This is a genomic window from Pantoea sp. Ap-967, from assembly GCF_011752565.1.
Lineage (GTDB): Bacteria > Pseudomonadota > Gammaproteobacteria > Pseudomonadales > Pseudomonadaceae > Aquipseudomonas.
The window spans coordinates 56542-100319 of sequence record NZ_VWXK01000022.1 but is presented as its reverse complement, the minus strand read 5'-3'; the positions used below and the strand labels follow the sequence as shown (position 1 = coordinate 100319).

The following is a 43778-nucleotide window of genomic DNA, read 5'->3' as shown; positions in this document are numbered from 1 at the left end:
CCTGGGGGATTGGCGCGCGAACGCCTTGGCGCATGCCTGGATATCGCGGCGTACAAACAAGGGGCCGCGCGCGGTGGCCACATGAACACTGGCCCGAAACAAACGTAGGAGCGAGCAAAGCTCGCGAAGCGCCGCGCGGGCGGCGCTCGATCTCACAGGCGCCACATCTATAAAGGCAGGCACCTATAAAGGCAGGCACCTAGAAAACCACCCTTGCACCCCACCCCGGCAATTGCGCACTATATTGCACACCCCCCTCCCCCCCCCCTCGACACCTCCCCGAACTACACAACACACCCCCCAGCCCGCGCTCCCGCCCCTCACCCCCCGCCCCCCCCAAGGATAGCCGCGCAGAAATGAACACCCAGCCCCGCAGCCTGGCCGCCACGCTCTTTCCCATCGGCCTGCTGCTCATCGCCATGGCCTCCATCCAGTCCGGCGCCTCACTGGCCAAAAGCATGTTTCCCATCATCGGCGCGCAAGGCACCACCACCCTGCGCCTGATCTTCGCCAGCATCATCATGCTGCTCATCCTGCGCCCTTGGCGGGTGCGCATGACCGCCAACACCCTGCGCAATGTGGTCATCTACGGCATGTCCCTGGGCGGCATGAACTTCCTCTTCTATATGTCACTGCAAACCACACCCCTGGGCATCGCCGTGGCGCTGGAGTTCACCGGCCCCCTGGCAGTGGCACTGTTCGCCTCGCGCCGCGCCCTGGATTTCCTCTGGATTGCCCTGGCAGTCGCCGGCCTGCTATTGCTGCTGCCCGTCGGCCATGGCGGCCAACCGCTCGACCTGCAGGGGGCGGTCTATGCCCTGGGCGCCGGCGTGTGCTGGGCGCTGTACATCCTGTTTGGCCAACGCGCCGGCGCCGAGCACGGCATTCAGAGTGCGGCGCTCGGTGTAGTGGTCGCCGCCATTTTTGTCGCCCCCATCGGCATCGTGCATGCCGGCAGCGCCCTGCTTACACCGGCAGTCATTCCCGTGGCGCTGGCAGTCGCCCTGTTGTCCACCGCCCTGCCCTACAGCCTGGAGATGGTCGCCCTGACCCGCATGCCCGCACGCACCTTCGGCACCCTGATGAGCATCGAGCCGGCCATCGGCGCGCTGTCCGGGCTGCTGTTCCTGGGTGAGGTACTGAGCTCCACCCAATGGCTGGCCATCCTTGCCATCATCACGGCTTCAGTTGGCGCCACCCTGTCCATGCGCAGGGAAGCGAACCCGCCGGTTGCCGCGGACTGATTTGAGAAATATTTGCATTTGAGACGGTATTAACCATTGTCCCAGCCTGCCTGGCTGATTAAGCTGTCACAAAATCATAATCTTTACGCTATCTACTGATGCAAACACGGAAGCTGGGGAACCTTCAGGAAGAACCGAAGCGATAACGACAGGGCCCGACAACCGAGCGGCCCTGCAATTAAGGACAGGCATGAAACGTATTTTGCTCATCCTGGCAATCCTGGCCATTGCTGGATGCGCCGCAACGGCCAAGACTGAAGTCAAGCGGGGGAAGAAGGGCATGCATATCAATTGCTCCGGCCTCTCCTCGTCATGGGACAAGTGCTACAGCAAGGCAGAATCTGCCTGCAGCTCACGCGGCTACAAAGTCATCGCCCGCTCCGGCGACGCCGACGAAGAACCGGGGGACTACCTGTTTGGTATCAACCCGGCGGGCTACACCAGCCGCAGCATGATCGTCATCTGCAAATAAATGAAAATGGCAGCCGCTGGCTGCCCTTTTCCGTTCACGCCCCGCCTGCCCTCACACGGTAGCCGTGCGCGCCTGCAGCCAGGCCAGCGCCTCTCCCTGCAGCAAGGGCGCCAGGCGTTCACGCACCGTGGCGTGGTAGCCGTTCAGCCACTCCCGTTCCTCTGCAGTTAGCCGTTCAGGCAGCAGGCAGCGCGTGTCGATCGGGCACAGCGTCAGCGTCTCGAAGGCCAGGAAGTCACCAAATTCGCTCTTGCCCTGCTCGCGATTGACCACCAGGTTCTCGATCCGCACGCCCCAGGCGCCAGGGCGATAGGTACCAGGCTCAATGGAACTGATCATGCCCGCCTGCATCGCGGTCTGCGGCGTGGTCGCCGCCTGGTAGGCGATCACCTGCGGCCCCTCGTGCACATTCATGAAATAACCCACGCCATGGCCAGTACCGTGCCCATAGTCGACCTGGTCGGCCCAGATCGGCGCCCGCGCGATGGCATCGAGCAGGGGCGAAAGAATCCCTCGCGGGAAGCTGGCACGGGACAAGGCGATCATGCCCTTGAGCACACGGGTGCAGTCCTGCTTCTGGGCAAGGCTTGGCGTGCCGATAGGCACCATGCGGGTGATATCGGTGGTGCCACCCAGGTACTGCCCGCCCGAGTCGATCAGCAACAGGCCATCGCCCTCGATCCGCGCATGGGACTGCTCGGTGGCGCGGTAATGCGGCATCGCGCCATTGGCGTTGAAGGCGGCAATGGTCGAGAAACTCAATGAAACGAAGCCCGGGCGCCGGGCTCGGGCGGCGCTGAGCTGTTCATCGACGGTCAGCTCGGTGAGCACTTCGCGGCCCTGATGGGCCTCGAACCAGGCGAAGAATTCGCACAGCGCCGCACCATCCTGCGCCATGACCTGGCGAATATGCTGCAACTCAGCGTCCCCCTTGCGTGACTTGCTCAAGGTGGTTGGGTTGAGCCCTTCAACCAACTGCACATCCGCATTCAGGTGCTTCACCAGGCCACAGGTCACCCGGGCCGGGTCCAGCAGCACGCGACTGCTCGCCGGCAGTGCGGCCAATGCCGCGTGGATCTCGCTGTAGGCACGCACCTGGACCCCGTCGGCTTCGAGGATACGCCGCAGCGGCGCGTCGACCTTGTCTGCCGCCACGAACAACGTCGCCTCGCGCTCACCGATCAAGGCGAAGGAAACGAACACAGGGTTGTAGGACACGTCGCTACCGCGCAGGTTGAACAACCAGGCGATGTCGTCCAGGGTCGCGATAAAGTGCCAGTGCGCGCCTTTCTCGGCCATGGCCTGGCGCAGCTGGCCAAGTTTTTCCTGGCGGCTGACCGTGGCGTAAGGCGGCAGGTGCTGGTAAACCGCATTACCCGGCAACGCCGGCCGCCCCTCCCACACTTCGGCCAGCAGGTCCCGATCGCTGAGCAACCGCACATCGCGTGCGCGCAGGCGCTCTTCCAGCTGGCGGGCCGAGGCCAGCGCCATGACCGCGCCATCCACCGCGACTGCGCCCTGGGCCGGCACGTTGTCGCCCAGCCACTCCAGCGCCCCCGGCTTGCCGGGTAGCAGCTTCATCAGCTCGATGCCACTGCCGGCCAGCTCGCGCTCGGCCTGCTCCCAGTAACGGCTGTCCACCCACACACCGGCAAAGCCCGCCGTCACCACCAGGGTGCCGACCGAGCCATCGAACCCGGACAACCAGCGCCGCCCTTGCCAATACCCCGGCAGGTACTCGGACAGGTGTGGGTCGGCCGAGGGCACCAGCAAGGCATCGACGCCCTCCCTGGCCATGACCGCGCGCACCCGCGCCAGGCGCTCCGGCACGTGTTGCTCGATGGTGGTCTGAACGTTCATGCGCACTCCTGCGGACATCGTGGTTGATCCAGACTGAGGATAATGGAACAGCCACCTCGACGCCGCAATCGCCGCGACCGACCCACGGCATCCTCTGCCCAACACGCCACCGGCAAAACAGACGCTTCCTACAACCACAGGCAACCACCGATCATGCGCAGCTGAACTTCCCGCCAACCGGGGCTTCACAACCAGTACATTCATTGCACACAGGCACGCCCCATGCCCAGTGCCCACAACGGGCCGAAAACGGCCCTGGTGCTGCTCGATACCCGCGAGCACACACCAGAACACGAACACCAGGTGCACCTGAAGCTTGCCGACGGGCTGGCCGGGCTGTTGGGCTGCGATACCGTGCTCACCGAGGTGCCGGCCACCGCGGGTAGGCACTGCTATTACCTGCCCAGCGAAACCCTGATCGACCCACAGCGCTACGCCGCACTGGGTATTGTCAGTGAAGACGACCTGTTCGGTGGCCTGGTCAGCCAGCCGTACATGGCCACCAAGGCCATCTCCCACCCGCTACCCGCCGATGCCAGTTTTCCCCCTGGCTGGACCGATGCGTTCGCACGCCAAGCCAGCGATGCGCTGCTGTGCGGCTACACCATCTTCAGCAAGGCCGATGCCCGTCGCGCCGCACAGTTGCTGCTGCGCGATGGCCCGCTGCGAGTCAAGCCGGTACGGGCCAGCGCCGGGCGCGGCCAGCAGGTCATCGACACGCTCGCTGCGCTGGAGCCATTGCTGGCCGCCATGGATGACTCGGAGCTGGCGCGCTGGGGCCTGGTGCTGGAAGAAGACCTGAGCGAAGTGCAGACCTTCAGCGTGGGCCAGGTGCGGGTCGCCGGCCTCACCTGCAGCTATCACGGCACCCAGCAGCTGACCCGCGACCATCAGGGCTGTGAAGTGTACGGCGGCTCCGAACTGGTGGTGGTGCGCGGTGACTACCAGGCCCTGCTGCAGCTGCCCCTGGAAGATTACCTGCGCCTGGCGATCAACCAGGCAATGGCCTACGAACACGCCGCCGAACGGCACTTCCCCAGTTTCATCGCCTCCCGGCGCAACTATGACATCGCCCGTGGCAGCAACCCCCAGGGGCACCTGCGCAGTGGCGTGCTCGAACAGTCCTGGCGCATGGGTGGTGCCAGTAGCGCCGAGCTGCTGGCCCTGCAGGCCTTCGCCGACGACCCTGCACTGCAGCGGGTCGTGGCCTCCACCCACGAAGTCTTCGGCAGTACGCAACTGCCGCCCGACGCCACCCTCTTCTATCAAGGAAACGACCGTGAACTCGGACAACTCAGCAAATACGCACGGATTCGCCAGCATGAGCATTCAGAGTGAAACCGTTGAACTGCAGGTGGACAACGACCGCATCGCCGGCACCCTGGTCAGCCCTGGCAGCAAGATGCCCGGCATCCTCTTCGTTCACGGCTGGGGCGGCAGCCAGCAGCGCGACTTGGCCCGTGCGCGGCACATCACCGGCCTGGGTTGCGTGTGCATGACCTTCGACCTGCGCGGCCACGAAAAGACCGAGAGCCAACGCCTGAGCGTCACCCGCGAAGACAACCTCAAGGACCTGCTGGCCGCCTACGACCGCCTGGTCAGCCACCCCGCCGTGGACAGCAGCGCCATTGCCCTGATCGGCAGCAGCTATGGCGGCTACCTGGCAACCTTGCTGACCCTGCAGCGGCCGGTGAAGTGGCTGGCCCTGCGGGTGCCGGCGATGTACTGGGACGATGAATGGACACTGCCCAAGCAGGCCCTCGACCGCCAGCGCCTGAACGATTACCGGCGGCGCCTGCTGGGCCCAGCCGACAACCGCGCGCTGGCCGCCTGCGCAGAATTCCTCGGCGATGTGCTGCTGGTGGAGTCGGAACAGGACGATTATGTGCCGCACACCACGCTGATGAGCTACCGCTCGGCGTTCGTCGGCGCTCACTCCCTGACCCACCGCATCGTCGATGGCGCCGACCATGCCCTGTCCAGCGAGCAGAGCCAGAAAGCCTACAGCACGATCCTCGCCGCCTGGATCAGCGAAATGGTGATCGGCGCGCGCCTGGACCGCTACCCGCACTACGCTCCGTGGTACGCCTGAATGCCTACCACCTGGCACTGCAAAGCGCCATCGCTGCCGCGTACCAGGCTGCGCAAGGCCTGATAGGCGGTGAAGTTGGCACTGCGCGCCTGGTGCTGGCTCAACAGGTCGAAGAATGGCGCCTCGCCAAAGCAGTCCGCCGCTGCGGCCCAGGCCTGGCGCGACTGCCATTGCAGGTATTGCAATACCCGGCTGCCGTCGTCACTGGCCTGGATGCTGACCCCTTGCAAGCCCTGGCAGCGTGCCGCCAGCTCCTCGCTACGGGTAACCAACGCCTGGGCCAGCGCCGCCTGGCGCGAGCTCGGCACTTCATATTCGATCATCTGGGTGAACCACAGCGTTGGCGGGGTGGCCGACATGGGCAGTCTCCTTGTTCAAGGCGCTTGCTAGGCAATGGCTGGCAGGGTAAAACCTCCAGTTAACTCAAGGTCAAGTGTTTTTTCCCATGCGCACCTCAATACCCGCTTCCCAGGAAAAGCTGCTCAGTGTCGGCCAGTTGGCCGCGCGCAGCGGCGTGGCCGTGACCGCGCTGCATTTCTATGAAACCAAAGGGCTGATCCAGAGCACCCGCAATGGCGGCAACCAGCGCCGCTACCCGCGGGCGATGCTGCGCCGGGTGGCCGTGGTGAAGATGGCCCAGCGCTTGGGCATTCCCCTGGCCGAGATCGCCACGGCCCTGGCCGCGTTGCCCATCGACCACACGCCAAGCGCCGAAGACTGGCAGCGCTTGTCGGCGGGCTGGCGGGAAGACCTGAACCGGAGAATCGATGAGATGATCCGGCTGCGCGACCAGCTCGATGGCTGCATCGGCTGTGGTTGCATGTCGCTGAAAGAATGCCCGCTGCGCAATCGCCAGGATCACCTGGCCGAATCGGGGCCTGGGCCGCATTTGCCTTGAGGGCCTTTTCGCGAGCTTTGCTCGCTCCTACGAGGCCTGCGCGCGCCCCCCGGAAGCCCTTCAGGGCAAAATCAGATCACCACATTGCGCACAAAGCGCACCGGCCTACCGCCGTCGTTGCGGTAGGCATAACGACAATCGCTGGGAAAGACATGGAACTGCCCACCCAGCAGGCAATGCTCGACGCCTTCGATGATCAACGTAAGCTGGCCCTCGCACACGTAGATCTGCTCGCTCCAGCCCTCGGCATCGGCTTCGCTGGCGTAATATTCGCCAGGTGCCAGGGTCCATTCCCAGATCTCCACCTCACGCCGGGCGCTGCTGCTGGCCAACAGCACGGCCTTGCTCTGGGCATGCTCCCCAGCCCACGCCAGTTCGTTGATGCGCCCCGGGTCACGCTGGTCAGGCGCCTGAATCAACTGGCTGAACGCCACCCCAAGGGCTTCGGCGATCAGGTCAAGGGTGGTCAGGCTGACGTTCTTCTCGCCTGCCTCGATGGCTACCAGCATCCGCCGGCTCACCCCGGAGCGCTCGGCCAGGGCGCTCTGGCTCATACCCGCCGCGTTGCGCAGGCTTCGGACATTGAGGCTGACATGCTGCAGCACCGATGCACGGTGCGTTGAATCTTTGTGCACTATATTGCTCACTTCCACAGGTTGCGCAGTATACTGCCCACTTTGCGGCGATTGTGCGCTGCCCCTTTCCAATGAGCAAGACCATGAGCCAGCCCGCCGTCCCCGCTAAAACCTCCGTCAGCTTGCGCCTGAGCAAGGCCGAAATGGTGCTGGTGTTCATCACCATGCTGTGGGGCGGCACGTTCCTGCTGGTGCACAACGTGATGACGGTGAGCGGCCCGATGTTCTTCGTCGGCCTGCGGTTTGCCGCTGCGGCCCTGTTCGTCGGCCTGGTTTCGGCGCGCTCGCTGCCGGGGCTGACCTTCACCGAACTCAAGGCCGGCGTGCTGATTGGCGTGTCGATCATGCTCGGCTATGGCTTGCAGACCATGGGCCTGCAAACCATCAGCAGCAGCCAGTCGGCGTTCATCACCGCCCTGTATGTGCCGTTCGTGCCACTGCTGCAGTGGCTGGTGCTGGGCCGGCGCCCAGGGTTGATGCCCAGCCTGGGTATCTGCCTGGCCTTCACCGGCCTGATGCTGCTGGCCGGCCCCGAAGGCGGCGCCTTGCATTTCAGCGAAGGGGAACTGGTCACGCTGGTCAGCGCGGTGGCGATTGCTGCCGAGATCATCCTGATCAGCCGCTACGCCGGCAGCGTCGATGTACGCCGGGTCACCGTGGTGCAACTGGCCACGGCCTCGTTGCTGGCCTTTTTGATGATCGTGCCCACCCAGGAACGCCTGCCGGATTTCTCCTGGCTGCTGGTGCTCAGCGCGCTGGGCCTGGGCGCCATGAGCGCGGTCATCCAGGTGGCGATGAACTGGGCACAGAAGTCGGTTTCGCCTACCCGCGCCACCCTCATCTACGCCGGCGAACCGGTATGGGCCGGCATCGTCGGGCGCATCGCCGGCGAGCGCCTGCCGGGCGTTGCCTTGCTGGGCGGGCTGCTGATCGTGGTGGCCGTGGTGGTCAGCGAACTCAAGGTGCGGCGCAACCGCGAAAGCGATGAAGCCGTCCAGGCGCAAGCACCCTGCGAACGTGAAGCCGGCCTGTAAAGCGCCCGACACCGGCTATGCTCTGTAAAAAACTGTTATAAAAAAACAGCTTGTCACAGCGCTTTTGTAGGATTCTGCGACAGCTTGCGTGTTGGTGATCAACGGCCCGGCACGTATGATCCTTGCATACCTTTCCAGAATAGAACGCTATGTCATTGATAGTGCTACTGCTTCTGCCGTTCCTCGGCAGTTGCCTGGCAGCCGTGCTGCCGCACAATGCCCGCAACTCGGAGTCCATCCTTGCCGGGCTGGTGGCCCTGGTCGGCACCGTCCAGGTAGCACTGCTGTACCCACAGGTGGCCGATGGCGGCGTCATTCGGGAAGAATTCCTCTGGCTGCCAAGCCTGGGCCTGAACCTGGTCCTGCGCATGGACGGCTTCGCCTGGCTGTTCTCGCTGCTGGTACTGGGCATCGGCACCCTGGTGTCGCTGTATGCCCGCTACTACATGTCCCCCCAGGACCCTGTGCCGCGCTTCTTTGCCTTCTTCCTGGCGTTCATGGGCGCCATGCTCGGCCTGGTGATATCCGGCAACCTGATACAGCTGGTGTTCTTCTGGGAACTGACCAGCCTGTTCTCGTTCCTGCTGATCGGCTACTGGCACCACCGCGCCGACGCCCGCCGCGGCGCCTACATGGCGCTGATGGTCACCGGCGCCGGTGGCCTTTGCCTGTTGGTCGGCGCCCTGCTGCTGGGCCATGTGGTCGGCAGCTACGACCTGGACAAGGTGCTCGCCGCCGGCGAAACCATCCGCCAGCACGCCCTGTACCCCGTGCTGCTGCCGCTGATTCTGATCGGCGCACTGAGCAAGAGCGCCCAATTCCCCTTCCTGTTCTGGCTGCCCCATGCCATGGCGGCGCCTACCCCTGTCTCGGCATATCTGCACTCGGCGACCATGGTAAAGGCCGGGGTGTTCCTGCTGGCGCGGCTGTGGCCAGTGCTGTCAGGCAGCGAGGAATGGTTCTGGATCGTCGGCGGCGCCGGCGCCCTCACCCTGCTGCTGGGCGCCTTCGCAGCGATGTTCCAGAACGACCTCAAGGGCCTGCTGGCCTACTCCACCATCAGCCACCTGGGCCTGATCACCCTGCTGCTGGGCCTGAACAGCCCGCTGGCCGCCGTGGCCGCGGTGTTCCACATCCTCAACCACGCCACCTTCAAGGCCTCGCTGTTCATGGCCGCCGGCATCATCGACCATGAAAGCGGCACCCGTGACATCCGCCGCCTCAGCGGCTTGATTCGCCTGGTGCCCTACACCGCGACCCTGGCCATGGTGGCCAGTGCTTCGATGGCCGGCGTGCCGTTGATGAACGGCTTCCTGTCCAAGGAAATGTTCTTCGCCGAAACCGTGTTCATTTCCTCCACCGCCTGGGTCGAGGCTGCGCTGCCGGTGATCGCCACCCTCGCGGGCACCTTCAGCGTGGTGTATGCCCTGCGCTTTACCGTCGACGTGTTCTTCGGGCCAACCGCCCAGGACCTGCCGCACACGCCCCACGAACCACCCCGCTGGATGCGCGCGCCGGTCGAGTTGCTGGTACTGACCTGCCTGGTGGTAGGCATCTTCCCGGCCCAGTCGGTCGGCCCGCTGCTGGCCGCCGCCGCCCTGCCGGTGGTGGGGGGTACCCTGCCGGAATACAGCCTGGCCATCTGGCACGGCTGGAATGCCCCGCTGATCATGAGCCTGGTGGCCATGAGCGGTGGCACCGTCCTCTACCTGCTGCTGCGCAAGCAGCTGCGCCTGGGCCGCTTCCCCTATCCGCCGCTGATCGAGCGCTTCAACGGCAAGCGCCTGTTCGAGCACGGCCAGGTTCGGCTGATGCTGCTGGCCCGGCGCATCGAGCGCCTGCTGACCTCGCGCCGCCTGCAGACGCAGTTGTTCATGCTGGTGCTGGCAGCCTTCCTTGCCGGCCTGATCCCCATGCTCTACAGCGGCCTGAGCTGGGGCGAGCGGCCGAAAATTCCGGGCTCCGGGGTGTTCGTCGCGCTGTGGCTGATCGCCATTGCCTGTGCCATCGGCGCCGCCTACCAGGCCAAGTACCACCGCCTGGCAGCACTGATCATGGTGGGCGTGTGCGGCCTGATGACCTGCATCACCTTCGTCTGGTTCTCCGCACCGGACCTGGCCCTGACCCAACTGGTGGTCGAGGTGGTCACCACGGTGCTGATCCTGCTCGGCCTGCGCTGGCTGCCCCGGCGGATCGAAGGCGTATCGCCATTGCCCGGCAGCCTCGACCGCGCCCGTGCCCGGCGCCTGCGCGACCTGCTGCTGGCGGTGCTGGTGGGCGGCGGCATGGCGCTGCTGTCCTACGCCATGTTGACCCGGCCGACCCCCAACGACATCTCCTCGTTCTACCTCAGCCGGGCCCTGCCGCAAGGCGGCGGCACCAATGTGGTCAACGTGATGCTGGTGGACTTCCGCGGCTTCGACACCCTCGGCGAGATCACCGTGCTGGTGGCCGTGGCCCTGACCGTGTTCGCTCTGCTGCGGCGCTTCCGCCCTCCGAAGGAGAGCATGCAGCTGCCTGCCCAGCAGCGCCAGCTCGCACCCGATGTGGTCACCGACCTGATCAACCCCCGGCACGTCACCGACACCGCGCTGGGTTTCATGATGGTGCCGGCGGTGCTGGTGCGCCTGCTGCTGCCGATTGCCTTGCTGGTGTCGATGTACCTGTTCATGCGCGGCCACAACCAACCGGGCGGTGGCTTTGTTGCCGGGCTGGTGATGTCGGTGGCGTTCATCCTGCAGTACATGGTGGCCGGCACCCAGTGGGTCGAGGCGCAAATGAGCCTGCGCCCGCTGCGCTGGATGGGCACCGGGCTGTTCTGCGCAACCCTGACCGGGGTCGGCGCCATGCTGTTCGGCTACCCGTTCCTCACCACCCATACCGCCCACCTGCACCTGCCGCTGCTGGGTGACGTGCACGTGGCCAGCGCGCTGTTCTTCGACATCGGCGTGTACACCGTGGTGGTTGGCTCGACCCTGCTGATCCTCACCGCCCTGGCGCACCAGTCGGTGCGCGCCTACCGCCCGGGCAACCCGGCGAAAACCAGCCAAGCAGGAGCCGCCTGATGGAAGAAGTCATTGCAGTCGCCATCGGCGTACTGGCCGCATCGGGCGTGTGGCTGATCCTGCGCCCGCGAACCTACCAGGTGATCATGGGCCTGTGCCTGCTGTCCTATGGGGTCAACCTGTTCATTTTCAGCATGGGCAGCCTGTTCATCGGCAAGGAGCCGATCATCAAGGACGGCGTCACCCAGGACCTGCTGCACTACACCGACCCGCTGCCCCAGGCGCTGGTATTGACTGCCATCGTCATCAGTTTCGCCATGACCGCGCTGTTTCTGGTGGTGCTGCTGGCCTCGCGCGGCCTGACCGGTACCGACCACGTCGACGGCCGGGAGCGTGACGAATGACGGGCCTGAGCCAACTGATCGTCGCCCCCATCCTGCTGCCGCTGCTCACCGCGGCGCTGATGCTGTTGCTGGGTGAAAAGCACCGAAAGGTCAAGGCACGCCTGAACCTGCTGTCGACCGCCGCGGGCCTTGCCATCGCCGTCACCCTGCTGCTGTGGGTGCGCACCCAGGGCCAGGCGGAATCCATCGGCGTCTACCTGCCCGGCAACTGGCCCGCGCCGTTCGGCATCGTGCTGGTGGTGGACCACCTGTCAGCCCTGCTGCTGACCCTGACCGGGGTCATCGGCCTGTGCGCCTTGCTGTTCGCCCGCGCCCGCTGGGATGGTGCCGGGGCCAGCTTCCACGCGCTGTTCCAGATCCAGCTCATGGGCCTGTACGGCGCCTTCCTCACCGCCGACCTGTTCAACCTGTTCGTGTTTTTCGAAGTGCTGCTGGCCGCCTCCTATGGCCTGCTGCTGCACGGCTCGGGCCGGGCACGGGTGCGCGCCGGGCTGCATTACATCGCCATCAACCTGTTCGCCTCGTCGCTGTTCCTGGTAGGCGCCGCGATGCTGTATGGCGTTACCGGCACCCTGAACATGGCCGACCTGGCCCTGAAGATTCCCCTGGTGCCGGAAGCCGACCGCGGCCTGTTGCACGCCGGCGCGGCCATTTTGGCCATGGCTTTCCTGGCCAAGGCCGGCATCTGGCCACTGAACTTCTGGCTGGTGCCGGCCTATGCCTCAGCCAGCGCGCCGGTGGCGGCGCTGTTCGCCATCATGACCAAGGTTGGCCTGTATGCCGTGCTGCGCCTGTGGACCTTGCTGTTCTCCGGCCAGGCCGGGGCTTCGGCGCACTTTGGCAGCCAGTGGCTGGTGTACGGCGGCCTGGCGACCCTGGCCGTGGCCGCCGTGTCGATCCTCGCCGCACAACGCCTGGAGCGCATGGCGGCCTTGAGCATCCTGGTGTCGGCAGGCACCCTGCTGGGGGCTGTTGGCTTCGCCCAGTCGGCCCTGACCGGCGCAGCCTTGTTCTACCTGGTCAACTCGACCCTGGCGCTGTGCGCGCTGTTCCTCCTGGCCGAGCTGGTCGAGCGCTCGCGCTCGGCCAACGAAGCGCCGCTCGAAGACGAAGAGGACGCCATCCCGCCGCCACTCGAATCGCTGCACCCGCCCAAGGGCAGCAACTTGGACGACGAGCAGAAAGTGGTGGTCGGGCAGATCATTCCCTGGACCATGGCGTTCCTGGGCCTGAGCTTCATCGCCTGCGCCCTGCTGATCATCGGCATGCCGCCACTGTCAGGCTTCGTCGGCAAGCTCAACCTGATCAGTGCACTGTTCAACCCGCAAGGGTTGGGCGTACCGACGGAGCAGCCGCTGCCCGTCACTGGCTGGGTGCTGGTCAGCTTGCTGATTCTCTCGGGCCTGGCCTCGCTGATCGCCTTTGGCCGGGTGGGCATCCAGCGCTTCTGGAAGCCCGAGGAGCGCCCCTCGCCGGTATTGCGCCGCTACGAATGCCTGCCAATCGTGATCCTGCTTGGCCTGTGCATCATCCTCAGCGTGCGGGCCGAACCGCTGCTGCGCTACACCCAGGACACCGCCGCCAGCCTGCAAACGCCCGAGGCTTACATCCAGGCGGTGATGGCCGCGCGGCCATTGCCAGGCCCGACCACCCTCGACGTACAGGTGCAGCCATGAGCAAACTGTTCCCCGCACCGCTGTTATCGGCCGCATTGTTCGTGCTGTGGCTGCTGCTCAACCTGTCCGTCAGCCCGGGCAACCTGTTGCTGGGCGCCGCGCTGGGCGTGCTGGCGCCCCTGCTGATGGCGCCGCTGCGCCCGCAACACGCCCATGTGCGTCGGCCCCTGGTGATTGCCCGGCTGATCGGCCGGGTCGGCCTGGATGTCATCCACTCCAACCTGCAAGTGGCCATTGGCGTGCTGCGCGCCGGCCGCAAGCCGCCGCGCTCTGCCTTCGTGCACATCCCGCTCGACCTGCGTGACACCCATGGCCTGGCGGCACTGTCGATGATCACCACGGTGGTACCCGGCACGGTGTGGTCGGAGTTGGCCCTGGACCGCAGCATCCTGTTGCTGCATGTATTCGACCTGGACGACGAGGCGGCTTTCATCGAGCATTTCAAGCACACCTACGAACGCCCGCTGATGGAGATATTCCAATGACAGGCCTGCTCGCCAACGCAGTCCTCGCCAGCCTGTTCATCTTCACCTTGGCCATGGGCCTGGCACTGGTGCGGCTGTTCCGCGGCCCCTCTGCCCAGGACCGGGTTCTGGCGCTGGACTACCTGTACATCCTGGCCATGCTGATGATGCTGGTGCTGGGCATTCGCTACGCCAGTGACACGTATTTCGAAGGCGCCCTGCTGATCGCGCTGTTCGGCTTCGTCGGCTCGTTCGCCCTGGCCAAGTTCCTGCTGCGTGGGGAGGTGATCGAATGACCAAGGCCCTGATGCTGCCCTTCTGGCTGGAGCTGGTCACCGCTGCGCTGCTGCTGATGGGCAGCCTGTTCGCGCTGATTGGCGCCATCGGCCTGCTACGCCTGAAGGACTACTTCCAGCGCATGCACCCACCCGCCCTGGCGTCGACCATTGGCGCCTGGTGCGTGGCACTGGCGTCGATCATCTACTTTTCCTGGCTCAAGGAAGGCCCGGTGCTGCATGCCTGGCTGATTCCGATCCTGCTGTCGATCACCGTGCCGGTGACTACCCTGCTGTTGGCCAGGGCTGCATTGTTTCGCAAGCGCATGGCCAAGGAAGCCGTGCCCGAAGAGGTCAGCAGCGGCCGCGACCGCGGCCACTGAACGCAAGCGGCCTCAGCCCTGGGCCAGGCGCTGCAGTTCACGCCGCACCATGGCGGCATAGGGCGGCGGGCTGAGCTGGTAAAGCTGCGCCGCCACCCAGGTCAACCAGGCGGCCCCCATCACTTCGCGCTGCCCCAGCAACCGCATGGCTTCGGCCTCGGCCTGGGCCTGGTGCTGGCGGTGGAAGCTGGCACGGGTGGCCGGCGAATCATCGCCCTCGGTCATTCACTGGCCTTGAAGGTGGTGAGCTCACCCTTGCGCCATTTGGCCACCTTGCCGGTGACAGCCTTGAGCAGCTTGCCCAGGCCTTCCTGCACTTGCTGCTGGGCAGCGAACACCAGCATCACGCCGTGGCCTTCGCGGAACACGATGCCTTCACCTTCGGGCACCGACACGAAGGCGTAGTCGCCCACGCCATAGACGTTGAGCTTGATTTCGCGAAAACGCATTTCCAGCTTGCCGCCCTCACGGCTGGGCAATACCGCGGCGCGGAAGTGGTCGCCCACTTTCAATTCCAGGCGCTGCTTGTCATCGACTACCAAGGCGCTCTCGGTGTCGATCTCGGCCATGTACAGGCCTTCTGGGCTTTGTTCGGTGACATAGATGAAACGACCCTGGAACAGCTTGGCCAACTGACCGCGCAAATCGCCCAGGGCAAACAAGGCGTGGGTATCAAGTGTACTGACTGCCAATGAAGTAATCCTCAAACCGGTGACATCCGCCCTCGCCCGAACTCGGCAAGGCACGGCCATTTCAATTCGAAAGGCATTAAAGAGTAATAAGGTGATGCATGAAGCGTCTGTGCCTGCTGACGATGCAGCACGCAGGAAATTTTACTCTGGCTTGCCAGATAAGGCCTTGAAGCAGGCTTCAAGCCCATTCCCCACCCGGGGAAGCACACTGTCTGACAACACGTTCGCCAGAAAAGATGCACGGGATAACGTCAGGCCTCTCGGCAGAAAGTGCACTGCAATCCATCGGCGCATTACCGGCAAATGAATATGCACGAAAACACCGAAATCCGTCGAGAGGTAAAGCGCATTTCTTGCCAGCTATTCGGTGCAACCCGCCCTCAGGCCGCGTGCCCCTTGCACAACTGCTGCAACCAGGCGGCCTGGCACTCCAGCGCCTCGTCGCGGCTGGCGAACGCCGTACCACGCCGCTCGCCGTTCACCAGTACCACCCAGCACACCCGCTTGCCCATGGCCTGCAAGGTGGCCGGCACGCCGGAGCCAATCATCACGGCCACATCGACTCGGCTATTCATCATTCCCTCCGGAATTTAATTAGCACCCTAACGATGAAGCCATGATACGCCTGCCATCACGCACAAAACAGTGCATCCTGGTACAGCAGTGTTACGCCGCAAGCAATAAATCCGCAAGTGACCTGCAGCAACACAAATGCAAAAAGCCCCAGGGATCGCTCCCTGGGGCCTGGCGCTCAGCGCTCGGTCAGATCTGCCGCTGGTGGCGGTCGAGCTGCTCGTGGCGTTCCTGGGCTTCGATGCAGTACTTGGTGGTCGGGCTGATCAGCAGGCGCTTCAGGCCAATCGGCTCGCCACTGTCGTCGCACCAGCCGAAGCTCTCGTCGGAGATACGGTCCAGGGCCATTTCCAGCTGCGGCAGCAGGCGCTGGTCGCGGTCGATGGCATTGACCAGCCAGCTGCGCTCTTCCTCGACCGAGGCCACGTCGGCAGGGTCCGACGGGGTATCCAGGCCTTCGATGGTAGTGCGGCTGAGCTCGATGCGTTCATGGGTTTCGACTTTCATCGCCTGCAGCAGCTCAGTGAAGAAGGCCAGCTGTTCAGCGTTCATGTAGTCATCGGCCGACATGGCCAGCAACTGTTCCTTTGTCATCGATTTCTCTATGAAAAAATGTGCATTTGGGCGATTCAGGTGCCGCCGACGCCTTGGCATCGGCAGCGGAATTCTTCAAGCGCCAACCGGCACTCTTTTACAGGGGGCGGCAGTCTAAGGTGCCGTGCCGCCATGAGCAACAGCAAATACCGGGGAATTTAGCAGAAACAGCCAGGATTCCGCTCATCGGCAGTGTACATGGCATTACCCGGCTACCGCCGCGCACGGCATGCGCCCCGTTCCAATGGCGGCCCCAACACCTTGGAGCCTGCCACCCATGAGCCTCATCGCCGCCAACCTGATGCACCACAGCGACTTTTCCTGCACGCTGACCCACCTGTTCCAGGGCTGCCCAACCCTGCCTTCGGTGGCTGCGCAGCGCCTGGGCACGCAGTGGCAAGCGCGCTCGATCAGCCCCCATTCACCCGCCGGCCTCTACCTGCGGAGTTTCAGTGCAAACGCTGAGTACGACAACACCCGCCCCTTGCCCGAGGTACTGATCGAGCGCTTTTGCCGGCGCAGCGACCTGTTGCTGCAGGCCCCCTCCGACACGCTGCTGGAATCGGCCAACGACGTTACCGGCCTTGACCTGGACCTGGCCCAGGTTCAGCAACTGGTCAACGATTGCGGCCCGGTGCTGCTCGACGACTACCGGCAGGCACTGGTCGACTACTGGAACCAGCCCGACGGTACCGGGCATACGCCCTGGCAACGCTACGCCGATTACCTGCGCCAGCAGCTGTCGAACAGCATCAGCGCGGTGCCGCCCGGCACGGTCGAACCTGGCCTGCTCGCCCTGGCCTCGACAGTCGCTTCCTACCCCTCCCATGAGGCCCGCCAAGGCGCGCCGGGCAACGCCAAGCCTGAACTGTCGCTGCTGTCGCTCGATCTCACCCAAAGCCTGCGCCTGCACGAACTGGCCGGCGCCTTGCTGATTGCCGACGCCCAAGGCGGGGAACACGCCCCGGTGATCCTCTACGCCTTGAACGGCCACCTGCAGGTGTTCGCCTCCTACGCCGCCTTGCAGCAGGCGCTCGGGCGCCTGTGGCCGGCGCTGGCAAACAGCCAACCACAGCTGTACTCGCAACCGCTCACCGGCCATGCATTCGAGGCACTGGCGGGGCACGTGCTGGAGCAGCAACTGGGGATCATCGACCGCATCGCCGAGCGCCACGGCCCGCAGGACGATGCCCAGCACCTGTGCCTGGCGCTGAGCCACCTCACCTCGCTGCTCGACCTCTGCCCCAAGGCCGAACGCGACCCGCTTCACGCCGCCGCCAGCCTGCTGCCGGGATGGCTGCATGACGCCGACGAGCACAGCCTCGTCGCCTACGCCCACAGCTTGATCGACATTGCCGAAAGAGCGGCCACGGCCAAGGGCGCTACCTGGCTTGACGGCATCGACGACGCCACCGTCTTCACCTACACCCGAATCAACGCCTACCTCGACAACACACACCCAGGGCATGAGCTGGAGCCGTGGGAAGTCGAGGTCATCAACCACCAGGCCCTGGCCGTTGCGCTCCCCACCGGGCAGGTAGATGGCACCGTCACCGCGGTACGCTTCAGCCTGGCCCACCTGGCAATCGGCAACTGGGGGCTGATCCGGCCCGGCAGGGTCGAACTGCAGCACAAAAAGGGCATGGCCCTGCCCGACTGGTTGACCGAACGTTATCTCCAAACGATGGTCACCGAGCTGGACATCGGCCGGGTGTACCCGCAAATGCTGCAAGCCACGTTGCTGGATAATTTGCCCGAGCGCAAAAGGCGCGAACGCCTGCTCGCCGACCAGTTGCGGGTGCAGGCGCCGACCGAAGCCCTGGCGCTGGCGCTGCGCAAACAATTGAGCCCAGCCGCACGCCTGGCGGTAAGCGAGGCGTTTGCCGCGAAGGCCGGGCGCTGGGGCGTTGGCCCACTGGGCCTGGTCCGCGAAGCCGGCGCCGAGGTGGATTGGGTAGCCAATGCCTGGCTGATCGAAGCCGCCAGTGCCGAACCGGGCGAGCCGTGCATCCTGTATCGCCCCCTGAGCGCCCAGTCACTGCTGGAGTTCCCAAGCCGTAACCACCTGTTGAGCGCGCTCGGCACGGCCGGTGCGCTGCAGGATGACATCCTCCGGCGCCTGCCCGACGACGTGCGCAAGGTCTATGACCACGGCGGTTTCGCCGAACCCAACCTGCCCGGCCTGCTGGAACTGACCGTGCTGGGCGTTCCCTATGAACGGCCCGCGCCGGTCACCCTGGCCGACGCGGCCCCGCTCATTCACCTCGGCCAGGCCGTGTACCTGGGCTGCGTCGAGGAAACCATCGCCGATTTCCGCGCCCACTCGGCCACCTCCGAGCAAACCCGCTGGGAGCGCTGGACAACCCTGGGCTGGCTGCTGCTGAACGCCGCGCTGCCCTTCGTCAGGGGCCCCGTCGGCACGTTGGTCTGGCTGGCCCAGATCGCCGTGGCGCTGAAACAGTTCCTGCAAACCGGCAACCCGCACGGCAGCAGCCAGCAGCGCATTGCCCTGGTCAACCTGCTGGTCAACGTTGGCCTGGCCATCTTCGCCCATGCCGCACCACGGTTGCCGCTGCAGCGCCCTGCGCGCCTGCCGGGTGAAGCCAGTGTCTCCCCTGCCGAGCCGCTGGGTTTGCCACACATTGAAGCGGTCGCGCCCAGGCACCTGGAGCAGCAATGGGCAAGCAGCGAAGCGCAACTGAGCAACGCCCAGCGCTCAGCGCTGCTGGCACTGCGCAGCAGCCCGCCCGCCGAGGGGCTTGGCATGCCGATCATCAGCGGCGACCTGCGCGGCCTGTACCTGCACAACGAGCGCTACTGGACCATTCTGCAAGGCAATGCCTACCAGGTGAAGGTGGATGAAGACCTGCAGCCGAGGATCTTCAGTGATACCCAGCCCCCCGTCCCCGGCCCCTGGCTTCGCCGCAGCAGTTCCGGCCGCTGGCAGCCTGACTTGCGCCTGCGTCTGCGCGGCGGCATGGGGGGTGGGCCACGCAGGCAGGCGTTGATCGCGCAAAGGGCCGAGCAACGGGAAACCCTGAGCAGGCGGATTAGCGAGGGGCAGCAGCAGATCATTGCTCAGACCGCAGCATTGGTGCCCCTTGCCAGGCTCGTGCACGAGAGCAACAACCCGACTGTGCTCGCCCTCAGCCTCGGCAAACTCGACGCCATCGAGGCCTTCTGGGACAGGTTCATTGCCGATGTCGAGGCCCACGCAGCACTGACCGGCCTCACCCTCGACAACAATCGCAAAGCCCAGTGGGAGTTCCAACGGTTCCAGATCAAGGTGTCAAGAAGCACCCTGCTGTCCAAGCTCATTCTGAGAAAACTGGCTTCGCAACCTCTGCGCACCTTCGCCACCGCCGAAGACCGCGCAGCTTATGTTCGCGCGCTGGAGGAAACCACACCTCAGCTCGATAGCCTGGTCAGCAATGCCGAGGCGATCGGCCAAGGCCTGCATACGCTGGAGCGCCTGGCAGGCAGGCACGGCACGGCCTACGACCGCTACATGAACGCGAAAAGCCTGCTGACGGTGCCCCCTGAACGGACACTGCTCGCGACCCGCTTGCTGCGCCTGGAAAGCAACTGGCGCAAGTTCATCGCACTCCCCAACCTGGCCGACCGGGCGATCTACCTGCTGGACCGCAGCTGGACCAACCTCAGGCTGGCCATTTCCCAGCGCATGCGCCTCTACGAGCTGCCACAGGCAAGCGAAGAACTCAGCGCCCGGCTGCTGCACGACATTGCCAGCCAGCTGCGCTTCGCCTTGCGCCGCCTGGAAAACCTCAAGCTGACCGTTGCCTCGGAGCCGGCGGCGCTCGCCTGCCTTGCGCCCATCGACGCCGACGTGCGCTACATCGAAACCGCCGTGAACAATGACTTGCAGGACTACCCACCCCGCAGCAGCGTGGCCCAGCTGCAAAAACACACGCCCGGCCTGATCGAAACCCCAAGCCACGGTTTGTTGCTGGGCCAACCACGCGCGGGGGACGAGACATTGTTCGATGTCGTGGACGACCAGCAGCGGCCAATCATGACGTTCCGCAAACAAGAAGAAGAATGGGTGCCTGTCAAGAACGATGCAGCAGAACCTGCCACGCAAACCCGGCGGCCCAGCCTGCAACTGCTGTTTGAAACGGCCGACGCCGAACAGGCAAAAGCCAGGCAGACGCTGAGCTTCCTGGAGTCCAGCGTTGCCCAGCACTTTTTGCCGGTGGAGTTCGAGGAGCTGATCGACATGCACCGGCTGCCCCTGGCCGACAAGGCCGCCACCCTGGCCACGCGCCTGGGTAAGGAGCCCGACCTGTCGCCGGCCAACCAGCAGCGCTATCAGCAACGGCTCGATGGCATCCATGCGCTGCTGGCGCAACTGGACAGCAAGCGGGTGACCTTGCGGACCCGGGCCATATTGCGCCAGTCACCGCGCCAGTCGGGCCTTGAGTACCTGATTGAACACAACCAGGTGCACATCGAGCGGCTAGGCCGACGCAGGGCACTGACCGCCGTGCCAGGCAGGCCCCAGGACTACATCGATGAGTATGTCGTCATGCACGGCGCCGAACCCCTGTGGTATGCCCACTTCCACTACACCAGCCAGGACGCGCCAAAGGAGCACTTCGTGGTCGGCCACCTCAAGACCAAGGAGCAACGCCTGCTCAGGGGCAGCACGGTGACCAACCCGGTTACCCAGAAGGTCGAGTACGTTCACCGTGGGCGCCTGCCCCCCGCAGCGGCCAAGCGCTATTTCTTCAACCTCTGAACCCTGCCCCCGGCATCCCTGCCGGGCAAGGGCACGCGCCCGGCAGGTGGGATAACGGCTCAGCAGTCCTTGAACTGCGCTTCGCGCTTGGCAATGAAGGCCGCCATGCCTTCCTTCTGGTCTTCGGTGGCGAACACAGCGTGGAACACCCGGCGTTCGAAGCGCACGCCTTCGCTCAGGGTGACCTCGAATGCGCGGTTCACACTTTCCTTGACCATCATGCTCACCGGGATCGACTTGCTGGCAATGGTCGCCGCCACCTTCAGCGCCTCTTCAAGCAACTCGGCCTGGGGCACGATACGCGCCACCAAGCCTGCACGCTCGGCTTCCTCGGCGCCCATCAGGCGGCCGGTCAGGCACAGCTCCATGGCCTTGGCCTTGCCCACCGCCCGGGTCAGGCGCTGGGTGCCGCCCATGCCCGGCAATACCCCGAGGTTGATTTCTGGCTGGCCGAACTTGGCGTTGTCGGCGGCGAGGATGAAGTCGCACATCATTGCCAGCTCGCAGCCCCCGCCCAAGGCGAAACCGGACACGGCGGCGATGATCGGCTTGCGCCGGTTGGCGATGCGGTCCGAATCGCTGAACAGGTCGTCAACGTAGATGTGCGGGTACTGCAGCTCGGCCATTTCCTTGATGTCGGCGCCGGCGGCAAAGGCCTTGGCGGAGCCGGTGAGCACCACGCAGCCGATGTTCGGGTCACGTTCGAGCTGGTCCAGGGCCTGGTTGATCTCGGCGACGATCTGCGCGTTCAGCGCGTTCAATGCCTGGGGGCGGTTGAGGGTGATCAGGCCGACCTTGCCGTGGATGTCCAACAGGATGGTTTCGAAAGCCATGCAGTCTGCTCCTTCAAAGATTGCGCGCAATGACCATGCGCTGAATATCGCTGGTGCCTTCGTAGATCTGGCAAACCCGAACATCACGGTAGATGCGCTCCAGCGGGAAGTCGCTCAGGTAGCCATAACCGCCGAGCGTCTGCAAGGCATCCGAACAGACCTTTTCGGCCATTTCCGAGGCAAACAGCTTGGCCATCGACGCCTCCACCAGCGCCGGGCGCCCGGCATCACGCAGCGCAGCGGCGTGCAGCACCATCTGCCGGGCCACGGCAATTTTCGTCGCCATGTCGGCCAGGCGGAAGGCCACGGCCTGGTGTTCGATCAGCGCCTTGCCGAAACTGTGCCGCTCGTTGGCGTAGTCGCGCGCCACTTCGAACGCTGCACGGGCCATGCCCACGGCCTGGGCGGCGATGCCGATGCGCCCGCCCTCAAGGTTGGCCAGGGCGATCTTGTAGCCTTCGCCTTCGGCCCCCAGGCGGTTGGCCAGCGGCACGCGCACGTTGTCGAAGACGATCTGGCAGGTGTCGGAAGCGTGCTGGCCAAGCTTGTCCTCGACCCGCGCCACTTGGTAGCCAGGCGAGTCGGTGGGCACGATAAAGGCGCTGATGCCGCGCTTGCCGGCCGCAGGGTCGGTCACGGCGAACACAATCACCACCCCGGCGTTCTGCCCAGAGGTAATGAACTGCTTGCTGCCGCTGAGCACGTAATGGTCGCCCTCCAGCCGTGCGCGGGCCTTCAGGCCGCTGGCGTCGGAGCCGGCTTGCGGCTCGGTGAGGGCAAAGGCCCCGAGCATCGCGCCGCTGGCCAGGGGCGCCAGGAACTGGGCTTTCTGCTGTTCGCTGCCAAAGCGCAGAATCGGTACGCAGCCCACCGAATTGTGCACGCTCATGATGGTGGAACAGGCGCCGTCACCGGCGGCAATCTCCTCCAGGGCCATGGCGTAGGCCACATAACCGGTGTCGCTGCCGCCCCACTGTTCGGGCACCAGCATGCCGAACAGGCCAAGTTCGGCCATCTCGGCAATGGCTTCGCTGGGAAAGCGGTGGGCCTTGTCCCATTGCTCGGCAAATGGCTTGAGCCGCGCCTGGGCAAAGGCTTTCACCGCATCGGCAATCTGTTGTTGCTCATCTGTTATCAACATGGTTCACCTCAGTACAGGCATTCGACGGCCATGGCCGTGGCCTCGCCACCGCCAATGCAGATGGCCGCCACGCCACGGCGCAGGTTGTTCTGGCGCAGCGCCGACAGCAGGGTTACCAGGATGCGCGCACCCGAAGCGCCAATCGGGTGGCCCAGGGCGCAGGCGCCGCCATGGATATTGACCTTGTCGTGGGGCAGGTCGAGGTGTTTCATGGCCGCCAGGGTAACCACGGCGAAGGCTTCGTTGATCTCGAACAGGTCCACCTCGGCCAGGTTCCAGCCGGTGCGTTTGATCAGCTTGTCGATGGCACCGATTGGTGCGGTCGGGAACAGCGCCGGGGCATCAGCGAATGCGGCATGGCCATGGATCACCGCCAGGGGCTTGAGGCCGCGCTTGTCGGCTTCGCTGCGGCGCATCAGCACCAGCGCGGCGGCGCCGTCGGAAATCGAGCTGGAATTGGCAGCGGTCACCGTGCCGCCTTGGCGAAACGCCGGCTTGAGCTGTGGGATTTTGTCCAGGCGTGCCTTGGGCGGCTGCTCATCGTCCTTGACCATGCGCTGTTCCTTGCCTTCGCTGACCTCCACCGGCACGATCTCGGCGGCAAAGCGGCCATGGGCGATGGCCGCCTGGGCCCGGGTCAGCGAGGCGATGGCGAACTGGTCCTGGGCTTCGCGGCTGAAGGCATTGGCCTGGGCGCAGTCTTCGGCGAAGGTGCCCATCAGCCGGCCCTTGTCGTAGGCGTCCTCCAGGCCATCCATGAACATGTGGTCGATGACCCTGCCGTGGCCCATGCGGTACCCCCCCCGGGCCTTGTCCAGCAGGTACGGCGCGTTGCTCATGCTTTCCATGCCACCGGCCACCACCACCTCGGCACTGCCGGCCAGCAGCAGGTCGTGGGCCATGATCGCCGCCTGCATGCCCGAGCCGCACATCTTGTTCAGGGTGGTACAGGTGGTGTGCTTGCCCAGCCCTGCGCCCAGTGCCGCCTGGCGCGCCGGGGCCTGGCCTTGGCCGGCGGGCAGTACGCAACCGAACAGCACCTGCTCGACACTGGCGGCATCGATGCCGGCGCGCTCGACGGCGCCGCGGATGGCAGCGCTGCCCAGCTGCGCTGCGGTCAGGCTCCTGAGGTCGCCCTGCAGGCCGCCCATGGGCGTGCGCACGGCGCTGACAATGACAATCGGGTCGTTTGCATGGGTCATGTGCGTTCTCCTTACCTGGCAGCCATGCGCAGCGCGCCGTCGAGGCGAATCACCTCGCCGTTGAGCATGCTGTTCTCGATGATGTGACGGGCCAGCGCTGCATATTCCTGCGGGCGGCCCAAACGCTGCGGAAACGGCACGCCCGCCGCCAGCGAAGCGCGCACTTCTTCGGTCATGCCGGCCATCATGGGCGTTTCGAAGATGCCCGGGGCAATGGTCATCACGCGGATGCCGAAGCGGGCCAGCTCGCGGGCGGCGGGCAGGGTCAGGCTGGCGATGGCGCCCTTGGAGGCAGCATAGGCAGCCTGGCCGATCTGGCCATCGTAGGCGGCGATGGACGCGGTGTTGATGATTACCCCGCGCTCGCCGCCCTCGTCAGCCGCGCCCTCGGCCATGGCTGCGGCAGCCAGGCGCAGCAGGTTGAAGCTACCGACCAGGTTGACGTTGATGACCTTGGCGAAGCTGGCCAGGCCATGGGGCCCGTGCTTGCCCAGCACTTTCTCGGCGCCGACGATGCCGGCGCAGTTGACCAGCCCGTGCAGGCTGCCAAATGCCGCCACAGCCGCATCCACGGCCGCCTGCGCGGCCTGCTCGTCGCTGATGTCGGCCACCGCGAAGCGGGCGCTGTCACCCAGTTCGCGGGCCTTGGCCTCGACGGCCTGGGCATTGAGGTCGACCAGCATGACCTTGGCGCCGGCCGCGACCAGCATCTGCGCGGTCGCCGCGCCAAGCCCCGAGGCCGCGCCGCTGACGATGAAGTGTTTGTTGGCTATCTGCATGGTGGTTTTTCCTTTCAAGCGCTGGCGGGGGTGGCCTGCTGCGCGTGGTGTTTGGCCACTTCCTGGTTACGCAGGATGAAGCGTTGCAACTTGCCGCTCGGGGTCTTGGGCAGCTCGTCGACGAATTCGATTTCACGGGGGTAGGCATGGGCATACAGGCGTTGGCGCACGTGCTGGCGTAGGGTTTCTGCCAGCGCCTCGCTGGCGGCGCTGCCTGCGGCCAGCACCACGAAGGCCTTGATCAGTTCGGTACGCTGCGGGTCTGGCTTGCCGATCACCGCCGCCTCGATCACCGCCGGGTGCTCGATCAGCGCGCTTTCCACATCGAACGGGCCAACCCGGTAACCGGAGGTGGTGATCACATCGTCGCTGCGCCCGACGAAGCTGATGCTGCCGTCCTCGTTCAGCTCCACGGTGTCGCCGCTCAGGTAGTAGTGGCCGACGAAGGCCTTGGTCGGCAAGCCGTGGTAACCGCCGAACCAGCACAGCGGCGAATGCTGGCGGTCCACGGCCAAAATGCCGGGCTGGCCAGCCGGCAGCTCCTCGCCCTGTTCGCCCAGCACGACGATGCGGTGGCCGGGGATGGCGAACCCGGCCGAGCCGGCCTGAACCGGGTGCTGCAAGCCGTGGTGATTGCACAACACCATGCCCAGTTCGGTCTGGCCATAGTGGTCGTGGATGGTGACCCCCAATTCCTCGGCGAACCAGCGGATCACCTCCGGGTTCAGGGGTTCGCCGGCACTGCTGACGACCCGCAGGCGGCCCTTGACCGGCGCCGAGAATTCGCTGCCGCCAGCAATCAGCAGGCGGTACGCGGTCGGCGAGCCGGCCAGGTTGGTAATGCCCAAGGACTGGATGATGCGCGCGCAGCTTTCAACACTGAACGGGCCGTCGTAGAAGGTAGTGGCGCAGCCCAGCGACAACGGCCCGGTGACGGCGTAGTACAGGCCGTAGGCCCAGCCCGGGTCGGCCAGGTTCCAGAAGTTGTCGTCCGGGCGCAGGTCAATGGCATCACGCATGTAGCCTTGGAACGCGACGATGGCACGCAGCGGCACTTCCAGTGGTTTGGCGGGGCCGGTGGTGCCAGAGGTGAACATCAGCAGGAAAGGGTCGTCGCCGGTGCGCATCACCGGTTCACACACCGCGTCGGCGCGGTCCAGGCATTGCTGGAAATCCAGCTCACCGCTGCGGGCATTGACCGTGATGACGGTCGGGCAGCCCTGTAGCGTGTCCAGCTTGGCGCGGTTGAGGCTGTCGGTAACCACCACGCGGGCCGCGGACTGTTCCAGCCGGTGTTCGATGGCCTTGGGGCCGAAGGCGGTGAACAGCGGCTGGTACACCGCCCCCAGGCGCCAGGTGGCGAGGATGGTCACCAGCAACTGGGGGGTGCGTGGCAGCAACCCTGCCACCCGGTCCCCGGCGCCAACCCCCTGTGCCCTGAGCACGTTGGCGAAGCGGGCCGCCTGCGCCTTGAGTTGATCGAAGCTGTAACGCGCACGGTTGCCATCACGGTCTTCCCAGGCCAGCGCCAGCGTGTTTTTCCCGGCATGGCGGTCACAGCATTCGACACAGGCATTGAGCGCTTGCAGGTTGCCATGCAGCGCCGCAGCAACGGCCTGGCCATGGTCGAACGCCACCGCGGCCTCGGTGTAATCGCGCATCGTCGGACTCCTTGGTTTCTTGTTTTTGGAGTTGAACCTCGGTCCGACGATGTTCGCGCTGCTGGCGCGCGGCGACAATGGCCAAAGCTGTCAAACTGGATGACCGGTTTGGCCGTACCCGGGCCTAGCCGGCGCGCCGCTCCAGGGCCCGCATGAAGCGCAGGCTCAGCGCCCGCTTGCCATTGGCACGCTGCCCTTCCAGTTCAACCCGCCGGGCCTGGAACAGTGCCTCGCCCAGTGCACTGCGCTGGGCCAGCAGTGCCTGCCAGCCTTGTTCGTACACCTGCTCGATGGTTGCAAGATCGGCGCTGAAGTTGCGCGCGATCAGTGCTTGCCAGAACGGCCGCTGCTCCAGGTAGGCCGCCAGCGCCTCGGCGCTTTCCGCCTGGCGCACGGTGCGCCGTGCCGCCAGCAGTTGCTCGCTGCTGATGCGGTTGAGGTCGGTGACCCGCATGGCATGGGGCTGCCCCGGCAAGCCCAGCCACTGGCGCAAGCGCACACGGTAGCCCAGCCGGATACCAGGGGCATCGATCAGCTCGCGGCGCTGGTGGCGCGCGGCAACGTCCTGCCGGGCGATTCGCTCCACCTGCTCAAGGCGGAACAAGCTGCGGCCCAGGGCGAACAAGCTGGCTTCCCCAGCCCCGCCTGGCCCGGCATTGGCAGGTGGGCCGGGCTGGTTGCGCAGGCGCTGCACCAGCATCTGGCTGAAGCAATCCATCACTGCGTTCTCGTCCGTCGGGCGCTGCCCGGCAAGCTGAACCACCCTGCCGCGCAACGCTTCATCGGTTTGCATCGCCGGCAACAGCGCCCAGAATTGCTCGGCCATGTAGGCCTGGGGCCAGGCAAAGCCGGCCAGCGGCATCAAGCGTTCCAACAGCTCGATCAGGTCATCTCCCCAGGTTTCCAGCGCCAAGCGGCTCCAGGCCTCGGTGCGCGCCTGCTGGTCGTGCGCGGGGTTGCCTAGCCACCAGCTACGGGTCGCTTCCGGGTCCTGGCCGACGCGAGGTTCCGGCAGGTGCTCTTCAACAATCGTGTCCAGTGCCTGCAGTGCCATCAGGTCGCTGCTGCGCAGAGGGTTGTTGGCAACCAGTAGCGAGCGGCGAAACTCGTAGGGCATCAGCCGCACTTCTTGCGGCACATCCGCCAGTTGGTTGTTCCTCAGGTCGGCCTCTTCAAGAAACCCACACAGCCCGATACCCTTGGGCCAGGTACTCAACCGGCAATTGCGCAGGCCAAGCCGAACCAGGTGCGGGAGGCCGTTGAAGCTCATCGGGTACTGCCCCAGCGGGTTGTGGCTCAGGTCAAGGTGGGTTAGCCGCGCCAGGCTGTGCAGCTGGGCCAGGGCAGCGGCATCTGGGCGGATGTCGTTATGCCGCAGGCTCAGCTCGCGCAGTTCAGTGAGGTAACCGATGCCTTGGGGGATGTGCAGCAAGCGGTTGTTGTTCATGTTCAATTCACGCAAGGCGCCGAAGGCCTGCAAGAACTGCGCGGGGATGTGCATAAGGCCTGTTTCGTTGAGTACCAGCACCGACAGATGCCTGAAGGTGATCGCCGTCGGCAGCTCAGGCAGGCTGCTGACATTGAGGCCTACCAGGCGCAAGCGCTGGCCAGCGGCTTGGCCCTGGCCATCGACCACCGGCTCGCCCTGCACCCGCCAGGCCCTGGCGATGTCTTGGCACGCGCGCAGGCGAGTGTCGCGCCGGGCATCATTGAGCTCACTGCCCGCCCAGCGGTTCAGCGCTCGGTGCAGCTGCTCGTGGTCATCCTCAAGGTCCGCCAGCACCTGGTAGGCCCGGGCTCTCTCGCCCAGCCGCTGGGCGAGCTCACGCTCAACCTGGGCATCGGTGAGCCCCGGGAAATAGCGGTGCATGGCTTCGCGCAACAGCACCCCAGGCGTTCTGCGGCCCTGGGGCCGCCCGCTCAGCACATAGCCGACGCGGCCATCTTCCAGCCGCCGTCCGGGGTTGAACCACTCAGGCTGCGCTGCCCAGCCGAGGAGCTGGGCAATGCCTTCGCTGGACGCCGGAAGCTGCGCAAGCACCCAACTGCGCAACTGCCCGACGGGGTCGTTGCCGGTGATCGCCAAGTCAGCCAATTGCTCGGCCGACAGCGTGTCGACGATGGCCGTGAAGAGGTCGCGTGCCCGCTCAGCAGCCAGCGCTTGCGGATGGCCTTGGCCATCGAAGCGCCAGAAGCGCCCTTGATCTCGCACCAGCACCGTGACGGGCGCTGTGGAATCGCTGGCGACCACGCTGCCGATCAGGCGCCCGGCCACCGAGCCTTCACGCAGTTCCAGGTTGACGCTGCTGGGCGCCTGTTGAGCCAGCAACGCCAACACCAGTGCGCCAGTATCGTCACTGTAGGCATTGCTCAGGTACAGCCCCTCCAAGGCCAGGTTCAGGCGTGCGACACGCAGCAGCGAGGCCGCCCTGGTCGCAATCACCAGCGGCAGCTTCTGGCTGTCGACCGCTTGGCGCCTCGTCGCCTCGTCAACATCACCCAGCGCCTCGCGCGCATAGGCCTCGGGCAGCGCCTTGAAATCGCGCCGCAACAGGGCCAACAGGCCGTCCTCGCGTGGTGCCAGGCGCGTCAGGTGCTCGAACAAGGGCCCGCGCAAGGCCGTTGCGCTGGCCAGCACATTGGCCAGCCCCGTGCCCACGAAAGGCTGCGCCTCGCACCACTGCAGCAGCGCGATGTCCTCGGCCGGCAACTGCCCTGCGCGAACATGGGTGAAGAAGCGCTCCACCCGGCCATCCTGTTCGAAACGCCGCAGGGTTTCGCGCAGGTTGACGGGGGCGCGGCGGTTTTCCATGAGGATGCCGCGCAGCTCGTCCTGGTCGACGCCAGCCACCTGCAGGATCTGCCGGGCCCGCTCGGCCCCTACGGCAGGATGTTGCGGCCACAGGGTATCGAGCATCAGCTGGCTGTCGTGCCAGTACCGGGGTTGCTCGCACAACAGGCGCCAGCTGCGCTCGCCGTTGTGCACCACTTCAGGCCCGAAGGCGTCGTTGCGCAGCGGATGGCGCACACGGTATGGCCCCTCCGGGTCAGGCCGGTACACCTCGAAGTACCGCGAGCCTGAACGCAGCCATTTGCGCGCACCCAGGGCGTACAGGCCATCGCTGCCCAGTGCTGGCGTTTCGGGGTACGACTCGTAGGGCACCAGGTCACCGGACCACAAGCGTTGCCCCTTGCCCGGGAGCGTCACCGGTTCCATTGCCGCGACCACGGCGTTGTGCAGCACCGCACCCGCGCCCACCACCGCCGCCGTCGACACCACCGTTTCAAGCACATCGAACAGGTGCTCCAGCGCCTCATGCTGATGGCCTTCGGAGAGGTCCATTACCCCTTCGTACACATCCGACAGCGTCTGCGCCAGCAATTGCCCAAGCAACATGGCACCGACCACTGGAATGAAGAAGCCAGCCAGGTTCAGCACGCCCATGCCCGCCGCCTCCCAGGCCTGAAGCCTGGCCCGCGCCGCTGCTGCATTGGCTTGTGCGGTCGGCACCAGCAGCAAGCGGGCATCGTCCTTCACCCGTTGCACCTGCTCACTGGCCATGGCGGCGAACAACCCGCCTTCGGGCACCCGGCCTTGAACCTGAAGGTCTGGGGATGCATCTTTGAGGCGCACGTCCAGGTGCTGGACGAACCTTGCCCGTTGCTCCAGGCTCACCAGCTGGCTGAAATACTGCCGATAACCTGCAGCATCAAGCGCCTCGGCCAGCGCCTTGTGCATGGCCTCGGCGCTGTCGAAACGGCGCAAGGCCTGGCGCGGGTCGCCCGGCAAGTACAGCACCAGGCTCTGCGGCGCACCGGCGTCGTCTTTCAGCGTGATGAGCAGGCCGTCGGCAATGGGCTGCCCCAGCACCTGCAGCAGGCCCGGGTAACCGCGCAACCCGCTGGCCAGTTTGTCATCGTCGTCATCGGCCACTTCGCGCAGTGCCAGCTCTTCGAAGGCACTGATATCCCCACGCAGGGCGGCAATCTTGCAGGCCAGCTTGAAGCCCGCCCGCTTGTCATCGGCCAGGTCGCCCACTGCGCCAGGGGTGAATGCCTTGTCCAGTTCGGCCTGGTACTTTGCCCCCACATCCCGCTCACGACAGGCCTGGACCAGCGTATCAGGCGCCCCGGACAGCACCTCGTCCGTGCCCGGCGCCACCAGGCCGCTGCCCAGGTAGTAGGAAGCCTCTGGCGGGAAGTTGCTCATCAGTTGCAACAGGCCGTTGCGCCGTGTTTCACCGTAGCCATAGGTTGGCAATGCCAGGTTGGCAGCGGTATCGAACCGTGGGGTCACCACCCGCCACTCAAGGTCGGCGAAGCGCACGCCTTGGGGCAGCGGCTGCTCCAGCAAGGCCAGTAGATGCCGCTCGGCGAACACCTGCAGCGGCAGCAGTTGCCCGGTGTGCGCTCGCAGCCGCCGCTGGCTTGCCCGGTGCACCTTGAACAGCCCACGCAAGGTGGCAAGCTGGGTGGTCGAGGCTCGGGTTAGCCAATCGGGCAACCGTTGGCGAATGAAATCCTGTGTAGCGGTGCTGAGTTTCTGGTCCATCGAGGGTATGGCGTGGGTATTCATGGCGGCTCTCGCGTAGTCATTGGCAGAGGCCGATACTCTGGCAACGGCGCCGCTACCATCAGAGGGAACCGTGCCGCTGCGAAGCGGCGGCGCGGGCGGCCTTGCCAGCGCACGCCGCCCTGGCCAGGTCAAGGCTTGGTCAGTTCTTCCCGGGTCAGGCGCAGGGCAAGCGCCTGCAGCGCCTGCTCACGCCTGGCCATCAATTCCCTGGCCTGCTGGTCGTAGGCCCCGCTGCCCAGGCGCTCGCGGTTGCCATCGAGGGTTTCCAACGCCTCGTCGAAGGCCTGCTCGACGGCATCGAACGCCGCCCGGTGGGCTGCCCGCAATACCGGCACCCAGAAGTCGCGCTGGCTGATGTACAGCACACGCGCCTCGGTCGATTCGGCGCTGAGCACGGCCAGGTAGGCCCGCTCGATCGCTTCTGGAGGCACCGAGGCAATGGCGCTGAACAACATATGGCGCGGCTGCCCGATCAGGTTCAACCGCGTGGCCAGGCCCGTGCGGTACGCCAGGCTGACCTCGACCTCCTCTTCGGCATGGGCACCGCGCTGCCAGCGGCCATCGGCGTAACGGGCCTCGATATCGGCCCGGGCCAGCGCCAGCACGGTGTCGAGGCGGAACAGGCGCTGGGCGAGCAACAAGCGCTCGCCACGCGTGGCAAGGGGGTCGCCCCCCTGGGTTGCGTGCAATACCTGGGCGCGCACTTCGAGGGAACTGAAGCAGTTGGCGATATTGTCGGCACAGGCACGCGGCTCGTCGGCCAGCGCGAACAGCTCCTGGCGCAGGCGTTGTTCGGCAAGCAGGGCATCGATCATCCCCCACACCCTGGCGCCGATGCCTGCCGGGGCCACGCGAAACTCGGCGGTGTGGACCAGCCCCACGAGCACGTCGAAGAATGCCTCGCTACCGGGCTCATGCTGCAACCGGTCCCAGGCCTCGGCACGCGCAGCCTGTTCCGCGTCGGCCTGGGTTGCCAGCCACTGTCGCCTGGCCTCGGCCAGGTCCGACAAGCCCTCGGGCGCTGCAGTGGGCACATGGTCGGGAAGGTACAGTTGCTCAAGTTGCGCGGCAGGGATGGCGTTGCCGCGCACGTTGAGGGTTTGCCGCAACTGCGCGGGCGCATCGAGCAGGGTTTGTGGCAAGTCAACGATGTGGTTGTCACGCAGGTCGGCGTATTCCAGTTGCGCGCACCATTGCAAGCCACGGGGTACTGCCTGAAGGCCGGTACGGCGCAGGCGCAGGTCGCGCAGGCGCAGCAGCGCCGAAACATCCAGGCCCCCCCTGCCCAGGGTGTTTTCACTGAGATCAAGGGTACGCAGCTCAGTCCTGCTGGCCAGTACCGATAACTGCTCAGCTGTCAGCCGCATGCGGTTACGCTGCAGGTTCAAGTGCCGCAACTCAGGCATGCTCTGCAGCCCGTCGGGCAGGGCGCCTAACTGGTTGTTGCTCAGGTCCAGGTGGCGCAAGCCGGTGAAACGGCCGAGAAACCCTGGCGGCACTTGGCTCAGGCGCAGCCCCACCAGGGTCAGGTCCGTAACATGGGCGAAATCGGAATTGGCCGGTAGTGCCGGCAGCTGCGCCACCGGGATCGCGATGATGCTCAGGCGCAAACCGACGATGCTGCCGTCTGCATCCACTTGCTGCTCGCCTTCGAAGCGCCAGGCCCGGCGCAGGGCGCGGGCGACATGATAGCGGTCGGCCTGGGCACGCCCCTGGGCCTCGCCGGTCCAGCGCGCAAGGCTTTCATCCAGTGCCTGGTACTGCAGCTCCTGGAGCAGCAGACTGTGAAACGGCGAAGGGGTGTCGTCGGTGAGGATCAGCAGGTAGCGCTCGACATCGGTATCGTCGAGCGAGGGGTACAAGGCGCGAATCCGCTCGCGCAGGGTTTGCCGGGGGGCTGATGCGGCCGGGCGCTTGCTGGCGTGCCCTCCCAGCAGATAGCCCAGCCGGCCATCGGCTAGGCGCCGCATGGGCGCGCCCATAGGCCTGGCTTCACGCCAGCCCAGCAACCTCAACTGCGCTTGCGAGGTGTCGGGCAACCAGCCCTGCAGCGCAGCACGAAGCTGCTCGGGTGCCTGTGCCCCGCTCCATCCGCGGAGGGTTTGGTAGCTGGCGGGCAAGCAGGCTGCCAGCACCTCGCAAAGCCCTTGAGGTTCGGCCACGGTCAGGGTGCTGGGCAGGCCGCGTGAGTCGTACAGTGCGAACTGGCCGTCCTGCCACACCAACACCTGCGTCTGCTGCCCCGGTGCCTCGGGCAGCAAGCGTTCCTGCAAGGCGCCCAGTGCCGACTGCGCACGCAACTCAAGGTTGACCTGGGACTGGCTCAGGCCATTACGGCGCAGCAGTGCAAACGCCAGGGCTACGCCTTCCGGCCGGTAGCTGCTACGCAGGTAGAGCGTTTCACGGGTGCGGGTCAGGCGTGCCAGTTGCAAGGCACCCCGAGCGCGCTCGGCGAGTGCCAGCGGTACCCGCGCCTGCGCCTGCATGGGTTCGCGCACGGCCATGCTGGCCTGGTTGAGCACATCCACGGCGTAGGCATCCGGTAAAGACGGAAAGTCACGTTTGAGCAGCGCCAGCAGCGGCTCCGTTGGCAAGTATCGCGCCGAGAAATGCTCGAACATGGGCCCGCGCAAGGCTTGAGCTTCCTGCTTCACATTGTCCAGCTGAACCTGCAGGGGTTCGCCTTGCAGGCCAAGCCGGTCCACGCACCATTGCAGCAGTTCGTTATCGTCCGGCTGGCCAAGGAACGCCTCGATCCGGGCATCCACGGCAAAGCGCTCCAGGGTGTCACGCAGTTGCACCGGCAGCCGCCGCCCCTCGACCAGCAGGCCACGCAGATAAACCTCGTCAATATCCGCCACCTTTAGAATCTGCGTCACCCGCTCGGTATCCAGCGTGCTCGCGGCAGGCCACAGCCGTGCCAGCAACCAGTGCATACCCTGCCACTCCAGTGGCCGCTCGCTGGCAAGCCACCAGGCCCGCTCGCCATTGCCACGCAATGCCGGCCCGTACCTGCCAGGGCCATCACGGTGCAGCAGGCGCCAGGTGCCGGCAGCGTCTTGGCGCACCCGGTACAGTGCAGCGCCCTGGCGCCACCAGCAGTGGCTGCCATCGGTCAGCAGGCCATCGTCGCGCTCGATCAATGGCACTGAGGGTTGGGTTTGCTGATACGGCGCCAGGTCGTTGCGCCACAGCCGCGCCTGGCCCGCCGGGTTGCGGACCGGCTCCAGTTGCTCGACGAACGCGCTGCGCACGGCGTATGCACCCCCTGCCACCACGCCAACCGATGCCAGCGACAGCGCCACCTGGAGCAAATGCTGCAGCGCTTCGTGCTGGTGGCCCAGGCTCCAGTCGTTGGCCCCCTCGAACACCTCGCCCAACAACTGCCCGACCGCGTCCGCCAGCAGCAAGGCGCCCAGCGCTGGCACGAACAGGCCCGCCAGGTTGAGCAGTGCCAGCCCGGCAGACTGCAGCGTGCGCAAGCGCTCGGCCGAGGCTTCACTGTCCGCCTGCGCGGTGGGCACGGCGAGGTAAGCGGCATCGGCCTTGATGCGAGCCACGTGCCACTGCGCCAGTTGCCCGAAGAGGTTGGCCGTTGCCTGCAACCGGCGCGGTTGCAGGTCGGGTGCATCATCCTGCAAACGGGTCGCCAGCAACGCCAGGCACTGCGCCCGCTCGGCCAGGCCGACACGGCGGGCAAAGGCACCTCGGGCGTGTTCATCCGCCAGCGCCCCGGCCAGCGCGCGGTTGGCCTCATCCCAATCGTTGTAGTACCGCAGGGGGCGCTGTGGATCATCCGGCCAGTAAAGCATCACGCCCTGCAGCAGCTCGGGGTTCAAGACGACACTGCCGCCCGGTGTCCAGGTGCCAAGCAGCTCAAGACACAATGCACCGTCCACGCGGCAGCCCAGTACCTCGACACCCCCCACTGCCACACGGCGGCTCAGCGGGTGAGTAGGTTGCACACCGCTGGCGAGCTGGCGCAGCATCTTCAGGTTCTCGCCTTGCACCTGCCCTTTTAGCGCAGCCACCTCGATCGCCAGCGAAAGCTCCAGGCGCTTGTCCTCGGCCAGGGCATGCTCGAACGGGCCGTTCAGCACGTCGGCCAAGTGCTGCTGGTAGGCTTTGCCCACATCCACACGCCGGCACGCCTCGACGATGTCATCCACCTGGGTATCGACCACGCGATCATCCTGCCCCGGCTCAACCGGTGGGCTGACCAACGCGGTCTGCTCGAAGAAGGATTCACGTGGCTTGAAGTTCTGCATCAATTTCTGCAGCGCCGGCATGCGCACGAAATAGGATGAAAAGTCGGGCAGGCCCAGCGGGCTGGTGCGCAGGTGCCGGCGCTCCTCGCGCCATACCAAGGTGCTCAGGGCAACCGGCAGGTTCAGCTCAGCCTCAAGCCGCCTGCGGGCAAAGTCATCCAGCGGCTCTACCTGCGCAGAAACGCGGTTGATTTCGCGCTGGCTGGCTAATCGCGCGGTGACCCGCGCGCGCAGGGCTGCAAGGGATTGGGCGCTGGCATTGGCAAGCCAGGCGGGAAGTTGTTGGCCAATGAATTGCTCGGTGATACGTGGCGAGCCAGGGGTACGGGAGGGAGGCATACGGGGTTCTCTCTGAAGGGCTGGAACCCAAGCTTGCAGGCCTCCCCCGCCAGGTGGCAGCAGGCAGGCTCACCCAGCGTGCTTGCCCGCCTGCGCCGCCAACGCCTCGCGGGTCAACCGCAGCGTCAAGGCCTGCTGGGCCTGCAGCAGGCGCCTTGCCAGGGCGTTGGCCTGCTGCAGGTACTGCGACTCCTCCATCGCGCTCGAACTGGCATCCAATGCCTCCATCTGCAGCTGGATCGGTGCCTTCAGCGCCTCGTACTCCGGGGCATGGCGTTGCCGCAAGTAGGCCTGCCAGAAATCGCGCTGGCTGACGTACTCAGCCAGGGCATCGCTGGCCTCGACCTTGCGCACATCCTCCAGGGCGGCCTGCAGCTTGGCCGCGTCGATACCCGCCAGGCGCTGAAACTGCAGGGTGCGCGGTTGCCCCGGCAGCTCCAGTTCCCGGGCAAGGCCCGTGCGCAGGGCCAGGCTGACTTCCACCTCGTCCACGCTCACGCCCCTGGCGCGCTGCGCGCTCATTTCATTGCGCGCCAACTGCTCGACCCGGTCCAGACGGAACAACCGCCGCGCCAAATGCAACCGCGCCGAGCCGTCGACATCCCCGCCGGCAACCACCTTGGCCACTTCTACGCGCACCTCCAGGGCCGCAAAGTAGGAGGCGATGCTGTCGGCACAGGTTCTCGACTCACTGGCCAGCATCAGAATGTCGCCGCGCAGCACGCTGTCCTCGCACAAGGCGTCGACCATCGCCCAAAGCCGACGGGCAATGTCTTCCCTGGCCCGGCGAAAATCACTGGTGCTGGTCAACTCATCCAGCAACTCGAAAAACTGCTCGTGCCTGGGCTCATCCAGCAAGGCTTGCCATTGCTGGGCACGCTGGGCGCGCTCGGCTTCAGGCGCCGTGGCCAGCCAAGCCTCACGGGCTCGCTCCAGGCTGCCAGGAACAGGCTCGCCGCCCACCCCTGAAAAACTGCTGCCCACCAGCCGGCGATGGATCGCCAGTGGCAGCGGATTACCGTCCACCATCAGGGCGCGGCGCAGCTCGTAGGAAGCACTGAGGACAGGTTCGCCAACAGTCGTCAGCAGGTTGTTGCGCAGGTCGGCAATTTCGATGAACACGCAGCGCTGCAACCCAGGGGGCACCTGCGTCAGCTGGCACCGGCGCAGGCGTAGTTCGCGTAGCGCACGCAGGCCACCCAGCTCGGGAGCGGCAGCGGCCAACGGGTTCTCGCTCAGGTCCAGCACCCGCAACTGGCTCAGCCTGCCCAGTCGGGCAATGGCCTGGGCCGAGAGCTGGATACGGTTATGGCGCAGGCGCAAGTCGCGTAAATGCGGCAACTGCCCAAGGCCTTCGGGCAACTGCGCCAGCGCATTGTTGGCCAGGCTCAGGTACGACACCTGGGAAAAACAGCGCAGAAAATTCACTGGCAGCGTGCGCAACCCCAGGTTATCCAGTGCCAGCTCCCCGACATGGGAGAAGTCCGCACCCGCTGGCAGTTCCGGCAGGCTCTGCAGCGGCAGGTCGTACAGCTCCAGGCGCACCGTGCGCGGCCCTTCGCTCATCAACCAGCCGCCGAACTGCCGCCAGCAACCCCGCAAGCGGTTCGCAACCAACGAGCGGGCCGCACGCCCGGTAGCCCGTGTGGCGCCGCTCACCCAGGTATCGAGCCCTTGCGACAAACGCTCGAAGGCTTGTTCCTGACGCAGCAGCATCGTGAAGACCGATGTCGGGGTGCCCTGCAAACGCAGCAGGTAACGTTGTACATCCTGATCGGCCATGCCGGGGTACAACGCCCGCACCCGTTCACGCAGCACGGCGGCACGCGGTGCGCCACGGCCACTGAGCGGGTAGCCGAAGCGCCCATCGGCTAACCGGTAACCCGCCTGAAACCAGGGCTTGGGCGGGGCCATCGCCAACAACCTGGCCAGTGCCGGCTGATCCACCGGCAGCCACTGTTCCAAGGCCTGCAACACCGCTTGCGGGCTCTGCCAGGCCAACCGGGCGAGCTGAGCGGGTGGCAGGCTGGCCAATAGCGCCTGGGGCAACCCGGCCGGCTCTGCCAGCGCCCGTGGCAATTGCGATGCATCGCGGCCCTGCACACTGATACGGCCCTCATCCAGCACCCAGGTCGTCGCCTCGATGCCTTGAGCCTGTGGGCGCAGGCTTGCAAGCAGCGCACCGCTGGGCGAACCCATGCGCACCTGCAGGTTGAGCGACAGCGGTAATTGCCCATGCTCACGCAGGAGTGCGAACACCAGTTGCAACGAATCCGAGTTGCACCGCCCCTGCAGATAAAGCCCTTCCAGCGCCCGGCTAAGGCGTGCACCGCGGCTTAGCTGGCGGGCATGCTCGGCCACCCGCAGTGGCACCCTTGCAGCTTGCTCCATGCGCGAACGCTCTGCTTCGCTGGCCTGGCCCAATACCTCCAGGGCATGGGCCCGGGGCAAATGCGCAAAGTCGCGTTGCAAGGTGGCCAGCAAAGGGTCGTCTTCCAGGTAGTTGCTGGCGAAGTGATCGAACAGCCGCGCGTGCCACAGGCCTTGCCGTTGCAGCAGGTCACGGTGCAAGGCTGTTTCACTGAACTCTGGCCAATCGACCTGGGTGGCACACCAGTTCAGCAGGCTTTGCTCGGCGTGCGCGCCCTGCCCTTGCCGCAAAGCGCTGAAGAAGGCCTGTAGCCGGGTGTCGGTGCTGAAGCGCTCCAGGGTGTCGCGCAGGCCAGCGGTAAGCGGGCGGTTCTCCACCAGCAGCCCGCGCAGGAACGCTTCGTCCACGCCGGCCACGCGCGCCACACGCTGCAAGCTGGCAGCGTCCATGCCTTCGGCACGCGGCCACAGGCGCCGTAACAACATCGCCGCCCCTTGCCACTCCAGCGGACGTTCCTGGCGCAAGCGCCAGCCACATTGCCCATTGAATTCCAGCGCTGGCCGGTAGGCCTCGGCGCGCTGGTTATGCACCAGCCACCAGGCCTGCTGCTCTGGTGCCTGCTGCACTTCATGGTACTGGCCATCCCGCTGCCACCAGTTGCGCCCTTCACTGTGCCACAAGCCGTTTTCAAGGCGGGCCGCCGACGGTGCCAGGGACGGCACCTGGTAGCCCGTCAAATCACCGTCCCATAGCCGCGCCGCCCCGGAGGGCAGGGTCACCGGCTGCAGGCGATCGATTTTCGCACTGGGCACGAAGCCGCGTGCAACCACGCTGCCACCCGCGGCAACCGCAGCCGTCACTGCCAGGTCTTCGGCAACGCCCAGCATGTGCTCCAGCGCTTCCTGCCGATGGCCGTGGGACCAGGCCTCTACCCCCTCGTACACACTCATGAGCAGCCGTACCACCTGCCTGGCCAGCAGCAATTGCCCCAGGCCAGGCAGGAACCCACCCACCAGGTTCAGCAGCTGCAAACCTGCCGTTTCGAACGCCTGCCTGCGCGCCTCGCTGGCGGCGCGGTCCACGTCCTGGGTGGGCACCAACAGCAAACGGGCATCCTCACGGGCGCGGGCCACATGCTGGCGCGCCAGGGCGGTGAACGCATCGCCCGCCATGGCCTGCAGCTTTGCCGCCGGATCGGTGACAGGGTCCTGCAGGCGCTTGGCCAGCGTGCCCATGAATGCCGCCCGCTGGGCCAGGGCAATGCGGTTGATGAACCCATCCCGATAGGCCGTAGCGTGCAATTCACGGCCCAACGCCTGGCCCAGTGCCGCCCAGTTGTCGGCCCCGCGCAACGCCTGCGCGGGGTCGTTGCCAAGGTAGACGATCACCCGCTTGACCTCACCGGCCTGGTCGCATACCTCGAACGCCAGCGCGCCGTGTACAAGGCACGCCAACACCTCAAGCAAGCCGATGCGCAGCTGCTCGCCCTGGGGATGGCTTGGCCATTGCCCCTGGGCAAACTGGCGCAACATAAGGGCATCCGCCTGGCTGACCTGGCCCTGCAATTCGGCCAGTTCGGCTGCCAGGCGCAAACTGTCACGGGTATCCTGCGCCAGCAGGCGCTCGAACGTGCCCGTCAGGGCCTGGTCCAGCGCTTGCTGGTAACGCTGGCCGATGTCCAGGCTTCTGCACGTGTCGACGATGACGTCGAGTTGGTCGTACAACACGGCTTCGCTGGCATCGCTGCGCACCAGTGCCGTGCCTTGGTAAAACGTCGCGCCTGCCTCGAAGTTCTGCATCAAGCGCTGCACACCAGGCTGGCGCAACACGACGCGCTCCTCGATGGGTAGCGTGCGGTTGCCATCGGGCTTTACCGTGAAGCGTCGGCGTACCTCCAGCCAGGTGCTGTCGGCCAAGGCCAGCTGCGTTTGGCTGCGCCAGCGTAGCTCACGCTGCAAACCCTCCAGGGCAAATTGCCCAAGGTCTGGAATGCCGGCATAGGCAGCGTGCAAGGCCAATTGGCTCGCGTGGTGGGCCTGGAAGGCATCGCGCAGGCGATTGATCTGGGGCGCCGTCGCCTGCCGGAGCCAAGGTGGCAGTTGCTCAGCGATGAAAGCGTCAACGGGATGGGCAGAGGGGGTAACGGAAGGGGGCACCATGGGGGCTTCCTCGGCAAGAAAGCGCAGCACAGTCCGCCAGAAGGGCAACCGGCTGGAAGCTGGAAAGCTGCCCAGGCACCGGTGCCTGGGCTTGCCGAGGTCAGTTGGCCAATGCCTCGCGGGTCAGGCGCAACGCCAGCGCCTCAACCGCCGCTTGCCGTTCCATGGCCAGTTCATTGGATGCCCGCAGGTAATCACCGCTGTCCGGGTGGGCACCGTCCAGTGCGTCCAGGCGCGCCCAGAACGGCGCCTCGACCTCGTTGAACGCCGCGCCATGTTCGCTGCGCAAGCTTTCCAGCCAGAAATCACGCTGGCTGATGTAACGCGGCAGCGCATCGCTGGCTTCAGCCAGGCGAACCCTGGCTGCAGCAGCATCCAGCTGCTCCCGGGTTACACCAGCGGTGGCCTCGAAGTGCATCGTGCGCGGCTGGCCTGGCAGTTCCAGCTCACTGGCCAGGCCCGTGCGGTAGGCCAGGCTGACCTCGATTTCATCCACGCTTTGGCCGCTGGCCTGGCGAGCCTGTATCTCGGCACGGGCGATGCCCTCGACCTGATCCAGGCGGAACAACCGCGTGGCCAGGCGCAGGCGGGCGCTGCGGGCCGCTATCGGCTCACGCTCGCGCAGGGCCTGGGCCACGTACAGCCGTACCTCCAGGGCGCTGAAGCACGACGCGACACTGTCCACGCAGGTGCGCGGGTTGCCCGCCAGGGCGAACAGTTCCTCACGCAGCTCGGTATCGCTGCCCACATCCTCCAGCATGACCCACACCCTGCGCCGCAGGTCGGCCGGGAGCAGGCGGAAATCCCGGGTGCCCGTCAGTTCCGCCAGCAGCTGAAACAGGTTGCCGCTGCCCGCTTCGGCATGCAGCCTGTCCCACAGCTCGCCCCTGCTGCGCAGTACCTGCTGTGAGGCGCCCTCCAGCCAGGCTGCGCGGGCGGCGGCCAGCCGGGTCGCAGCGCCCTCGGCCGGCACCTGCGCAGCAGGCGTCAGGCCCAGGTGCTGGCGGATCGCCAGTGGCAGTGGGTTGCCCTGCAGCACCAGTGCCCGCCGCCACTGGGGCGGGGCATCCAGTATCGCCTGCGGCATGCTCGCCAGGTGGTTGTCGCGCAGGTCGGCCAGCTCCAGCTGCCCGCACCACTGCAGGTCGGCCGGGACGGTCAACAGGTTGGCGCTGCGCAGGTTGAGTTCACGCAGCCGGGCCAGTGGGCGCAGGTGCAGGCTGATGGCGCCCAGGGGGTTGAAGCTCAGGTCGAGCACGCGCAGTTGAGTCAGGTTGGCCAGCGTCGTTGCACTGCCCGTGCTCATGCGGATCTGGTTCCCGGCCAGGCGCAGGTTGCGCAGTTCGCCCAGTTGGCCGATGTCCGTCGGCACGCTGGTCAAGGCATTTTCGCCCAGGTTCAACCAGCGCAACTGCGGGAAGCTGCGCAGGAAACCTTCAGGCACCTGCTCCAGGCTCAAGCCGGTCAGGGTCAGCTCGGCGACATGGCCGAAGTCGGTGCCGGCAGGCAGGTCGGGCAGGCTGCGCAAGGCCATGTCGCGCAGCCTCAGGCTCATGCCTTGCGGCACATCCCTTTGGTCGACAATGCGTTCGCCAACCAACTGCCAGCTGCGCCGCAGCTGCCGGGCGGCACGCCGGCGCAGCGCCTTGGTTTCGCCGCTGCGTGCACGGTCGGCCCACACATCCAGGGCTCGCTTGAGGCTTCGATACTGCTGCTCCTGCATGAGCAGCATGCGAAACGCCGAGCCGGGCTGCTCCAGCAAGAGGCTCAGGTAGAGCTGCACCTCGTCCTCGTTGAACGCCGGGTACAAACCGCGGATTCGCGCGCGCAGCAGGTTGTGTGAAACGTTGTCGCCCGGCTCGCGGCCACTGAGCAGGTAGCCTACCCGGCCATCAGCGAGGCGCCGCATGGGGCTATGGGGTACGCCAGCGTCCTGCAGGCCCAGCAGTTGCAGCAACGCTGCACGGTTGCTGGGCGCCCAGCGTTGCAGGTCATTGCGCAGCTGCTGCACGGCTGCAGCCCCCACCCAGCCCAACCGGGTACGGTCTTCCGGAGCCAGGCAGGCCAGCAGGGCCTCGGGTAGCTCGTAGGGCCCTGCCCCGGCGCCCGGGCCGCCAGGCAGGCTGAACTCGCCCCCCGACCTCACCAGCACCCGGACGGCCACCCCCGGCCCTGGCGTGTGCAGGCTGGCGAGCAACTCACCCGTTACCGATCCCTCGCGCAGCTCCACTGCCACGGCGGCCGGCCAGCGGCCAGGTTGTGCCAGCAACGCGAACACTAACCTGGCTTGGTCCGGGCGATAGCTGCCCTTGAGGAACAGGCCCTCGCGCACCCGCGTCAACTGCGCGAGCTGCAACAAGCGGCGCGCCCGTTGGGCCACCGCCAGGGGTATGCGTGCACGCGAGCGCATCATCACCCGTTGCTCGGTGCTGATCTGCCCGAGCAGGTGCAGGGCGTAAGGTTTGGGCAGGCCGGGAAAGTCCCGCTGCAGCAGGGACAGTTGCGGGTCATCCGCCAAATGGCGGCTGGCAAAGTGTTCGAACAGCCGCCCCCGCAGGTACTGCGCTTCCAGCGTGAAGGTGTCGCGCTGCGTCTGCAGGCCAAGGTCCTGAATGCCCAGGTCATCCACGCACCATTGCCAAAGCTCGGTATCAGCCGTGTGCTCGCCAAGGGCGGACAGAAACCGGTCTACCCTGGCATCCACGGCAAAGCGCTCCAGTGTGTCACGCAGCGCTACCGGCAATGGGCGGTTTTCCACCAGCAGGCCACGCAACTGTGGCTCATCCACGTCAGCCACCCGAAGCACCTGGGCAACCCGTTCCTCGTCCAGCGCCTGCGCACGCGGCCACAGGCGCCCCAACAGGTGCGCCGCACCCTGCCACTCCAGTGGCCGCTCATGGGCCATGCGCCAGGCCCGTTCACCGTTGTACTCCAGGGCCGGGCCATAGGCCCGTGGCTGACGGGCATCGAGCAAGCGCCACGGGCCTTCGGCGGTGGTCGCGCGCACCCGATAGTACACACCCTGGTGCAGCCACCATTGGCTGGAGCCATCGCTGAACAGGCCATTTTCCAGTTCGACCAGCCCTGCTGGCGGGGCCGGGTCCTGGTAGGCGCCCAGGTCATTGGCCCACAAACGCAGCTCACCCACATCGGTGACCACCGGTTCCAGCCCTTGCACCCAAGGGCTGCGAGCAAAGGCCGTGGCCACCCCCTTGGCGCCACCGAGCACGGCGGCGTTGGCCGCGACCGTCTCGGCCACGCCCAGCACATGCTCCAGTGCCTCGTGCTGATGGCCCCGGGCCCAATGGGAAACCCCTTCACAGATTTGCCCCAGGGTTCGCCGCACCATGTCCGCCAGCAGCAGGCTGCCCACCCCCGGCACGTACAAC

General features: G+C 65.9%; 29 protein-coding genes (1 of these 29 running past the window's edge). 13 read left to right on the top strand and 16 right to left on the bottom strand.

The window, feature by feature from the left end; translation table 11 throughout:
• Positions 1 to 356: 356 nt before the first annotated feature.
• Both rhtA and F3J45_RS21170 read left to right on the top strand, forming a co-directional pair.
• The gene (gene rhtA / locus F3J45_RS21175; protein WP_167067387.1) at positions 357 to 1244 is read left to right on the top strand and encodes a threonine/homoserine exporter RhtA; all 888 of its coding nucleotides are present in this window, start codon (positions 357 to 359) and stop codon (positions 1242 to 1244) included.
• A gap of 190 nt (positions 1245 to 1434) precedes the next feature.
• On the top strand, positions 1435 to 1716 hold the full coding sequence (locus F3J45_RS21170) for a hypothetical protein (RefSeq protein WP_167067384.1): 282 nt from the start codon (positions 1435 to 1437) through the stop codon (positions 1714 to 1716).
• 51 nt (positions 1717 to 1767) lie between these two features.
• On the opposite strand, the gene F3J45_RS21165 is transcribed toward F3J45_RS21170, so the two are convergent.
• Complete coding sequence (locus F3J45_RS21165) at positions 1768 to 3576, bottom strand: aminopeptidase P family protein (RefSeq protein WP_167067381.1); 1809 nt, start codon at positions 3574 to 3576, stop codon at positions 1768 to 1770.
• A gap of 222 nt (positions 3577 to 3798) precedes the next feature.
• On the opposite strand from F3J45_RS21165, the gene F3J45_RS21160 reads away from it, so the two are divergent.
• Positions 3799 to 4914: a DUF3182 family protein gene (locus F3J45_RS21160; protein WP_167067378.1), complete on the top strand. Its 1116-nt coding sequence runs from the start codon at positions 3799 to 3801 to the stop codon at positions 4912 to 4914.
• Positions 4898 to 5668, top strand: coding sequence for a S9 family peptidase (locus F3J45_RS21155; RefSeq protein ID WP_167067375.1), 771 nt, complete (start codon positions 4898 to 4900; stop codon positions 5666 to 5668). The genes F3J45_RS21160 and F3J45_RS21155 overlap by 17 nt, the downstream gene beginning before the upstream one ends.
• Here F3J45_RS21155 and F3J45_RS21150 read toward each other — a convergent pair.
• The gene (locus F3J45_RS21150) at positions 5647 to 6027 is read right to left on the bottom strand and encodes an antibiotic biosynthesis monooxygenase (protein ID WP_167067370.1); all 381 of its coding nucleotides are present in this window, start codon (positions 6025 to 6027) and stop codon (positions 5647 to 5649) included. The genes F3J45_RS21155 and F3J45_RS21150 overlap by 22 nt on opposite strands.
• An 86-nt stretch (positions 6028 to 6113) precedes the next feature.
• Between F3J45_RS21150 and soxR the strand changes: the two genes are divergently transcribed.
• A complete protein-coding gene (soxR, locus tag F3J45_RS21145) occupies positions 6114 to 6566 on the top strand; it encodes a redox-sensitive transcriptional activator SoxR (protein WP_167067367.1) in 453 nt (150 codons plus the stop codon).
• A 71-nt stretch (positions 6567 to 6637) separates the two neighbouring features.
• On the opposite strand, the gene F3J45_RS21140 is transcribed toward soxR, so the two are convergent.
• On the bottom strand, positions 6638 to 7201 hold the full coding sequence (locus F3J45_RS21140; protein WP_167067363.1) for an XRE family transcriptional regulator: 564 nt from the start codon (positions 7199 to 7201) through the stop codon (positions 6638 to 6640).
• An 83-nt stretch (positions 7202 to 7284) separates the two neighbouring features.
• Here F3J45_RS21140 and F3J45_RS21135 point away from each other — a divergent pair, with 83 nt between their 5' ends.
• From F3J45_RS21135 to F3J45_RS21105, 7 genes are all read left to right on the top strand, one after another.
• Entirely contained in the window at positions 7285 to 8235 is a 951-nt protein-coding gene (locus tag F3J45_RS21135; RefSeq protein ID WP_167067358.1) for a DMT family transporter, read from the top strand.
• Between the two features lie 149 nt (positions 8236 to 8384).
• Positions 8385 to 11300: a monovalent cation/H+ antiporter subunit A gene (locus tag F3J45_RS21130; RefSeq protein WP_167067354.1), complete on the top strand. Its 2916-nt coding sequence runs from the start codon at positions 8385 to 8387 to the stop codon at positions 11298 to 11300.
• Complete coding sequence (locus tag F3J45_RS21125; protein ID WP_003250128.1) at positions 11300 to 11644, top strand: Na+/H+ antiporter subunit C; 345 nt, start codon at positions 11300 to 11302, stop codon at positions 11642 to 11644. The genes F3J45_RS21130 and F3J45_RS21125 overlap by 1 nt, the downstream gene beginning before the upstream one ends.
• Entirely contained in the window at positions 11641 to 13320 is a 1680-nt protein-coding gene (locus F3J45_RS21120) for a monovalent cation/H+ antiporter subunit D (RefSeq protein ID WP_167067349.1), read from the top strand. Before F3J45_RS21125 ends, F3J45_RS21120 begins: the two co-directional genes overlap by 4 nt.
• Positions 13317 to 13805 carry a Na+/H+ antiporter subunit E gene (locus F3J45_RS21115; RefSeq protein WP_167067345.1) on the top strand — a complete coding sequence of 163 codons (489 nt, stop codon included), beginning with the start codon at positions 13317 to 13319 and terminating at the stop codon, positions 13803 to 13805. The genes F3J45_RS21120 and F3J45_RS21115 overlap by 4 nt, the downstream gene beginning before the upstream one ends.
• Positions 13802 to 14080, top strand: a complete 279-nt coding sequence (locus tag F3J45_RS21110) for a K+/H+ antiporter subunit F (protein ID WP_167067341.1) — start codon at positions 13802 to 13804, stop codon at positions 14078 to 14080. The genes F3J45_RS21115 and F3J45_RS21110 overlap by 4 nt, the downstream gene beginning before the upstream one ends.
• Positions 14077 to 14442 (top strand): Na+/H+ antiporter subunit G, encoded by a 366-nt coding sequence (locus F3J45_RS21105; RefSeq protein ID WP_167067335.1) that lies wholly within the window; start codon positions 14077 to 14079, stop codon positions 14440 to 14442. Before F3J45_RS21110 ends, F3J45_RS21105 begins: the two co-directional genes overlap by 4 nt.
• A 12-nt stretch (positions 14443 to 14454) precedes the next feature.
• On the opposite strand, the gene F3J45_RS21100 is transcribed toward F3J45_RS21105, so the two are convergent.
• The 4 genes from F3J45_RS21100 to F3J45_RS21085 form a co-directional block, all read right to left on the bottom strand.
• On the bottom strand, positions 14455 to 14667 hold the full coding sequence (locus F3J45_RS21100) for a hypothetical protein (protein WP_167067328.1): 213 nt from the start codon (positions 14665 to 14667) through the stop codon (positions 14455 to 14457).
• A complete protein-coding gene (locus F3J45_RS21095) occupies positions 14664 to 15134 on the bottom strand; it encodes a hypothetical protein (RefSeq protein ID WP_167067325.1) in 471 nt (156 codons plus the stop codon). Before F3J45_RS21095 ends, F3J45_RS21100 begins: the two co-directional genes overlap by 4 nt.
• A gap of 380 nt (positions 15135 to 15514) precedes the next feature.
• Positions 15515 to 15709 carry a hypothetical protein gene (locus tag F3J45_RS21090; protein WP_167067322.1) on the bottom strand — a complete coding sequence of 65 codons (195 nt, stop codon included), beginning with the start codon at positions 15707 to 15709 and terminating at the stop codon, positions 15515 to 15517.
• Between the two features lie 187 nt (positions 15710 to 15896).
• Positions 15897 to 16301 (bottom strand): TraR/DksA family transcriptional regulator, encoded by a 405-nt coding sequence (locus tag F3J45_RS21085; RefSeq protein WP_167067319.1) that lies wholly within the window; start codon positions 16299 to 16301, stop codon positions 15897 to 15899.
• Between the two features lie 277 nt (positions 16302 to 16578).
• Between F3J45_RS21085 and F3J45_RS21080 the strand changes: the two genes are divergently transcribed.
• Positions 16579 to 21060: a hypothetical protein gene (locus F3J45_RS21080; RefSeq protein WP_167067316.1), complete on the top strand. Its 4482-nt coding sequence runs from the start codon at positions 16579 to 16581 to the stop codon at positions 21058 to 21060.
• A gap of 59 nt (positions 21061 to 21119) precedes the next feature.
• On the opposite strand, the gene F3J45_RS21075 is transcribed toward F3J45_RS21080, so the two are convergent.
• The 9 genes from F3J45_RS21075 to F3J45_RS21035 all read right to left on the bottom strand — a co-directional run.
• Positions 21120 to 21893, bottom strand: coding sequence for an enoyl-CoA hydratase (locus F3J45_RS21075; RefSeq protein ID WP_167067313.1), 774 nt, complete (start codon positions 21891 to 21893; stop codon positions 21120 to 21122).
• A 13-nt stretch (positions 21894 to 21906) separates the two neighbouring features.
• Complete coding sequence (locus tag F3J45_RS21070; RefSeq protein ID WP_167067310.1) at positions 21907 to 23034, bottom strand: acyl-CoA dehydrogenase; 1128 nt, start codon at positions 23032 to 23034, stop codon at positions 21907 to 21909.
• Between the two features lie 8 nt (positions 23035 to 23042).
• Positions 23043 to 24236, bottom strand: coding sequence for an acetyl-CoA C-acyltransferase (locus F3J45_RS21065; protein WP_167067307.1), 1194 nt, complete (start codon positions 24234 to 24236; stop codon positions 23043 to 23045).
• Between the two features lie 11 nt (positions 24237 to 24247).
• On the bottom strand, positions 24248 to 25015 hold the full coding sequence (locus F3J45_RS21060; RefSeq protein WP_167067304.1) for an SDR family NAD(P)-dependent oxidoreductase: 768 nt from the start codon (positions 25013 to 25015) through the stop codon (positions 24248 to 24250).
• A gap of 14 nt (positions 25016 to 25029) precedes the next feature.
• Positions 25030 to 26676, bottom strand: a complete 1647-nt coding sequence (locus F3J45_RS21055) for an AMP-binding protein (RefSeq protein WP_167067301.1) — start codon at positions 26674 to 26676, stop codon at positions 25030 to 25032.
• Between the two features lie 124 nt (positions 26677 to 26800).
• Entirely contained in the window at positions 26801 to 31252 is a 4452-nt protein-coding gene (locus F3J45_RS21050) for an NEL-type E3 ubiquitin ligase domain-containing protein (protein WP_167067298.1), read from the bottom strand.
• Positions 31253 to 31380: 128 nt separating this feature from the next.
• A complete protein-coding gene (locus F3J45_RS21045) occupies positions 31381 to 35859 on the bottom strand; it encodes an NEL-type E3 ubiquitin ligase domain-containing protein (RefSeq protein WP_167067294.1) in 4479 nt (1492 codons plus the stop codon).
• 69 nt (positions 35860 to 35928) lie between these two features.
• Positions 35929 to 40389 carry an NEL-type E3 ubiquitin ligase domain-containing protein gene (locus F3J45_RS21040; protein WP_167067291.1) on the bottom strand — a complete coding sequence of 1487 codons (4461 nt, stop codon included), beginning with the start codon at positions 40387 to 40389 and terminating at the stop codon, positions 35929 to 35931.
• Positions 40390 to 40489: 100 nt separating this feature from the next.
• A protein-coding gene (locus F3J45_RS21035) for an NEL-type E3 ubiquitin ligase domain-containing protein (protein ID WP_167067288.1) crosses the window boundary here: on the bottom strand, positions 40490 to 43778 show its 3' portion. 1190 nt of this gene lie beyond the right edge of the window; only the last 3289 of its 4479 coding nucleotides appear in the window; its start codon lies beyond the right edge, outside the window — the gene reads right to left on this strand; the stop codon is at positions 40490 to 40492.

Bases quoted from the DNA above. Each gene is read 5' to 3' on its own strand.
- F3J45_RS21070 (WP_167067310.1), bottom strand. From the start codon at position 23,034: ATGTTGATAACAGATGAGCAACAACAGATTGCCGATGCGGTGAAAGCC.
- rhtA (WP_167067387.1), top strand. From the start codon at position 357: ATGAACACCCAGCCCCGCAGCCTGGCCGCCACGCTCTTTCCCATCGGC.
- F3J45_RS21085 (WP_167067319.1), bottom strand. From the start codon at position 16,301: ATGACAAAGGAACAGTTGCTGGCCATGTCGGCCGATGACTACATGAAC.
- F3J45_RS21160 (WP_167067378.1), top strand. From the start codon at position 3,799: ATGCCCAGTGCCCACAACGGGCCGAAAACGGCCCTGGTGCTGCTCGAT.
- F3J45_RS21115 (WP_167067345.1), top strand. From the start codon at position 13,317: ATGAGCAAACTGTTCCCCGCACCGCTGTTATCGGCCGCATTGTTCGTG.
- F3J45_RS21090 (WP_167067322.1), bottom strand. From the start codon at position 15,709: ATGAATAGCCGAGTCGATGTGGCCGTGATGATTGGCTCCGGCGTGCCG.
- F3J45_RS21055 (WP_167067301.1), bottom strand. From the start codon at position 26,676: ATGCGCGATTACACCGAGGCCGCGGTGGCGTTCGACCATGGCCAGGCC.
- F3J45_RS21065 (WP_167067307.1), bottom strand. From the start codon at position 24,236: ATGACCCATGCAAACGACCCGATTGTCATTGTCAGCGCCGTGCGCACG.
- F3J45_RS21155 (WP_167067375.1), top strand. From the start codon at position 4,898: ATGAGCATTCAGAGTGAAACCGTTGAACTGCAGGTGGACAACGACCGC.
- F3J45_RS21080 (WP_167067316.1), top strand. From the start codon at position 16,579: ATGAGCCTCATCGCCGCCAACCTGATGCACCACAGCGACTTTTCCTGC.
- soxR (WP_167067367.1), top strand. From the start codon at position 6,114: ATGCGCACCTCAATACCCGCTTCCCAGGAAAAGCTGCTCAGTGTCGGC.
- F3J45_RS21135 (WP_167067358.1), top strand. From the start codon at position 7,285: ATGAGCCAGCCCGCCGTCCCCGCTAAAACCTCCGTCAGCTTGCGCCTG.
- F3J45_RS21170 (WP_167067384.1), top strand. From the start codon at position 1,435: ATGAAACGTATTTTGCTCATCCTGGCAATCCTGGCCATTGCTGGATGC.
- F3J45_RS21165 (WP_167067381.1), bottom strand. From the start codon at position 3,576: ATGAACGTTCAGACCACCATCGAGCAACACGTGCCGGAGCGCCTGGCG.
- F3J45_RS21060 (WP_167067304.1), bottom strand. From the start codon at position 25,015: ATGCAGATAGCCAACAAACACTTCATCGTCAGCGGCGCGGCCTCGGGG.
- F3J45_RS21100 (WP_167067328.1), bottom strand. From the start codon at position 14,667: ATGACCGAGGGCGATGATTCGCCGGCCACCCGTGCCAGCTTCCACCGC.
- F3J45_RS21040 (WP_167067291.1), bottom strand. From the start codon at position 40,389: ATGGTGCCCCCTTCCGTTACCCCCTCTGCCCATCCCGTTGACGCTTTC.
- F3J45_RS21130 (WP_167067354.1), top strand. From the start codon at position 8,385: ATGTCATTGATAGTGCTACTGCTTCTGCCGTTCCTCGGCAGTTGCCTG.
- F3J45_RS21045 (WP_167067294.1), bottom strand. From the start codon at position 35,859: ATGCCTCCCTCCCGTACCCCTGGCTCGCCACGTATCACCGAGCAATTC.
- F3J45_RS21120 (WP_167067349.1), top strand. From the start codon at position 11,641: ATGACGGGCCTGAGCCAACTGATCGTCGCCCCCATCCTGCTGCCGCTG.
- F3J45_RS21110 (WP_167067341.1), top strand. From the start codon at position 13,802: ATGACAGGCCTGCTCGCCAACGCAGTCCTCGCCAGCCTGTTCATCTTC.
- F3J45_RS21075 (WP_167067313.1), bottom strand. From the start codon at position 21,893: ATGGCTTTCGAAACCATCCTGTTGGACATCCACGGCAAGGTCGGCCTG.
- F3J45_RS21105 (WP_167067335.1), top strand. From the start codon at position 14,077: ATGACCAAGGCCCTGATGCTGCCCTTCTGGCTGGAGCTGGTCACCGCT.
- F3J45_RS21050 (WP_167067298.1), bottom strand. From the start codon at position 31,252: ATGAATACCCACGCCATACCCTCGATGGACCAGAAACTCAGCACCGCT.
- F3J45_RS21125 (WP_003250128.1), top strand. From the start codon at position 11,300: ATGGAAGAAGTCATTGCAGTCGCCATCGGCGTACTGGCCGCATCGGGC.
- F3J45_RS21150 (WP_167067370.1), bottom strand. From the start codon at position 6,027: ATGTCGGCCACCCCGCCAACGCTGTGGTTCACCCAGATGATCGAATAT.